Here is a 57,671-nt window from a genome sequence, read left to right as displayed (position 1 = left end):
TTGCCCACCAATCCATGAATCAGGGTACGTACCTGCGTGAACAGCAGGCCGCCAGGGGCGGGGCCTTCTACCGCCGGCATGACGGAGGGGTCCAGGCCATCGGCATCGATAGTGATGTAATATTTACCATTATTCGGAATTTTATCCAAAACTGCCTGCATGCCATGGTCATGAACGTCATAGGCGGTAAAAATATGGCTTCCGTATTTTTGCGCGGCTTCGGCTTCGGCCGGGCGGCCGCTCCCCTGGGAACGGAGGCCGATTTGAAAAATCTGACCGATATGATCCATTTCAGACGCGCGCCGTATCGGGCTGGACAGTCCATCACGCACGCCATCCACGTCATCACGCCAGTCAAGATGGGCATCGATATGGATGATCGTAACGTCTGAAAAACAATCCAGCGCACGGAAGATCGGAATGGGAATACCATGGTCCCCGCCTAGGGTAATGGGCATGGCGCCCGCAGCCAGCACCTTGCGGACAACCTGTTCGGCGCGGGCGAAATGGCCCTTGTGGTCGTTCAGGTCAAACGGCACATTACCCACATCGACCGCGCGGATGTTACGCCCGTCATAGATCGGGCCACCCACGTCAAAATCGTATCGTTCCAGATTGCGCGAAACACGGTCGCTTATGGCACGAATACGGTCGGGCGCGCATGACTGGTCATTGATGATGGCGGCAGGCGTATAGGCATTGCCGTAGGGCATGCCAATAAAGGCAATGTCCGCGTGCAGATTATCCAGATCGGTTACGGGTTCCGAATAGAGGAACGTGCGATGGCCCTGCGCAGGCGGAACAGTCAAAGGCAACGACATGTTATTGTCCTTGGATTTTGGATTTCACCACGGGAAGGTGAGGCCCGGATTATATATAGTATTTGGATCAAAACAATTTCCAAAAATATAAAAATCATTTTCTGGAATGGAGTTGACTGCATTTATGATTTCGTTTCATCATAAGTAACGATATTCCTCATATTCTTGAATGAGATCAGCTTTTGTCAGAACATAGTCGGATCCACAGGGACATGTCCTCCGCCCTTTCCGGAGATATCGTGAAATTTGATGATGTCCCCATGCAGCGGTTTCATGGATGGGTAGTGGCTTCAGGCGCGATCGGACAGTTTACGGATGGTTATATTCTGGGGGTTGTCGGTACCGGCATCCCTTCGGTTTCAGCCGCATTGCACCTTGGGCCTGTCTGGCAGGGTCTGGTCGGTGCCGGTGCGCTGGCCGGACTGTTCCTGGGAAGTCTTTTTGCAAGCAGCCTGATGGACAGGATTGGCAGAAGGCCGGTTTTTGCTTTTGACATGCTGGTCTTTTTCATGCTGTCCGTCCTGCAGTTCTTTGTATCCAATGCAGGCGAGCTTCTGTTCATCCGGCTTGTGCTGGGGCTGGCGCTGGGGGTCGATTATGTTGTCGGCAAAACCTATGTCAGCGAATACGTGCCCCAGAAGCAGCGCGGTACATTGATGAGCTGCCTCGGCATTGCATGGATATTTGGATATACCAGTGCCTATGTCAGTGGTTATTTCATGCTGGCCATCGGGCCTTCGGCATGGCGATGGATTTTTGCCAGTTCCGCCATCCCGGCCATCATCGGTTCCTGCATCCGGTTCCGTATGCCGGAATCGGCGTTGTGGCTGGTGGAAAAAGGCAGGACTGAAAAGGCCCGTGCTGTCCTCAAGCGGTATTTTTCCTGTCCGATCGCGCTGCCCGCACCGCCTGTGGCAGAATCGGCAAAGGGGTACTGGGGGCGCGTCAGTCAGCTTTTCCAGGGTACGCAGCGGCGCAGGACAGTCGCCATACTTGTTTTTTACACCTGTCATAACATCCCGTATTTTGTCCTGAATACATTCCTGCCTTCCGTCATGGTGGACGCACATGTCAGGAATCCGTTTCTGGCCGGCCTGATCTACAATCTTGTCATTACGGTTGGCGTGCTGTTCAGTGCGGTCCTGGTCAACATGCTTGGTCGCCGTTCCCTTGCGGCAGGCAGCCTTCTGGTCCAGTCCGCCCTGCTGGTTCCACTTGTCGTGCTGCCCCACGCGTCACCTGTCGTATCGCTTGTCCTGCTGTGTGGCTTCGGCTTTGTGCTGGCCGCATCCGACAGCCTGAGTTTCGTATATCCGCCAGAAATCTTTCCAACGTCGCTGCGGGCCGCGGGAATTGGCGTGACGGTGGCGATCAGCCGCCTGACCACCACGCTCCACACGCTCATCTTTCCCCAGGTGCTGGTGCTGTTCGGTATGAAGCCGACACTGGCATGGTTTGTCATTACGCTCGGCATGGCGGGATTTGTGTGTTACCGGACCGCGCCGGAAACAAAGGATGCCCGTCTGTCCGGCCTCTGAGCGATCATGATGGGCGGCCCGTTCAGCAGCAAAAGGGCAGGAGCAGCCTGTTACATGCTCCTGCCCTGTTCTGTCATCGTATTGCCGGCCCGCGTGTCATGCGGTCTGTTTCATGCTGTGCAGTTCATGAAAGCGCAGGGCAGCGTTGCTCAACTGCCGCATGAGCCGCGTGCATGACGCAGGCGTATGTTCCGAAAGGTGGAATGAGACCCCGAGCGCCAGCGGATTCGATCCCGGGCTGACCGGAACCGGAACGGACATGCCGCCAATATTCGGAATGAAAAGCCCCTGTTCCTGGTCAAATCCATCCTGGCGGGCGCGTTCAAGCCGGGCAATCGTCTCGCATGGGGAGTAGGCGTAACGGTCGCGCAGGTAAGGGGTGTTGTGGGTCAGGACCTGTTCCAGTTCGGATTCCAGGCATTCGGAAAGCAGCATGAGCGACGCGCTGCCTGCGCCGAGCGGCACGCGCCCCCCCACGCCGCGGCTGAGGGATGGGGTCTGGCCACTGCCAAAGCAGGCATCGATGCAGATCGCATCGAAACCATTACGGCAGAACAGGAAAAAGGCATCTCCCGGCTCCACTGCCAGCGAGGAGATCATGCGCTTCCATTCACGCGTATGGACCGTGGCATAATGGGTGGCGTGTGAGAGATCCCTGTTGGTGCCGGCGCGGCGATAGCGACGTGTCTGGGGTACTTGTTCGATCAGTTTTCCCCGCTGGAGCGAGGCCAGCAGGCGATGGGATGTCGTTTTGGTCAGGCCACTCCGCTTGACGATATCCGCCAGCGCAAGCCCGGTCGTTCCGGCATCCTCAACGATCTGCAGCAGGACGAACGCCTTCTGAATCGTTCCGGAAACATTCTTGTCCTTGTCCATATTTAACTCACTATTCGGAATAGTGGCGAAGCTACCCCCTTATTATGTCGAAAATTGTTGACCAACTGCAACATGATTTCCATCCTGACAGAACGCCAGATACGGATTTTTGCAGGTGGAAGGATATTGGCCACGAATGGTTATGCCTGCGAATGATCCACGCTTTTTCCATCCACCGGCTGGGGATCGCCTGTTGCGCCTTCCCATGCCGCATGGTTTCTGAAGGGGGGGTGGATGCTCCGTTCCGTACTGCGGCATATTGCAGGTGGCGCCGGGCTGCTGGTGGCAGTTTCCATCACCGGATTCATTCTCCTGCGCCTTGCGCCGGGGGGGCCACTGGCCCAGTTCGCACTCGCGCCGGGCATGACGCAGGAGCGACTGCAGACAATCGCGCACCAGATGGGGCTGGACCGGCCGTTATGGCGACAGTACCTGCACTGGTTCAATGCCATCCTGCATGGTGACTGGGGGCGGTCCTATCGTGACCAGCAGCCGGTTACCCATGTCATTGCAGCGCATTTGGGCGCCACGGCGGAACTGGTGGCCCTTGTCATCGCGATCTCCTTTCCCATCGGGGCCATGCTGGGCCTGTGGGGCGCGCTGACGACGGCCCGGGTGGTGGACCGGATCATTTCGGTTGCGACCATGGTCTGCTTTTCCGCGCCCACTTTCTGGATCGGCCTTGTCCTGATCTATGTTTTCTCGATCCGCTTCGGCCTGCTGCCTGCCGGTGGCATGGCCGCGCCGGGGGCATCCTCGGTCATGGACCACATCCGTCACCTCGTGCTGCCGGTATCGGTTCTGGTCACGGTAACGGTGCCCGTGTGGTGTCGCTACATGCGCGCCTTTGCCGAAGACGTGCTGCGGCATGACTATGTCCGCACGGGGATGGCCATGGGGCTGCCGGCCTGGCGTGTCTATGGCCGCCACGTGCTGGGCAATGCCATGCTGCCCATGATTTCCGTGCTTGGAACGCACGTGCCCGCGCTGCTCGGTGGCACATTGGTGACGGAAACGGTGTTCATCTGGCCCGGAATCGGGCGCCTGTTCCTGGATTCACTGCAATATCGCGATTATCCCGTCGTGATGGGCATCCTCATGTCCAGCGCCATCTGCGTCATTGTGGCGGGCCTGATTGCGGAGCTGTGTTACAGGAGCATTGATTCGAGACTGGCGGCATGACGGGGTTCGTGCGTCGCTCGCGTGGCCTCATGGGCGCGCTCACACGCATGGTGATGCCGGATGGGGATCGTGTCGCCACCGTCTCGCTGGTATTCGTGCTGGGCATGATCGTGGCCTGCACGGCAGGGCCTTGGCTGCTGCCGTTCAGTGCGCGCCATATCGATCTGCAGCATCATTTCCTGCCGCCCTTTTCCGGCGCCCACCTGCTTGGCACCGACGAAATCGGGCGGGACAGCCTGGCCCGGCTGCTTATGGGGGGACGGGCCTCACTGGAAGTGGGGCTGATTGCAACCGGCATCAGCGCCACCATCGGCACATTCGCCGGTATCCTGACGGGCACGGGGCTTGGTGGGTGGCCGGTACGGTGGCTGTTGCAGGCCATCGTAAGCCTGACCCTGTGTTTCCCCGCCATTTTCCTGCTGCTGACGCTGGCGTCGATCATGGGGCCATCGGTCCCGACGATCATCATCATCATCAGCTTCGTGATCTGGACGGAAACGACACGCGTGGCGGATATACAGACCCGGACCCTGATGCAGAAGGATTTCGTGACCGCCGCCATCGGCATGGGGGCCACGCCGTTCTATATCATCACGCGTGAAATCCTGCCCAACGTGCTGCCTGCGGTCACGGTTACCTCAACCCTCAACCTTGCGCGCGCCATCTTGCTGGAATCCTATGTCAGCTATCTGGGTTATGGCGTGCAGCCCCCTGACCCAAGCTGGGGCAGCCTGCTGAACAATGCGCAGGAATACCTGGTTTCCGACCCGTGGCTGGCGATCCTGCCCGGGCTTGCAATCACGCTTACGGTCACGGCCATCGGTTTTGTGGGCGAGGCGGTACGCGACGGGCTGGGCCTGAAAAGGGAGCGGGCATGACGACGCGCGATACCGTTCTGGAGGTGGATGGCCTGTCGGTCGGTTTTGGCCCCCAGGCCCCCAATGCGCTCCCGCCCGTGATCGAGGATGTCTCCTTCAGTGTCCGGCGTGGCGAGATCGTCTGTCTTGTGGGCGAAAGCAGTTCAGGCAAGAGCGTGACATCGCTTGCGCTGATGGGCCTGCTGCCGCCATCCGCCCGGATTACGGGTGAGATCATGCTGCACGGCCGGGAGGCGGGGGAGCCGAGCCTCGACCTGCTCCAGCTTTCGCGTCGGGCGCGCAACCGCATACGCGGCCACCGGATCAGCATGGTCTTTCAGGACCCGATGAACTGCCTTGACCCGATTTTCAGCATTGGCAACCAACTGGTTGAAATCCTGCGCTGGCATAATGCCCTTTCGCGCGTGGAGGCATGGCGGCAGGGGATCGGGTACCTGCACGCCGTTGGTATCAACCAGCCGGATGTGTGCATGAAGCGCATGCCGCATGAACTTTCTGGCGGCATGCGCCAGCGTGTCATGATTGCCATGGCCCTGGCGGGGAAACCTGAACTCCTGATCGCGGATGAACCCACTACCGCGCTCGATGTGACGGTGCAGGCGCAGGTGCTCGACCTGCTTTTGCGCCTGCGCACGCAGACAGGCATGAGCGTGATCTTCATTACCCATAATCTGGCCGTCGCATCGCGGATCGCGGACAGGATCATTGTCATGTATGCGGGCCAGATTGTGGAGAATTCATCGGCGGAAAGCTTCTTTACCCGTCCCGCCATGCCCTATAGCCGCGCCCTGCTGGATGCATTGCCCACGGTGGACATGATCCGGCAGGGGCAAAAGCGGCTGAAAACCATCAGCGGCAATGTGCCCGGGCTTGCGGAGCGGCCTGCGGGGTGCCGTTTTTTCCCCCGTTGTGTTCATGGCGTCGCGGCCATGTGTGACAGCGGATCGCCCGTGCTGCAATCCGCCGGCGCGGACCATCTGGTGCGCTGCAGGCGCTGGGAAGAGATCAGCGCATGACGGTGCAAGAGACGATCCTGTCAGTGCGGAACCTGAACAAGGTTTACGAGACCCCCGCAGCATGGGGCAGGGCAGGGACAAGGACCCATGTCGTCCATGATGTGTCCTTTGACATACAGCGGGGTGAAATCCTGGGGCTGATGGGGGAATCGGGTTCGGGCAAGACAACAATCGGCCGACTCATCCTGCAACTGCTGCATGCGACGTCGGGGCAGGTCGCGCTGGAGGGATGCGATCTGTGCGGCATGACCACGCAGGCGCTGCGCCCGTTGCGCGCACGCATGCAGATGATCTTTCAGGATCCGCTGTTTGCCTTCAATCCGCGCCATACGGTTCACCAGATTCTGGGCACGCCATTACGGCTTCACCCCGAACTGGTGGAGCGTCATGGCCCGGTGGATGAACAGATCCGGCATGTGCTCTCCCAGGTCGGGTTGCCTGCGGATGTCGTGCATCGTTATCCAAAGGCGTTTTCGGGCGGTCAGCGGCAACGGATTGGCATCGCCCGCGCGCTGATCATGCGGCCTTCGCTGATCGTGGCGGATGAGGCGACATCCGCGCTGGATGTGTGCGTACAGGCGCAGATACTCAACCTGTTGCTGGACCTGCGTGATGAACTGGACCTGACAATCCTGTTCATTGCCCATGACCTTACGGCCATGGGGCTGGTATGTGACCGGGTGGCGGTCATGCTGCGGGGGCGGATTGTTGAAATCGCGCCGACATCCGAACTGTTCAGCAGGCCGCGTCATCCCTATACCGCAAGCCTGCTGCAGGCGATTCCGCGTATCGGTACAAAAGCCATGCCTGGCGTAGCACCCTGCATGCCTGGCAAAGGCACGCAGGTACAGGATGGGGATGGCGGATGCCCATTTCGTATGTCGTGCCGCTGGGCTGTGGCGCAATGTGCCCATAACGGCACGGCATTACGTCTGCTTGAGAAGGATCACTGGTCGGCCTGCGTGCGCGAAGATCTGGACCTTCCAGGACTCTGACCAGATATGACAGTTTAATAAATAGAAAGGTTTTTTCTGTAATGGGACCAGTAGTCACTTCTATCGAGACGGATCACGTCCTGCCCGCCGAAGCCGATGTGGTCATTATTGGCGGTGGTATCGTGGGCGTGAGTACGGCCTATTTTCTTGCCAGGCAGGGCCTGTCGGTCGTGCTGTGCGAAAAGGGATATATCGGTGGCGAGCAGTCCAGCCGGAACTGGGGCTGGGTGCGCAAGAACGGGCGTGACTGGCGTGAACTGCCGCTGATGCTCGAAAGCTTCCGTATCTGGAAGGGATTTGCCGCTGACAACATTGATACTGGTTTCAAGGTCTGTGGCGTGCTGTCTGTCGCGGTGACGGAAGCCGATCAGGCACGTCACCACCGCTGGGTCGAGGAATCCATGCCGTACCAGATCGGTTCGCGCATCGTAAGCGGTGACGAGATCCGCAACATACTGCCGGGGCTGTCGCGTCAGTTCCGTTCGGCGTTGTACAATCCGACCGATGCCCGCGCCGAACCGCAGAAGGCGGCCCCCGCCATTGCAACCGCCGCCCGCAAGCTCGGGGCCACGGTCGTGACCAATTGCGCGGTGCGCGGGCTGGACCGGCAGGGTGGCCGGATCTGCGCCGTTGTAACGGAGAAGGGGGTGATCAGGACGTCCTCCGTCGTGCTGGCGGGGGGGGCGTGGTCACGGCTTTTCCTGGGCAATTATAATGTTACGATACCGCAACTTAAGGTTCTTTCCTCGGTTGCGCGTACCGCGCCGGTTGAAGGCTTCCCGGAAACCTCGGCCTATCTTGGCAAGGTCGCGTTCCGCCAGCGTGAGGATGGGGGGTACAATATCGCGCCGTCTACCGGGCTGAGCGTTCCGTTCGTGCCCGATCTGCTGCGCTTCATGCCCAAATACCTGCCTGCCTTCAAGGCGGACCGCAAGACCGTGCAGCCACGTCTGGACAATCGGCTGCTGACGGAACTGATGACCCCCCGGCACTGGCCCCTGGATATCCCCTCCCCGTTCGAGGCTGTCCGCACGCTTGATCCCAAGCCTGCCATCCGCAAGACACGGGCCGCGGTCGCGGCATTGCAGTCCATGTTCCCCAAGGCGGGCAAGCTGTATGTGATGCAGCACTGGGGCGGCATGATCGATGTGATGCCCGATGCGGTTCCGGTCATCAGTCCTGTGCCTGAACTGCCTGGCCTGACCCTTTCCACTGGGTTCTCCGGCCATGGCTTCGGCATCGGGCCGGGAGCAGGGCGCCTGACGGCAGAGCTGGTAACGGGCGCGACCCCGGTGGTCGATCCGCATCCGTTCCGTATCGGGCGCTTCACCGATGGCTCGCCCATCGTGGTGGATGGCGGGTTCTAGTAGCGGGTTACATGCAGAGAAACGATGGAATGTGATTTGTGAGTGCAAGCTGGAATTTTTCTATTGGCAGGCGTGGTTTCCTTGGGGGTGGGGCGGCAGCGGCCATGCTGCTGTCGTCCCGCCCCGCACAGGCGGCGGACCAGCCCGCGGCGGGGAAAAATCAGGTTGTCATTGGCATTTCACAGGAACCGACGGTCTTCAATCCACTTCTGCCGCATATCGAGGTGGATGACGGAATCTACCTGAACCTGTTCAGCCCCCTGTGGTCCATTGATGACAGGGGGCGCCTCTGCCCGGAACTGGCCCGTGTGGTGCCGACACAGGAGAACGGGCTTGTATCCGAAGATGGCCTGGTATGGACCATTCCCTTGCGTGAAGATGTAAAATGGCATGATGGGCAGTCCTTTTCTGCCGAAGATGTCATGTTTACCTTCGCGTTACTGAAAAACGCGGAGTTTCCGGCATTCAGCCGGCAGGGATATGAATACATGGACCGGGTGGAACAGACCGGTCCGTATGAAATCCGCTGGCATATGAACAAGCCGTTCGCGCCCCTGCATTCCATTATTGCCAGTACCTTCATCGTACCGCGCCATCACTTCGAGTCCGTTGAAAAATGGTCCGACAGTCATTTTGCCGAACATCCGGTAGGGACCGGGCCTTTCCAGTGGGTGCAGCGCCTGTCGGGCGAAAAGATCGTATTGCGGGCCAACCCCGGGTTCTATGGTCCCCGGCCGGCCCTTGATTATGTCACGTTTTCCTATATTCCCGACCTGACAGTCATGTTTACCCAGTTTCAGGTCGGGGCGATCGATTATATTGGCATGCAGGGCATTCCGCCCAACCGTTATCATGAAGCGCTGCAGATCCCGGGGCGGGACATCATCTCCATTCCGCAATCCTTTATCGAAGGACTGATTTTCAATACTGCGCGGCCCCAGTTCCGTGATCAGGCGGTGCGTCGTGCCATTTATATGGCGCTTGATAAGGAGAGTGTGCGCAAATACCTGTACCAGGATATCCTGATCTCATCGGAATCCTATCTGCCAAGGCAATCTCCGTATTTTAACCCCGATTTGCCCGCGCATGTCTTTGACCCGACGCAGGCGGCCCGGATACTGGCCGAGGCAGGGTGGAAAAAAGGATTTGATGGCGTACTCCACAAAGATGGGGTGCGGCTGGAATTCACGAATTCCACCACATCGGGCAACCAGTTGCGTGAGCAGACACAGGAAGTATTTCAGGAAAATCTGGCCAATATCGGAATACGGATGCACATCCGCAACATGCCGCCTGCCGTCATGTGGGGGGAATACTGGCTCATGTCCGAATTCGATACGGCCCTGGCCTCGGTCGATTACATGCTCGGGGCCGATCCGGACAGCGCCTCGTATTTCAACGGCAGGAACAGTCCCGCGCTGCATGGGGCGGGGCAGAACATATTTGAATATCAGAACCCGATGCTCGACAGCATTCTGGATATGGGAAGTGTTGTACTGGATACGGATAAAAGAAAAGAAATATATAAAAAGATCCAGGAAATACTGCGTCAGGAACTGCCTATGGCGCCACTGTTCCAGATTGTTTCGATAGAAGGAAAAAAGACGGGTCTGTCCGGTTGCAGGCCCAATATCAATGTCCGTTCAACATGCTGGAACCTGCGGGAATGGCGGTGGGTATAAGCCATGTTTACATCATCAATACCTGAATCCCTATCGAGTGATAAATTGCCATGGAAATTTTTGCCCGCCGCGCATACCTGCCCCAGGGACGATCGCCACGCGAATCATGACAGGATTGCCGCACGCTTCCATCAGGCGGTCACGGCGCTTTTGCAGGAATAGGACGTAATGCCATCAGGCACGGGCATGAGCAGTTCTGTCCGGTCCGGTAATGTAAAATATGTGTGTATTGAATAAATAAAGATACGTTATAGGACAGTATAGTTTCTAACCCTCTATTGTTTCATTCATGTCATGTGTGCGATATGGATAATATGATGCAGCCTCCGGTTTTCACTCTTTCGCCCGCTCATTCCCCTATCCTGATCGCCGTGCCACGCGGCGACCATGCCATTCCGGCGCATATTGCCGCGCGCCCGACCTCATGGCAGGGTTGATGGCGGCAGCCCCACCATCGGAAGACTATACCACCGTCCTGAACCAGCGGTTCAAGGAGGAGGATACGACGCGCCATTATGGTGCGCCCGCACAGGGCATACACGCCATTCAACGGGAAATTGCCCAGCATGCCGACCTGAAGCATGAAGCTGCACCGTTTGAACCGGACAGGGATAAATGTGCCCGGCTGAAGACGGTCATTACGGCATGGCTGGACAGTGTCGCCGCGTGGCGCCCTGCATGATGTCACAATGGAACAGGAAGAAATGATGATGAAAACAGGTCGCGTTGTTATGATTTCGGGCGCCAATCGTGGGATTGGCGCGGCACTGTCTGCACGCCTGCAGGCACAGGGATGGTATGTCAGCGCCGGTGTGCGTAACCCGGATGCGCTGAAGTTCGAGGCCCCCCATCTGGTCTGTCCCTTTGATGCCAGCCGCCCCGGCGCGGAACAGGCATGGGTTGAAAAAACCCATGCCCATTACGGGCGTATCGATGCGGTCATTGCCAATGCCGGTATCATGACGCAGGGGTCGTTTCTCGATGTGGCGGATGAGGCGCTGGAACAGATGTTCCAGATCAACGTCCTCTCGCCCGTAAGGCTTGTAAGGGCGGCATGGCCGCATCTGATTGCCGGTAGCGCGGGCCGGGTTGTCATCGTTTCCTCGCTTTCGGGCAAGCGCGTGAAATCGGCCCAGTCGAGCGCCTATGCCATGACAAAACATGCCGCCGTTGCCCTGTCGCACGGCATCAAGCGGGCCGGATGGGAGCATGGAGTGCGCTCCACGGTGGTCTGCCCCGGTTTTGTGGCAACCGATATGGCGCGGAGCATCACCAGCCGTGATGAAAACAGCATGACCCAGGCCGCTGATATCGCAACGCTGGTCAGCACGGTTCTTGACCTGCCCAACACGGCCAATCTTGCTGAATTGTGCATCAGTTGCCAGGAAGAGGATCTGTACTGACTGGCGCACTGTCTCGTTTCACGAAGGCAGCGGGTCCGGACGTTGTTTAAAAATGCCTTGTCCGATACGGCGTAGGATTACACCACCCACCGGCTGAGTACGCGTGCCAGAAACGGGCCGGTGAACAGGACAAGGACAAACCGTACGGTCTGCATGGCCATTACAAACGGCATATCCACGCCAGGCGTCGTGGCTGCGATGATGGCGACAGTATCCTCGCCGCCCGGGCTGGTGGCGAGATACGCGGTCAGGAGCGAGACATGCGCAACCCTGGCCAGCAGCAGGGCCATCAGGCCGCATGTCAGGATCATCAGCCCGACTGCCTGTATGACATAGGGAAAAACGCGGGAGGCATAACGCAGTGTCGCGCGCGTAAAGCGTATGCCAATGCCCCAGCCCAGCACGCCATAACCCGCCACCAGCAGCCACGGTGGCAGTTCAATGGTCAGCAGGCCCATATCCTGCGGCACGGTGGCCAGGGCAAGCGGGATCATGAATGCGCCGGCCGAAAGCCGGAACAGACGCGCCAGCCAGACACCAATCACGATGATGGCCATTGTCTCGGAAAACGGAATCCAGGCAATGGGCGGAAACCAGTCCTGTGCAGGTTCGGCTGAGGGGACGTGGCTGCCCCCTTCCATGCGCGCCACAACGGCTGCGGCCATCGCGACAAAGGCCGCCCGCATGTACTGCATGAACGCCACAAGCCGCATGTCGGCGCCGTAAGATTCTGACATGAGGGTCATGGCCGTTGCCGCGCCGGGGGAGCTTCCCCATAATGCGGTCGTGCCTGGCAGGATATTCCTGCGCGCAAGGTAAAAACCGATCAGCGTGCAGACCATGATGACACACAGGACACCCCCCAGAAAAAGGGGACCCTCATGCAGCACCTGCACAAATACCGATAATTGAAGGCTGCAGGCAACCATGCACCCGACAGCCCCCTGCGCGAGCAGGAACGGCATCGCCGGTATGGGCAGGTGGGCATCATGCACGGCCAGCACCATTGCTGCAAGCATGGGGCCGATCAGCACTGCGGCAGGCAGATGTATATAATACAGTGGAATAGTAAAAATAACAGAAAGTAATAGAAGAAGGACCCATTGACTGGGTATGGACGTGCGGGCCAACGACAGGCGTTTCCTCCCCGCATCCAACATAATGGGTGGAGTCTTTTCGTGCATGATATGTCTCGATCGGATCGGTCGGCAGCGGTCCTGCTACGTCCTGTCCTTATTAGGATATAGCAGTATTTCAGGATAGTCGGGTTTTGCATGACAGTCATGTATTTGCATGCGCGGCGCTTTGACTTCCAGTAAATGAAATAAGGAATATTTATATATTCTATCAGGAGTGTAGAATGAAATATGACGGACACAGCGTTGATAATGATTATTTTAATCATGACGTTACAATAAACTTCCCCATTGCCTGCACCGTCTGGCGCGGGAACGCGAAGGGGTTGCTTGGCTGTTTTGCCTGATCGCGCCCTTTTTACTGGCCGTGTTACCGGTGTGCGCGCCATGCGACAGGGATGATGTAACATCCAGACAGAACGGTATTTTATAAACTGCGCTGTGATCATTCTTCTGTAAAAATCATTATTGTCCGTGTTTTTGCACGGCCCGGGACAGTATATGGAGGCGGGCCGTTCACCTGCCATGAAGGATCTCATAACGCATTTGATTTGAGAGGGAGATTTTTCGTTGGCACGTTTCGCAGGACTATATTCCACGAAAGTAACGATATTTTCTGGATTGTGTGTCATGCATTACAGGGCGGAGCCGTCATGTCTCCAGCCATGAGCCTGCATGACGGACCCGGTGTTCCTGACACCACCCAAAGGACGGCATCCTGGATATTACCAGAGCGCCGCAAAGAACTTTCCAGACGTTTCCTGATGTTCCCTTTGTGGATGATCTTGATGGTCTGACTGCCGATTTTTTTATCGTGGGGATGCCGTCAGTCATATTGTTGGCGTCCCTTCCATAGCATACCCGTTCAAGTTTCTGGTTCTGTATTTTGTGGTTGTTTTTCTCTTTGTATGCATGATCCTGGGATTATGTCTGTATCTGAAGTCCCTAGCGTTGGGGTGACGATATGGCGCACTGCTCCTCCCCTTCGCTTAGAGACTGTTTGAAAAGTCAGCTCATGATAGCGCTTTAAAATTAAAAGAAGTTTTTGGTGAAGCTTTTTGCAAAAGCTTCGAAAGAACGCCGTCTTATTTCAAAAAGGCGGCATTTTTTCGGGGGCTACGCACCTGCTTGTGATGGCGGGCAGGGGCGCGAAAGGCGGATGGCGTGCCCATATTCCCTTTAACCATAAGGGAAGGAACGCCATCATGACCGAACCCACAGCCCCGACATTGACCGATTGCCCCATCGGGCTGGATGCCACTGGCACGCGACGTGAAAAGGATTCGATGGGGGAGATCGATGTCCCCGCCAATCATTACTGGGGCGCGCAGACGCAGCGCAGCCTTGTGCATTTCTCGATCGGGCGCGACCATATGCCCATTGAAGTGTGCCACGCCTACGGCATCGTGAAAAAGGCGGCGGCACAGGTCAATGCGGCTGACGGGCGCATGACGCAATGGAAGGCCGACGCCATATGCCGTGTGGCCGATGAGGTGATCGCGGGCCAGCTGGATTCCGAATTCCCGCTCTTTGTCTGGCAGACCGGCTCGGGCACCCAGACGAACATGAACGTGAACGAGGTCATCGCCAACCGCGCCATCCAGCTTCTGGGCGGGACCATCGGGTCCAAGAAACCCGTGCACCCCAATGATGATGTCAACATGGGGCAGTCGAGCAACGATTCCTTTCCCACCGCCATGCATGTCGCAACCTTGCTGGAAATCGACAGCCGCCTGCTGCCGCGCGTGCGCGAACTGATCGAAAGCCTGCGCACCAAGGCGGAAGAATGGATGCAGGTGGTCAAGATCGGCCGCACCCACCTGCAGGATGCAGTTCCCCTGACGGTAGGACAGGAATGGTCGGGCTGGGCGCAGCAGCTTGAGGATGCGCTGGAGGCGGTCGAGGCCGCGCGCCCCGGCCTGCTGCAGCTTGCGGCGGGTGGCACTGCGGTGGGCACCGGCCTGAACGCCCCGCCGGGTTTCAGCCGCGCCATTGCAAAACGCATTGCCGCACTGACCGACAGGCCCTTTGTCACCGCGCCCAACAAATTCGCGGCCCTTGGCGGGCTGGACGCCATGGTGCGGGCATCCGCCGGCCTGCGCGGGGTGGCGGTCAGCCTGCTCAAGATTGCCAACGACATGCGCCTGCTCGGCTCCGGGCCGCGCTGCGGGCTGGGTGAACTGCACCTGCCGGAGAACGAACCCGGTTCCTCCATCATGCCCGGCAAGGTCAATCCGACCCAGTGCGAGGCCATGGTCATGATCTGCACGCAGGTGCTGGGCAATGACGCCACGGTGGCGTTCGCGGGCAGCCAGGGACAGCTTGACCTGAACGTGATGCGCCCGGTCATTGTGGCCAATGTGCTGCACGCCATCCGCATCCTTGCCGATGGCTGCCATAATTTCCGGGTCTTTTCGGTTGAGGGCACGACGCTCAACCGAAAGCGCATCGATGCTTACGTGGCGGGTTCGGTCATGCTGGTCACGGCGCTCAGCCCCGAAATCGGCTATGATCGGGCGTCCGCCATAGCCCATCAGGCCATGGAGCACGACATCAGCCTGCGTGAAGCGGCCCTTGCCTCGGGCTTTGTCGATGGGGCGACATTCGACCGTCTTGTCCGTCCGCTGGATATGGTCGGTAAAGGCGTGGGCGGGGCCTGATACCTGAAGACAGATAAAAGTTTTTGGCGAGGCTTTTTCCAAAAAGCCTCGAAGAACACCGCCCTTTTGGAAAAAGGCGGCACCCAAAAACTTTTATTTTTTAGACAAGATCTTATGAAGGCGCGGCCCCCTGCGTATTGACCTGCAGGGTAAACAGCGCATCGCCCGCGCACATGAACAGCACATCGCGCTTGGGGCCGCCGAATGTCAGGTTCGATACCCCGCGCGGCAGGCGTATGCGCCCGATCATGTGGCCGCGGGGGTTGTACACCACGACACCGCACAGCCCCAGCGGTCCGTTCGCACCACACCACAGATTGCCAAAAATGTCGGTGCGCATGCCATCGGGGGTCATCTGGTGGCCATCCAGCATCATGTCGGCAAAAGGGCGCAGGTTATGTACCGCGCCACCCGCCACGTCGCCCGCATGGATATGCTGGTCGCCGCCATGCCCGTCCTGTCCCGGGCCGGGTCCATCGGAAATGACATAGACGATCCTTCCGTCCGGTGAGAACGCAATCCCGTTCGGGTCCGGCACCTGCTGCTGCGTCAGCATGGCGCGGACATCGCCGGTGGCCGGGTCCACGCGAAAGACGTGGTCTTCCTGCCGCCGGTGGCCGCCAAACTGGGTCACGACTTCCCCATCCAGCGTCCAGCGTTCGGCGCCGCCCCGGTTGGCGGGGGCGCCCGGGGCGTCCGGGTGGCCTTCCACGATCGTGTCGCCATAACCGGGATCGGTGAACCAGATGCCGCCATCGGGGTGGACCGCCACATCGTTGGGAGAGTTCAGCGGCGCGCCGCCATAGCTGTCGGCCAGTACGCGGCATGACCCGTCATGTTCCCACCGGACCACGCGGCGCATGCCGTGTTCGCAACTGACCAGGCGGCCTTCGTTGTCAAAGGCGTTGCCGTTGCTGTTGTAGGACGTATCGCGAAAGACCGAGACCGCGCCGTTTTCCCACAGGTAGCGGTACTGCTGGGCGCGGATCGTGTCGCTCAGCAGCAGGAAACGTCCCTCGCTATCCCATGCAGGCCCCTCCAGCCATCCCCCGCCACGCCATGCCAGTTTCAGCCCGGCATTGGCATAGGCCAGGTTGCCGAAGACAGGGTCCAGCACCAGTATGTCCGGGTCCGGCAGGGGGGTGAGCGGCGCATCCGTCCCCCATTGCCGGGGCGGGGTGGAGATGACGCTGGGGGGGGGCGGCAGGCTTTCCATGGTCGCCGCGCGGGCGGCAAGGCCGCTGGCCCATAGGCCGCCCGTGGCCAGCCCCCCGGCAAGTATGGCACGCCGGCCGGGATGGAGCGCAGGGGAGGCTGGCGGCATGAAAACGTCTTTCTGCTGTGGGATCGTGAATAAGGGGCTGTTTTGAAAGTAACCTATGAATGAAAAAGGATAAAAGTTTTTGGGTGCCGCCTTTTTTCAAAAAGGCGGCATTCCCTGAAGCTTTTTGCAAAAAGCTTCACCAAAAACTTCTATTGATTTTCAGTAATTTCAAACAGTTGCTTATCAATTTTCGATGTTCTGCAGGACTTCAAAGCCCTCGAACACCGGGGGACCAGCCATAAGCGGCTTGCGGTTGCCGGCATGGGCGTGGGCTGCGCGGAACTGTTCGGACTGCGTCCAGCCGACAAAGGCTTCATAGGATTCCCATACGGTGTGCGAGGCATAGAGGATGTAATCCTCATGCGTCGGGCCTTTCAGGAACTGGAAACTGACAAAGCCGGGCACGGTGCGCAGGTGGACTTCGCGCCCCAGCCAGCGTTCACGGAATTCCTGCTCGTTTTCAGGCGGGATACGGAAACGGTTCATGGCGATGTACATGCTGTGCTTCTCCTGGTTCTGTAAGTCGGGCAGGCCCTAGCGGCCGCCGGATACCGTCATCACGCTGCCTGTCATATACGATGATGCGGGGGACAGGAGGAAGGCCACCGCCTGCGCGATTTCATCCACATGTCCGACACGCCCCATGGGTACGACGGTTTCCGCCAGTTTCGCGGTTTCCGGCGGCACCATGTCGGTCGCGGTCAGTCCGGGGGCGACCGCGTTGACGCGTATGCCCTCGCGCGCGACTTCGTTGGCCAGGCCACGGGTGAACGTCTCGACCGCCGCCTTGGTCGCGGCATAGGGCACCAGACCCGGCAGGCCGCCCAGTCGGGCGGCGACCGATGACAGGTTCACGATCACCCCGCCCTTGCCGCCATGGTGGGTGGACATGCGGCGCACGGCCTCGCCTGATGCCAGCATGGTGGCGCGGATGTTGATGTTGAACAGGGCATCCAGCGTTTCGGCGGTCTGTTCATCAACGCGCACCTTCGTGCCGGTAATGCCCGCATTGTTGACCAGCCCCGCCAGTGGCCCGAGCGTGGATGCGCGTTCAAACAGGGCATGGATTTCTTCAGGCTTCGATATGTCGGCGCGAATGGCCAGCGCGCGGCCACCATGGGCGGTGATGGTGCGGGCCAGTTCTTCCGCCGGGGCGGCGTTGGCGGCATAATTGATGGCGACGGCATGGCCTTCACGCGCAAGCAGGCTGCTTATGGCATGGCCGATGCCGCGGCTGCCCCCTGTCACGATCACGACGCCCGGTGATTGCGCGGGGGTGGAATTGACGCTGTTCATGAACCCGTCCTGCCTGCTTGCTGAATGTTGAGGTGGGTAATCATAGGCCCACGCACGGCCATGCAAACAGGAAACATGGCCGCCCAAGGGTCGTGGGCGTATATCAGCCATCCGCTTGCGACAGGTGGCGCACCGGGCCGGACAGGCCCGTGATGGTGGCGTTGCGGGATAATTGTGTCCCGGCGGGGAAACGCCTGGTGGCCGGGCGGGGATCAGCCGGGTCACCACATTTTCATCGGTCGGGTGATTTTTCCACCATGCGCCCCGTCAGCACATCCACGCCCCGGCTGGCCGCATGGGTCATGGTGGCCTGTTCCTCCAGCCCGTGATCAGGGATACCGGGGCCAAGGTGGGGCAGGCGGGTCTTGTCCAATCACGGATTTATGAAGACGGGAAGGAAACCCTGCGGAAACTTTCCCTAACCCGCCGATTCAGCATCTTGCGATGGCAGCACTGCATGGATGTGTCTTGACTCTGGCGGCAAACTGCAATGCGCTGGATGATATAACAAAAATTGTCATGTCATGCCTGAAGGGAGACAGCCCGATGCAATGCATTCCCGCCGTGCGCCGTTACGGGACGCACGGCCTGATCTGGACAGCCCATTTTGCCATGGCCATCGTAATGGCCAGCGTCGGTGCGCACGCCGCAGGGCGCGAGGATCAGGCCAGCGCCTGCAAGAATGATGTGTTCCGGCTGTGCTTTCTTGACATTCCGAATGAAAAGCTGATGACGGAATGCCTGGAAAGCAAGCTCAACCAGCTTTCCCCCAAATGTCGCGCCATGTTCGAGGATGATGAGGCACAGGACGCCGAACGCAAGCAGGAAGACGCCGCCGTGGCCCGGGAAGTCGCCCCCACGCACTGAATGCGGGCCGATGCACGGGCCATGCGTATTTGACGGGTCGGGAACTTTTGTCCCACACAGGACCACGATCACTGTCCACCCACTCGACCGGAATACAGCCAGCCATGTCTGACAGTGCCCCGACCATCATGTGGTTTCGCGACGACCTGCGCCTTGCGGACAATCCAGCCCTGTATGATGCCGCGTCACGCGGGCCAGTCGTGTGCCTGTATGTCCATGACCCGGCTTTCCCGTTGGGTGGGGCCGAAAAATGGTGGCTGCATGGCGCGCTGTCGGTGCTGGATCATGACCTGCGCGCACAGGGTGGCCAGTTATGCATCATGGCCGGGGATACGCATGAAAGCATATCGTGGCTGGCCGGGCAGGTGGGTGCCGTGTCCGTTGTATGGAACCGGCGTTATGGCCCCCATGCCCGGCAGGTGGACGCGCAGGTCAAGGCGGCGCTGAAGGCGCGCGGCATTGATGCGCACAGCCATCCCGGCAACATGCTGCATGAACCATGGCAGGTCCGGACCAGGCAGGGCACGCCCTTTCGCGTGTTCACGCCGTGGTGGCGCGCGGTGCAGGCCAAGGGGGCGCCCCTGCCGCCGCTGCCCGCACCCGACCGGCCAGTCTTTGCCGTGGTCCCTTCTGTGGCCGGGGGTCGTCTGGTAACGCCTGCGGCTCTCGGCCTGCTGCCGGAGCACCCGGACTGGGCGCAGGGATTGCGTGCGCAATGGCAACCGGGCGAAGGGGCGGCCCATGCCCGGCTGGATGCCTTCATCGCGGAACAGGTCCATGGTTACGCCACGCAGCGCGAACTGCCCGCACGCCCCGCCACGTCGGGACTGTCGCCCTACCTGCGTTTTGGCCATGTGTCCCCCCGGCAGGTCTGGCACGCGGTGGATGCGGCGGGGAAGGGTGACCGGGATACCGCCTGTTTCCTCAGCGAGGTGGGATGGCGGGATTTCGCGCATGCGACCCTGTTTGACTTTCCCGACATGGGCACCCGTAACCTGCGTCCTGAATACGATCACATGCCCTGGCGGCATGACCCGGCGGCCCTGCGGGCGTGGCAGATGGGGAAAACCGGCTACCCCATCATTGATGCGGGCATGCGTGAGTTATGGCGCACGGGCTGGATGCATAATCGCGTGCGGATGGTCGTGGCGTCGTTCCTGACCAAGCATCTGCTGCTTGACTGGCGTGTGGGGGCGGCGTGGTTTGCTGATACGCTGGTGGATGCGGATGCCGCCAGCAACCCGTTCAACTGGCAATGGGTTGCTGGCTGCGGGCTGGATGCGGCCCCCTATTTCCGTATATTCAATCCTGTCTCGCAGGGTGAGAAATTTGATCCCGCCGGGGACTATGTGCGCAAATGGGTGCCGGAAATCGCCCATCTGCCCGATAAATACATCCATGCCCCGTGGAAGGCCGGACCAGACGCCCCCCGTGGGTATCCCGCGCCCATCGTCGACCTTGCCGGAGGGCGCGCGCGTGCGCTCGCGGCATGGAAAACCTTGTAACATCTGGTGGGTCCCATGTGTCTGTTCCAGGTGTATTCAGGTCATTCAGGAATTTCGATATCAGAGCGTTAATTTTATACTATGTTATAATATAGTAAAAATCATAAAATAAAATACAATATGAAAGACATTGAAAATCCAGGATGTGAAAATCGTATATTATTGAAAGCATATAAAATTTTTATTTTTTATAAATATATTTGATCAATCTTATTCAGCATCTTTCCTGCAGGGGGACATGCGGATGTAACGGGGGATGGCGCGACATGGGCAGGCAATATGGATCTGCAACGGCTGTTTCATACAGCAAGGGGCAGATAATCCTTGGCGCGGGTCATTTTGACATGGCCATGATCCGGCTGGCCCAGGCCCACTCGCGCCGGGAAAGCAGCCGGCCATGCCCTCCCCATCTGCAATCCATCCTTGCCTCCCATGGTGCGTGGCTGAGCATGGACCTGTCTGAACTGCATGAATGGAACCAGGGGCTTTTTGGCCTTGATGGCGGGACGATCGCCATCAACCATTCCATTTCGGATACTGTCACCATCCTGCCGGTTGAAATTCGGCCCGGCGGCGGCAGCCTGATATTCAGTGATGCGGAAAAAACGGGCGGCATCCTGCTGCTTCACCTGACGCGCGTGCACAAATCCCATGCCTGTGTGCAACTGGTGTTTCAGAACTGCGCCCGGCAGTTTGCCTGCTATGACCCCATGACGGACATGACCCTTGTCGGGCTTGTGCCGGATGGTAAGGAACCTGATGGCTGGATAGCCGTGCGCCTGCATGGCAATCCGTGGCAGATCGCCAATTCGGATGCATGCAGGGACACGCACGCCCCCATCCTGAAACGCGAATGGCAGGCGGGCGAACACGATGCGGTTATCCTGCGCCTGCCTGCCTGAATGCGTGGCGGGAACAAATCACGAAAAAGGGAAGACTCTGCATTTCCATGGCCTGAGTCCCAAAAAGTTAACAGACTTATCCACAGGCCTTCAATACAAATTCAGGCTTGCGAATCTGGGTTCGTGTTGCGGTAAAGAGACAATAAATGGCTATTTTCCGCCACGAGAGCGATTCCCCCGCTTCCTTTTCCAGCCACTTTATGCAAGTGGCTGCGGGACTCGGAACCGGTCAGGCCAAAAAAATCCACACCTGACCAGTCTGTTTATGCGCACCCGCCATCAGGCGTCCCTGTCATGTTCCATATGGGGATAGGCCGCGCAGCACAGGTCAAACTGGCCCTGGATTTCGGTAGGGAATTTTTCATTGCAGATCATGTCGAAACGGGCATGCAGCGATCGCCTGATCCAGACCTCGAACGGCGTGGAACGGCGGCGTTCATGTAGCTGCCCGGTTTCATATCGTTCTGACATGGAGTATCCCCCTGCCCGCCCATGGTGTCATGCGGGGGAAACGGTCGGGATGGCACGACAGTTGCCATGCATTTCCGTCCCCCCACATGATCCATGTGTAACCGTTCAGGCCGCCATGTGATCCAGCAATGGGATGCCGGTGGCCTGTGACATGTGCTGGCAATACGCCCGGACCGGCGCGGGCCAGTCGAGGCCTGCCACGATCGTCAGGCTGCGCAGGTGGGCAAACAGGTGGATATCATCGGTGGACAGCGTGCCGTTTACGGCATCGGGGCGCTGGACCAGCCCGGCCAGCCGGGCAAGGCCGGCATTCACGCTGGCCCGCAGGGCGGCGCTTTCAGCCAGGCATGTGCTGAAGGGGCCGATCATGGCTTCCTTGTTCTCGATAAAATACAGCCGTGCGCCGGTTGTCGCGAATTCCGCAAGGGGGGCGGCGGCAAACCGGGGCAGGGCCAGGCGGGTGAAGGCCTGCTGCCCATCCCGTATCCACTGGCCTGTTTCGGGGCGGGTCGGCCCGGTCAGCAGGGGATGGCCATCCATGGCGTCGACATGGGCGACGATATCCATGCTTTCGCCCATGAAATGCCCATCGGTTTCCAGTATGGGCACCATCTTGCGCCCGATCATCCGGGTTGGCGTGGCGACATCGTCATTAAGCAGCACCACATCCGTGACCGGCAGGTGCTTCAGCCCGAAAATGATCCGGGCTTTCACGCAGAACGGGCAGTGATCGTAGATATAAAGTTTCATGTGGTTTTTTCAGGAGCGTTGCAGGGATGCGATCTTGCGATCGGTCTTGTACTGGCTCAGCGCATAGACTGACCAGATCGCGGCCGGAATCCACCCGATCACGGTCACCTGCAGGACAAGGCAGATGATGCCGGCGAAGGGACGGCCAATCGTAAAGAACTGCAGCCACGGCAGCAGAAGGGCAAGGACAAGACGCATGATTGATCTCCACATGCATGCCCATTGGGGCGGGACAGACCATAACCTAGCGTAAATCGCTGTCCGGTGCAGCCGGAATGGCGGTGTGTGCGGCATTGTGAAATGCGTGCCCGGACCCATATGCGCGCGGCATTGCCGCATGGCCTCGCACGTTTGGCCCACTCTGGTCGGGAAATGCTGCTTTCCCGCCCTTGGCCGTATCTTTTCGCGGCGGTGGACAAGGGTGTATCCAGATGCGGTATGCCCTTTCTTTTGGTACGGGTTCGCGATAAAAACACTCCGATGGAAAATGCGTCGGATACACAATCGGCACCCGGTGGGCGTCGGAATTTCCTTGGGCTTGTCACTGCCGCCACGGCCGCCGCCGGTGCGGGTGCATGCCTGTGGCCCTTCCTGCAAAGTCTCGCCCCGCGCGACAGCGCGGCGGCGCACCTGCCGGTTGACGTGGATATTTCAGCCCTGCCACCGGGACAGCAGATTGTCGTGACATGGCAGGGCAAGCCGGTTTTCATTACCCACCGCACGCCCGAATCCCTTGCGGCCCTGCAGGACGCCGCCCTGACCGGACGGCTGCGTGACGGGCAATCCAATGACCAGCAGCAGCCGCCTTATGCCAGGAACTGGCACCGTTCGCTGGACCCGCGCTATGGCGTGGTCGTGGGTATCTGCACCCATCTGGGCTGCGTGCCCGCCTATAAACCCCTGCCCGAAGGGCAGGGCGGCGGCAACTGGCCGGGCGGGTATGCATGCCCCTGCCATGGATCGAAATTCGACCTGGCCGGGCGTGTATTCCGTGGCGCGCCAGCCCCGTACAACCTGCCGGTGCCTCCCTACAACATGCCATCGCCCACCGTTATCCGGCTGGGTGAAAACCCGGCGGAGCAGGATTTCGACTTCGCCGGTATCCAGCAGCTCTGACCCGCGGGCCTAGCGCACGGGTTTCAGGTGCAGGTCCATGGTATAGATTGCAACCGGCAAATGCAGGCGTGATACCTCATCGGGCTGGAACGTCGCGGTCCGGTCAAGCTGCACGGCCGGTATCCACAGCACGCCATGGCTGTCGATCCACATGGCGTCGGCCCAGACCAGCCGCCTGTCATGGATCAGCGTGCTGGCCTTTCCCTGCGGTGTAATGCGCAGGATACTTAACCTGTTCACATCCGACACATACAGGTTGCCATCCCCGTCAATGGCTGTCCCGCCTGTCGTCGGCGTATCATGGAACAGGGTCACGGCACGGGACAGGTCGGCTGCCGGCAGGTCGGGGTTTTCCAGTGCCGCCGTGGGCATCACCCACATCGGGCCGGAACTGGGCTGGAAATAGAGTTTCCGCCCGTCAGGGGAGACTTCCAGCTGGTCGGCATGGATGCGCACCTGCTGGCCATGGGCGACCAGCATGTGGCCTTCGGCGTACATCGGGCGGTCATCCGTGGTGGAACGGTCATGCGCCAGCACCCGCCGCTGCGTCCCGGTGGACAGGTTGACAACCACCAGCGCCGGGTCCCCCGCATCAGTCACGAAAACCGTATCCCCATGGAAACGGATGTCATCCATGTAGCTGTGTGGCGTGCTGGCCGCCCGGAGCGAAAGGGCATGCACCGCTTGCCCGGTCGTTATGTCAAACGCCAGCAGGCGCGCCGGTGCACCACTGTGGGGACCGGGCGGGCCGCCCACGTTCGCATCCCCGGAATCCACAACCCATAACAGTCCGTCCGGGCCGATGCGCAGGGCGTTGACGCGCACGAAGGGCCGCAGGTCGTCCCTTGTCCCGTCGGGATGGTTCCAGCGTATGTCGGGAAAGGCATGGGGCTGGCCGTTCGCATCGATTTCGGCAACGGTGGGGCCACTGCCGCCCCCGCCCCAGTAGGGGAACGAGACGAAGGTACGCCCGTTATCGGCAACCGCCACGGCGTTCAGGACACGGTCGGATGTCCATTGCACATGCAGCCTTTCATGCGCCCGTGCCGGGCCATGGCATGTAAGGGATGCCGGGATGGCCAGAAGAAGGGACAGGGACACGCTTCGCAGGCGCTTGCGGGTGGTCTGCATGACCCCAGCATATCATTACGCGGGGCAATCCGGCATCACGGCTATGTGTCGGCAGGGTCCCACATGCCATGGGCGGCATGCGGGACAGGCATTCAGGCCGCCGGGGCGGGGGCCGCCATCTGGCCCAGGGCCGCGCGCAGCTTGTTTTCGTTTTCCGGGGAAAGCGATGTCTGCAGCACGCGGGCATGGCCCTTGAACGTGCGCAGGTCGGCCAGGACCTTGTCGGGCTGGGACTTGCGCACCAGGACGAACAGCGCGGAGGTGTTGGCCGGGATGGTGGCGCCCAGCGACTTGATGAAATTGTCATCAATGCCATAGTCGGACATCTTGCCCGCGATCGCGCCCGCGCCGGCGCCCACGATGCTGCCCGCGACAAAACCCGCCAGCGGGTTCAGGCACAGCAGGCCAACCAGCGCGCCCCAGAACCCGCCCGAGAACAGGCCGTATGACGCACCGACCTTTTCCAGGTTGACGCTCTGCTGCAGGTGCAGCTTGCCATCGGCGGTGCGGACGACAACAACCGCATCTTCCAGATCCAGCAGGTATTCCTTTTCCAGTTTCTTGCATTCGGTCAGGGCAGCCGTGGCTTCATCCTGGCTGTCAAAACCGATAACGATCAGATCGGACATGGGGTACTCCGTTTCATATATCCGCCACCGGCCCGTGGTGGCGGATGGTTGGCATGATATTACATGGATATACCCTTCATGCCGTGGCGGTTTTTAGGCATGGATGCCCCCGGTGGGGTGCAGGTCTAGCATGGTTGCGGCTGCCGGGCACCCACCCCATCTGCCATGATGCGTGCCATCACGGGCATGGGGGCGAACCGTAACCCCGTCCCATGTGTTGTCGGTAAGGCAGGGTGTCACGCATCTGGTCTATTGCTAGGGGAGGGAGGCCGATGTCCCGTTTCATGAATGATGATGACCGTCCCGATCATGCGGGCGAAGGCAAGCACGGCACGGCGCGCAGGCTGGCGGAAGCCGGGCTGAGGGCCGAGCGCGCGGGCGATCAGGCCCGTGCCGATGAACTGTTTGATGAAGCCGAGCGCACCGACCCCGAGGCGCTGGAAAACGTGCTGATGGAAAATCCCGCCCCCCGCCGCCGCGTATCAGGGCGTGGGTTTGGCGATGACGCCGCCGTTGCACGCATGAGCCGCACGGTGGAACCGGACGCGGATGCCCCGTCGCGTGCCGGGATTACGGATGAGGGGAGCGGCGCTGATTCCGAACGGCGGTAAAGGGTTATCTGGAAATAAAGCTTCACCAAGAACGTTTTCCCGGACAGTCACGTGGGGGCCTTATAGCGATGGTCCCCACATGCCGACGACGAATATGATCGCGCCCAGCGCCAGCATGGCAATGTGGAACATGACCTGGCCCGGCATGGAATCGGGACTGATGTGCAGGCCATGGAAGAACTGGACCACCACCAGCGTCAGGCCGACGACGCACAGGCCGATGCGTACGGGGCTGACCGTGGTGGGCCATATCTGGTTTCTGCGGTTCATTGGTGCGTGCCTCCGGGCTTTGGGGCCAGCATGCCATAAAACCCGGCGGCGCAGAAGCAGCACCTGTCCTGCCAGCAGGATTTGCCACGCCCCGCACCCATGCTATGCGCATGGGTGGGTCGTGGGTTGCGGCCGACAGGTGAACTGACAGGAAACAGATGCGTCTTGACCGTTATGCCATGGCCGGGGGCGTTGCCGCCTGCGCCATGATGACCCTGCTGGCGACCGGATCCGTGGGCGCCAGCGCGCATCCCCACCATCATGGAACAGGCGTCGCGCATCACCCTGCGGCGCACGCCGCCGATACCGTTCCCGCCGGGCCGCCCCTGCCGGACGGGCAGGTATTCCTGCCGCCCCCGCCCGGCCCCGACACGGCGCAGCGCGCGGCGGATGCCAGCATTTTCGCCGCGACCCGCGTGCTGGAGGGCACGCCCCGGTGGAAACTGGCGCAGGCTGATAACCGTGACACGCCCGCCCATATGGTTTCGGCCTTTTCATGTGCCGCCGGTTTTACCCTGCCGCCGGATCGCCTGCCTGAACTGGTGGGTCTGGTGACACGGATCGAACAGCGCCTGACGCCTGCGGTCCATGCCCAGAAAATGCTGTGGAACCGGCCCCGCCCCTTTACCGAGGCGGAACTGCCGACCTGCATCCCGCTGCGGGCCAGCCTGAGACAGGACCCATCCTATCCTTCGCTCCATGCCACGCTGGGCTGGGTTACGGGGCTGATCCTGTCCGACATCCTGCCCGACCGGACGGCATGGATCATGCAGCGCGCCCGGGTATTCGGGGAAAGCCGGGTGGTGTGTGGCGTGCAGTGGCAAAGCGATGTGATGGCCGCGTGGCTGAATGGCGGCGTGCTGTATTCCGCCATGGAACAGGACGAAGGCTTCCGTCAGGAAATGGATGCGGCCCGCGCGGAAGTGGTCGCCCTGCATCCGACCATGGCCGCACCCCCTGCGGATGAATGCGCGGTTGAAGCGGACGCCGCCGCCCATCCACCGCAGTAACAGGTCTGTCTGAAGACGTTTGTGGTGAAGTCCCTTTATGAAGGCTTCGGGAGAGCGCCGCCTTTTTAAAAAAGGCAGCACCCCAAAACGTTTGTTATCCCCTGTCAGGGCCGATGTGACACAGCCTCCATATCAGGACAGGAACCCGATGCGGCGGTTCCCGTCCCGCCCCGCCGTTTCCGCCTTCAGGCGTTCCAGCAGGTCATCGGGCGTCGGGTCTTCATCCAGCAGGCGCGCGCGGCGCAGTACCAGCGCGAAATCGGATGGAACCAGCGTATGGAGATGGCGCAGCCCCGCAGGCGCGTCCTTTCCGAAGAAGCGGCCGAAGGCATGCGCCGCCTGCTGCGCCGTAAGATAGCCAAAGCGGGCGCGGAACAGGAACCGCCGCATGCTGGCCGGGTCCAGCTTTTCCACAAGGTTGGTGGTGCAGGCAAATGGCAGGGGATGGTGTTCCATCCATGTCAGCATTTCATTGACCTGGCTGATTTCCCATGACCGTTCCGCCGAACGGCGGTCGCCCAGCAGGCTATCGGCCTCGTCAATGATCAGGAAGGCGCCGCTGTCGCAGGCTTCGGCGAAGGCGGCGGCGATCTGCTGCTCGCTCTGGCCCACATACTTGTCCAGCAGGTCGGAGGCGCGCTTCTGCAGCACCGGCATGTCCATCCGCTCCGCCAGATGGCGGGCATACGCACTCTTGCCCGAACCCGGTGGCCCGGACAGCAGCAGCGAGACCGCGCGCGGCGCGCCGGGACGCGCCAGCCGCGTGGTCAGGGCCTGCAGGTCGCAATCCGCGTTGATCAGGGTCGAATCGTAATCCGTGACATCCGGCTGCGACGGCATGGGCATCTGCCCGCCCGCGGCCGCGCGGGCAATGCCGGTCGCGATCATGCTGGCCATGGCGGAATCGCCGCCCGCCAGATGGGTGGAACGCAGCGCATTGCGGAAAATGGCCGGGGCCGCCGGGATGGCGCGGGCCAGGTCGGCGGCGTCCGTGGGGGCAAGGGCGACCTTTTCCTCGCGCGCCATGTCCTGCCACAGCCGCGTGCGCACGCCGATGCCGGGCTGGCGCACCTCGATGCACAGCGCCATGCGCCGCGCGATCGCGGGACCAAGGGTATCAAGGTCGTTGGCGGTCCAGATGACCGGCGTGCCGCCCTGTTCCAGCAGCCGGTGGAAAAAGACGCGGCTGTACGATTGCGGCGGATCGAACAGGCTGGCGGTGAACAGGTCCTCCGCCTCGTCGAACAGCAGGATGGAATCCGTGTTGCGCAGCAGGCGCGTGCTGCACCGCAGGTCGGCCAGCCGTTCGTGGCGGGATGGCTCGTCACCCGCGCTGTCGGCCTCGCCCACCGGGTACAGGGTCGCACCGATATGCCGGGCAAGGGTTGCGGCGAATTCGGTCTTGCCCGTGCCCGGCGGGCCATACAGCAGGATGTTGATGCCGGTTGCATGCTGTTCGACCGCGGCCTTCAGCAGTCTTGCCGCGATTTCGGCCTGCTGGCCCAGATGGGCGAAGGCATCCCACGGCAGGGTCGCATCCCGGGGCTGGCCCAGCAGCAGGGAACGGATGTCGCCCACCACGCTGGCCCGGCGGTTCATCAGCGCCATGAGGCGGGGCAGCAGGGTAATGTCGCCGTCCTCGTCCACGGTCATGAGGCCGCTCATGCGCAACTGCCCATCGGGGGCGAGGGCGGTTGCGATCGCGTCCTCCTCCTGCCCCAGCAGCAGGTGGAGCAGGGGAATGTCCTCGCACAGGAACGGCCCGCGTGAACGGTTTTCACACAGGTCATCCCATAACTGTTCGAAATGGCCGTTCAGGCGGTAGCACATGGCCAGGCCCAGCACATCGCTGGCGACCCGGCCCAAGCCCGTCGCCTGGCTCAGTTCCTCCAGCCATGCATCCACATAACCCCGGTCGCCCGCATGCTGGGCGCGCGCCTCCTCCAGCGCGTGGCCAAGGCGCTTCCATTCCGTGGCGGTGGGCGGATTTTCCCCGTCATGGCGGGGGGCGGCGGGCAGTTCCTTGTCATGCAGGCCCAGGTCGGGCTGGGCCTGCACCACGCAGCGCACCAGCGCGCCCGCGTCGCGCGACCCGCGATGGATCGAACCATGCAGCACGCACAGCATTTCCAGCAGGCGGCGTGTCTCGCCGCGCACGCGCGATGAACGGGGCTGTACCGTCCTGCGGCGTGCTGCCGGTCGTCTGCTTCTGGCTAGCGCCATATATCGGGTCTCCTGCTACTCCCGTTTGAATATAGGTATTGCAGGGGCGGATGTCGTGGGGGGAGGACGATGTTTTCTCTCCCCCCGGTCACATCAGCGGCCGCCCGACAGGGCAAACCCGGTTTCAACCTGGTCCAGCATGGCTTCAAGTTCGGCATGGCGCAGCGGATCGGTGCCGGTGGCGATGTGGCCGCGGGCGCGTTTCTTCAGGCTGCCGGCGATTCGGGGGCTGACGACCCGGCCAGTCCCGTGGCGCAGCATGTCGGCAATGCTGGCCCCGCGTCCATGCGCCGCCTGCACGACCGAAAACGCCATGTGGTTGACGATGTTCTCGAACTCGAAACGGCCAAAGCGCGAATGGCAGCGGCTGAGCTGGTCCAGCGCCATGGCGTAGCGTTCCACCGGGTTGGCCTGTGTCGCGGTGCGGAAATGCTGGGTGTGGTAGCGCGCGGCCTGTATGTGTTCCTCACGCGCCAGGTCCCATTCCCCGATGGCGGTGCATTCCGTCTCGATCAGGCAGTGCAGGGCACGCGCGTTCAGGCAGGACGCGACAAAGTCCGCATGGGTAATGTCATTCCATTCCAGCTTCTGCCCCGCGCGCTGCATGGCGAAGCGGAAGCCACGGTGGCCGTCGATGCCATACACGATGGTGGTATTGCCCCGGCACAGCGGGTCGGTCCCGGTCACCATGATGTGACCGCTATCGGCGCGGTGCATGTAATGTTGCCATGTCATGACATCAAGCAGCGTGTCATCATCCACGAACCTGTCGGTATGGCGGCGCACATGCTGCATGAAGCTGGTGGCCTGCAGGCCGGTCACGGCATGGGGGGAAAAATCGACCTGCCACCAGACACAGGCCCGCATAAGGTGGAACGCAAGCGCATCGCGCAGTTCCGCCAGGGCGGCATGTTCGGTGGCCAGGCTGTCCACCTGCGCATCGCACAGGGCCTTGACGGTCCTGAAGCGGTTGGCAAGCATGTCCAGCTGTCGTGCCACCGGCTGCCAGGGGTCAAGGTAGCTGACCAGGCCTTCGGGGCGGGAATGCTGCAGATGCCAGGCAGCCGGGGCGGTACGTGGTTCACGCATCGGGCGGTCCTTGACGTATCTGGGTCTGGAAGGATCGGTGTCGGTTAACGGGTCGGCCATGCCGGGGTTGCCGGCACGTGGGGGATCCATGCGCCACGATGGGATGGGGGCGGGTCGCACGGGCTATGGCATCTGCCCGGTTATCGGGACAGGGTGTTATCGGGTGGTATTGTACATGCCATATTGATGCAGATTATAGGCATGTTATGTGATAATGCTAATTAATATCACATTAAATCCATGACAGGTTTCCCCATGCCGCCATGAATATGTTTCTTTCAGGTTTATTGCTAACGCGGCGTGCGCCGGGTTAGTTCACGCGCCATGCGCCCGATATCCACGCCTGCCCGCCTGATGACCGAACGGCTGGTATGCTTGGCGTCCACCAGCGTCACGGGACCGGCGGCGGACAGGGTATGCAGCCCGTCTGTCGCGGGCCGCCATGCGGCCGGTGCGCCAAGGGGGGGCAGCGGGTGCGCGGCAAAGTCGCGCGGGGTCAGGGTGGTGATGACCAGCGGGGTAATCGCGCCGCCATAGGTATGGGCACAGTCCTGCGTGGGCAGGATGATCGTGCCGTCATCCATCGCCACGGGCGTCCCGCCCGGGCGCGCGCTGTGGATGTCGCGCCGCACCGGGTTGCCGGGGTGCGGGTGCCATGGCCCGGCCAGGCTGTCGGCCCATGCAACGTGCAGGGTATCGACGCGCGGGCGTTCGCGTTCATGCCACGGGGTATAGAACAGCCACCACCTGCCGTCATGGAACAGGGGGGAGGCATCGATCATCGGGCCGGGAAAGGCGCAGCCTTCCACCGCCTGCCAGCGATAGGGGAAATCGGTCGCGCGGTACAGGCGCTGCATGCCGCTCCTGCCTGATTCCGGCATCATCAGGAAAGACCCGTCCCGATCGCGCAGGATGACGGGATAGGACAGGTGCCATGGTTCCACCAGCACCGGGGCGTGGGCTGTGACGTTCAAGGCGCGGTCAAGGATGAAGACATCGATGCGCCCGACCTTCACGCGGTAGTCGTAGGCTTCGGCAAACAGGTACAGCCTGTCCCCGTGCCAGATGCCAAAGGGGTCGGCAATGAAACGGAAGGGGCCGGGGTCGGGCAGCCACGTGACCGGCACATCCGCCAGCGTGCCCGCGCGCAGTATGGCGGGCATGGGCCGGTGGAGAAGTCCCGTCTGCCATATATCGGTCCGGCCCAGTCCCATTTACGCGGTTCCCGTTGCTGTCTGGCGGCTGATTTGCAAACACGGATATGCTGCAATATGCCTGATGTCACCGTAACAGATAGCCAGGTCAGGGGAATAGCAGGCATGGGCAATGGGGAACAGCCCCGGCGTCGGACCATTCGGGATGTGCGCAAGGGGGACGTGCCGGGGGTATGGCTTACGGCCTATACCGCGCCCATGGCCCGCAGGCTCGATCCGCATGTGGATGTGATGCTGGTGGGGGATTCGCTGGGCATGGTGGTTTATGGCATGCCGGATACCCTTGGTGTCAGCATGGACATGATGATCGCCCATGGCGCGGCCGTGGTCCGCGCGTCCCGGCAGGCGCTGGTGGTGGTGGACATGCCGTTCGGGTCGTACCAGCAGTCCCCCGCGCAGGCTTTCGGCAATGCCGCGCGCATCATGGTGGAAACCGGCTGTGGCGCGGTCAAGCTGGAGGGTGGGACGGAAATGGCCGATACCGTGCGCTTCCTGTCCCGGCGTGGCATTCCGGTATGCGGGCATGTGGGGCTGATGCCGCAGGCCGTCAACACGGCGGGCGGCTTCCGCACGCAGGGGCGTGATGCGCAGCAGGCGCGCAGGGTGCGCGAGGATGCCCGCGCCATCGCGGATGCCGGTGCGTTCGCCATCGTGCTGGAAGGCACGGTGGAACCCGTCGCGCGCCAGATCACGACGGATGTGCCTGTTCCCGTCATCGGTATCGGCGCATCGCCCGCCTGTGACGGGCAGGTGCTGGTGGTGGATGACATGCTGGGGGCATCCGGCGCATTCACGCCACGCTTTGTGCGCCGGTATGCCGATATGGGCGGCGTGATTGATGAGGCCGTCGCACGGTATGCGCACGATGTGCGCACGCGTGGTTTTCCGGGGCCGGAAGAATGCTTTGGCGTGCGCGGCACGAGCCTGCCGGGATGATGGCGGCCCGCCCGCCCGTGCCAGCCGCATCCCGTATCGGGCTGGCGGAGGTCGTGGCATTTGGCGCGGGCGACATGGGGTTCAACATCATCTGGGGGCTGATGCTCAGCTACCTTGCGTATTTCTATACCGAAATCTGCCTGCTGCCGGTGCAGATGGTGGGGTTCATGCTCATGGCCGCGCGGGCCGCCAGCCTTGTGACCGACCCGGCGGTGGGGATCTGGATTGACCGCAGGTCCGCGGGGCGGCAGGCCCTGCCGCTGCTGCGCGGCGGGATCGTGCCGTTCATGGTGCTGGTGGCGCTGGTCTTCATGCCCCTGCCGCACGGCTGGCCGGTGGTCGTGCGCGGCCTGTGCGCCACCATCGGGTACATGGCGCTGTGCGTGGCGTATGGCGTGGCCAATACCGCCTATGGCGCCATGACCAGCCTGATTTCGCCCGACCACAACATGCGCCTGCGCCTTGCCACCAGCCGCATGGTGGGGGCGACGCTGGGCAGCCTGCTGGTCAGCATCGCGACGCTGCCCATGGTGGACTGGCTGGGCCATGGTGACCGGCAGGCGGGGTTCGCCCTGTTCATGGTCGTGGTGGCGTGCGTGGTGGGCGGGTTGCTGTGGCTGCCCTCGCGCTTCTGCCATGAACGGGTCGCGACCGACAGCGGTGATGTGACGGTGCGCGCGCGCATTGCCGGGCTGCTGGCCAACCGGGGGTGGCGGCGGCTGACGGGGGCGATGCTGCTGACCATGCTGGGCAGCACCTTCCTGTTCGGCGCACTGGTCTATGACGTGCGCTACGTCCTGCATGACAGCGACCATGTGGCGGGCTGGCTGCTGGGGATCATAAGCCTGATGGTGCTGGCGGGCTGTGGCGTGTCGCTGCCGCTGGCGGCGCGGTGGGGCACGGCCCCGGTCATGCGCGCAGGCACGCTGGCGGCGGGGGGCGTGCTGCTGGTGGCGTACGCGCTGCCCGCGCGGGTGGAGGTGACTGGCGCGTCACTGGCGCTGTTCGGGCTGTGTGTCGGGATCTGCAACCCGGTCTGTTTTACCCTGCTGGCGCACTGTATGGACGGCGGCGACGGGTTTTCGGGCACGCATACGGTGGGACTGGCGTGGGCGCTGAACTCCACCGCATCGAAAATGGCGTTTGACGTGGGCGGCAGCCTGCTGGCGGGCGTGCTGGCGGTATCGGGTCTGGTCAGTGGCGCGGGCGCGCAGTCGCTACAGGCACAGGCTGGGATTCATGCCGGTTTCCTGCTGGTGCCGGCAATCCTGTACCTGCTGGCAGGTGGGGTCGTGCTGCGGCGTGTCGTCCGTCAGAACCCGGTGGCGGCGGTAAACAGCACCGCAAGCCCGCCACCGACATAATATTGCGGCCCGTCGGCTTTGGTCAGGGTCGGCGTCGCGACGCCGGACAGGTAATGCTGGTTGGTGATATTGTTGAAATTCATCCTGAATTCAGGATGGGACAGGAAGGCATGGTCGTCCATGCGGTACCCGATGGCCAGGTTGCCGGTGGTATGGTCGGGCATGCGTTCATCATTCATGAAGGTTGAGTACTGCCGTCCCGTATAATGGACGGAAGCCATGCCGAAGATGTGCCCGTCATCATAGCTCAGCCCGGCGGAGGCCTGCAGCGTCGGGCTTTCCACCGCCGTCTTGCCCCGCGTCGCCAGCATGCCGTTGCTGGATGGGATGTCACTGTCGATGGTGGCGTGCAGGTACTCCCCCGACAGGTAGGGCGCGAAATGGTGCCAGGGCTTCATGCCGATTTCCACATCCACCCCGCGTGAGGTCTGGCCACCACCATTGATGGTGGATTCCACCTGACCGATCTGGGTCTGGATTTCGCGGTTGGTGAAATCGTAGTTGAACAGCGTCAGGCTGCCGATGATCAGGTCGCCACTATAGCGGTAGCCCAGTTCCTCCGACACGGAATATTCGTTCTTCAGCTGTGTCGCGACGCCACTGGCGGTCACCCCGCCAAACAGCGCGGTTTCATCGGGCGTGCGGAAATTGGTCGTGGTGTTGAAAAAGACCATGTGCCGCGGGCTTATGCGGTAGCGGATCGCGATGCGCGGCAGCGGGGTGGCGGAATTGCTGCCCGCCGCCGTCTGCACGTTATCCGACGTGGTGGTGCCGTGGCGGTCCAGCATGACTTCCTTGAACCCCACATCCACCATCAGGAGGTGGTTCAGGAAATGCATCCGGTCACCGACATACAGCGCGTTGGTCTGGGAAATCATGTGGTAGCTGCCCGCATCCACCTGCTGGCCATCGGGCTGCAGCAGGGTGCGGCTTATGCGGTCCACCCATATGTCGGCGGCCGTGCCCTGCGCATTGACGGATGTGAAGGGCTGGTGTTCGCTGTCATCAGAATAGTCGTACCAGTACCCGAACACCAGGTCATGGTTGCCAAGCTGCCAGTCCAGTGTCGCGTTGAAGCCGGAACGGTAGCTGGCCTGGGTCCAGTTCGCGCGCACCACGGCGTTTTCGTCGCAGCTTCCCGTGCCGCTGCATAGGCCGCTATCCCCCATGGTCGTGCCGCTGGGATCGTTGCCATAGCTCCACTGCGCATAGGGCGTGACCTTCAGGTGCACGCTGTCCGCCAGCGTGAAGCGCGCCGGGGCCGCGAGATAGGCGATGCGCTCGGGCTGGCGGTAAAGCTGCCAGTAATCCGTGCCGCCCGCCGCATCATTGGGGTTGTAGGTGGCGGCCAGGTTGTTGGCCGCCCCGTGTGGCCCCTGCGCCTGCCAGTCCGCCTTGTCCACCGGCGGGTAGTAGCTGGCGACCATCGTGTTCCACGTCCCGATCAGCGAGACCCGGTTGCCCGCCCCCCATTCGCGCAGGAATTTGAAGTCGATGTGCTGGCGCTCATCATGCCCCGGCCCGCGCCAGTTATCGGTATAGCCGTGGGAATAGGACACGAAGCCGCGCAGGCCGGTCTGCCCGATCTGCCCGGTTTCCAGCCGCAGGAACTGCCGGTTGGTGTTGTATGACCCGTATGAGACATCCGCGTATCCGCCCGCCTTCATGGAGGGATCGCGGAAGGTCATCTCCATAAGCCCCCCGGCGGCATTCAGCACGGGGGAATCAAGGTCGGCCGATCCCTGCTGCAGCGAGACGCTCTGGTAATTTTCCGTATCCGCGAACTGCCCCGGATAGCCGTTGTAATAGGCGATGTCATTAAGCGGCATGCCCTCCAGGAGGTAACCCAGCGAATCCCCGCTCAGCCCGCGCACGGTTATGTTGTTCTGGGGTGAAAACCCCAATGCGTCGGATGAAGCGACATTGGCCCCGGGCAGCAGGCTGACCATGTCGAACGCCGTGGCGCTGGGCGCCTGCTTGCGCATGAAATCGGTGCCGATGGTGCTGACGGATTTCGGCGCGTCCTCCACCCGGATCAGGCCGCCGCCGGGCTGGGTGCCCACCACGTGCTGGCTGGTCACGGTCATGGTCTCCACCGGGGCGGCGGGCGCGCGCCCATGCGTGGCGGCCGGCGTGCCGGTGGCTGGCGTGCCGGGCGCTGTAGCGGGCGTACCGTCATTTCCCGCCGCCATGCCCGGCCCCATGCCCAGCATCGTGCCCAGCGCGATTGTCAGCATGCGCCGGTAGGAAACGGCGGCCGGATTGGATAGGATGGGCGGGCAGGGGACACGGGGCATGGGCGTTCCTGAAAGAAATCTTTTTATTTCATTATTTTGGGCCATCCCCATGGGGTATGACATCGTCTTGAACAAATCCGGGACGGATATATTATATCCGCGTGGCGTATCGTAAGCCCTGTTATCGGGCATATCCCGTATAATTGTGCGGGCAGGCAGGAAGGTTCTCACGGGTGGGACAGGAATCGGCGCATATCGTCAGCAGTTACGAGCAGGAACTGGAACAGTTGCGTTCCATGATGGCGCGCATGGGCGGACTGGTTGAACAGCAGACATCGCAGGCTGTCGCCGCCATCGCCGACCGTGATGAAAACGCCGCCGGGATCGCAGCCGACCTCGACCCGCAGGTTGACAAGCTGGAACGCGATGTGGAGGCGATGGTCATCCGCATCCTCGCCCTGCGTTCCCCCGTGGCGGGGGACCTGCGTGAAGTGGTCTCGGCACTCAAGATCACAGGTGACATGGAACGCATCGGCGACTGCGCGGCATCCATCGCGCGGCGGTCGCTGCGCACCGAACTGGTGACGTCGCGTATATCGCTCAGCGGCCTGCGGGGCATGGGGCGGCTGGTGCAGGACAACCTGCGCCGCGCGATCGACGCCATGAGCCAGCGCAACGCCGACCTTGCCCGTGAAGTCTGGCAGTCCGACACGGCGGTGGATGAACTGTACAACGCCATGTTCCGCGAACTGGTCACCTACATGATGGAAGACCCGCGCAATATCGGACCCTGCACGCACCTGCTGTTCATCGCCAAGAACCTTGAACGGATCGGCGACCACGCCACCAATATCGCCGAACGCGTCTATTACACCGCAACCGGCGAAATACTGCCCGTTGTCCGCCCCCGTGGCGGGTTTTCAGGACAGGGGGGCTAGCGTCCTTGCTCGAAGATCGCCCGCTGCGCATCCTTGTCGCGGAAGATGACGCGGCGCTCTCCGTCATGCTGTCCTACAACCTTGAAGCGGCAGGCCATCTTGTCATGCCGGTGGATAATGGTCTGGACGCCCTGCGCGAGGTGAGCGAATGGAAGCCCGACCTTGTCCTGCTGGACTGGATGATGCCGGGCCTGTCCGGGGTTGACCTGTGCCGCAGGCTGCGCATGGCGACAGCCACGCGCTACCTGCCGATCATCATGCTGACCGCGCGTGGCGAGGAACAGGATTCCGTCCATGCGCTGGATACCGGGGCGGATGATTACCTGGTCAAGCCATGCGGGATGGACGTGCTGCACGCGCGCGTGCGCGCCGTCATGCGGCGCAGCGCGGGGCGGGCGGCCAGCCCCGCCGCGACGCCGGCCGGGGACGTGCTGACCTTTGCCGACATAACGCTGGACCATGCCGGGCGCAGGGTCAGCCGCGCGGGGACGCCGCTTGCCCTTGGGCCTACGGAATACCGTATCCTGCTGCACCTGCTGCGCAATCCGCGCCGGGTGTTTTCGCGCACCGAAATACTGGCCGCCGCGTGGGATGACCGTATCCACGTGGAAGAGCGTACGGTGGATGTCCATATCCGCAGGCTGCGCCTTGCGCTGAATGCCACGGGCGGGGCGGACCTGATCCGCACCGTGCGGTCCAGTGGCTACATGCTGGATGATGGCAGGGTGGCCTGACCGGCTATCCAGCACATTTATGATAAAATAATAAAAGTTTTTGGGTGCCGCCTTTTTTCAAAAAGGCGGCGTTCCTTGAAGCTTTTTGAAAAAAGCTTCACCAAAAACTTTCTTCTTTTATAGGCCGCCGCGTTCCAGCCTGGCATAACGCTTCAGCGCCCGATCGCGCCGCAGGCGTGACAGGCGTTTCAGCCAGAATTGGCCGTTGATCTGGTCGATTTCATGCTGCAGGCAGGTGGCCAGCAGGCCATCGGCGTCCTCTTCCACAACCATGCCGTCGGGGCGGGTATGGCGCACCCTTACCCGCGCGGGACGGGTGACGGGCGCATGGATGCCGGGCATGGACACGCTGCCTTCTTCGTGTGTGGAGGTTTCCGCCGACTGCCAGATGATTTCGGGATTGGCATAGACATGCGGGCCATCCCCATCTGGCAGGTCGATGACCACCAGCCGTTGCGCAATGCCCACATGGCATGCGGTGATCCCGATTCCCGGGGCGGCATGCATGGTCTCCAGCAGGTCGCGCGCCAGTTGCGCGCTTGCGGGTGCTGTCGCATCAACGGCATCCGCCCCCTGTTCCAGGCAGGGGTGGGGAAAGCGGACAATCGGCAGGATGGCCATGCAGGCTGGGTTCCGGTTCGCGGTCAGTACAGGAAGGGGCCGTTATCGTCCGCGTTCAGGTTGGTGTAATATGGAATGTAGAAGTTCATGCCGAACGGGCTGTAGGTATGGTCCACGCCGGATACGGGACGCAGCGGCTTGACGTCATGTTCCGCCAGGCAGTCATACAGGGTCTCGCGCAGGTGTTCGGTGTCCTTGTCCGACTTCTGCGCACCGTAGAACAGGTCATGCGCGTAGGGTTTGCAGGCCTGCGGCGTGTGTTCGTAATATTCGGCGTACCGGTTCTGCCTGTTTTTCTCTATGTCCGCATCCGATATCCACTGGTGGCTGGCGGCACTGGTGCCCCAGATTTCCTTCCATCCCGTGCGCATGTGTGGCAGGCGGGCCACGGCGATGCCGTCCTGCCGCGTGCCGTCCCTGCGCACCAGGCTGCCGTGGCAGGCCATGACCTGTACATGGTCGTTATAGATGGCGCTCTTGATCGTCCCGCCTTCGAAACCGACAGCCGGGGATGCATTGGGCGCACCCTGGTTGGCAATGGCCACCACCGCGGATTCAACAGCGGGCTGCTGGCAGTAGTTTACCATGGGGCGGGGGGCGTGCTGCGCGCAGGCGGCCATACCAAGCGGAAGACATAAAGCAACAAGACGGCGCAACGGTTTTTTCCTTTTGCAATGCGGCACGGGACCCAGCCATGTGCCTGTGGAGTCAGGCGTATAGAAGCGACCTGTCCCTCACAATAATGTAAATTTTCAATTCCGCCCTGTGCTTTTTTCTCCTCTTGCCCATCCGGTAGCGGGGATGCGCGGATTACGGGCCGCGAATGCGCATGGCGACGGTAGCATAACCGGCCGGGCGGGCGTGGGACCGGGTCCGGGCCATGGGGTGTCCGCGCGGGCCGGGACAGGCATGTCCGTTAGAACGTAATACTGCCATGCAGGCCGAAGATCGCCTCATCACCCGTGCGGCGATGGGGAAAAGACGGGTCGGCGCCGCCGCCTGCGGGATGCCAGACGTACTGGAAGTCGGGCTGCATGACCAGCCATGGCGTAACCTGCGCCTGATAGGTCAGTTCAAGGTGGTTTTCGTTGCCCGGCACCAGTGCCCCCCTGGTACGGTCATATGCGCGCAGGCCGGAACTGGCGCGGCCGATGCCCCAGCCCAGCCCGATCGTGTCGTTGCCACGCCCCCGGAACGGGGCCTTCAGGTTCAGGCCCGCGTCGATGGCGAAGCTGATCATGTTGCGGTCGCCCCCATTGCCCGTGGCGCGCACGAACACACCCAGCGAGCGGGATGATGTCGGCGATGGCCGCCAGACCATCTGGTCGATGATGCCATAAACCAGCCAGTTCCCCCGGTCCCATCGCGGGACGCCACCTGCGCCGCCCAGTGACCGGCCCTGCGTATTATAGCGGTAATCGGGGAACCGGGCCGTATCGTAATAACCGCCCAGCTTGTACACGCCCGGCAGGCCGGGGTCCTTGGTCGTGCTGGACATGTCGGCCGGCTGCGGGTTGAGTGCGTATTGCAGTTCGGTTATCAGCAGCGCGCCGGTGCCCATGTTGAAGTGTGTGCCGCTGGCGTCATTGGTGGTCTGGTTTGTTGGATCGGCCGTGTTGCCGCCGCCCTGTATGTCAAAGGCGTTGGAGCGGTTGCCGGGTGGGTTGTCGTCGGCTGCGGCGAACATGAAGGTGAATTTCTGGCCGGGGCGGTAGCGGATGCGGATGGCGGGGGATGATAGCGGCCATGACGGTCCCCCGCTGTACAGATTGAGCGACGGTCCCATGGGCCAGCCGAAATTGGCGTTGAGGTAAAGCGAGGCGTAATCGCTGACCAGGAATTCGGTATCAAGGTCCTGCTGGCCGATCTTCACGTCCAGTTTTCCCTTGAGGAAGGACTGCTGGTACCACAGTTCGAACAGGCGGGTGGAGCGGTCGGCCTCGAACCCGCTGATGGGGTTGAAGTTGTTCAGGTGGTCCTGCGAGATCGAGCGCCCGCGCGTCTGCAGCGCGCTGACGTTGAACAGGCCCCCCTCCAGCCCGAACAGCTTTTCGGTATCAATGGTCAGCGTGGGCATGGTGACGCCGTCATAGGCGGGGCCGGTGCCAGAACCCTGGCCGTCGCCATTGGTGCTGGGCGTGCCGCCGGTGCCGTTGCCCCACACCTCGTCGACTTCCTGGATGTCGAAGATGACGCCATGTCTGTACAGCCACGACCGCGCGCCCCACATGTTGCCCAGCAGGTTGCCGCTGGTATCCAGCCTGTCATCGCCGCCCGTGGCAGAGGCGGCCTTTTCTTCCGCATTGGCCTGCGCGCGTTCCGAATCGCGCACCGTGGCCGGGTCAATCTGCTGGATCAGCGGGGTGGAATTGCCAAGGCGGGCGCGGTCCTGCGCGATCTGTGTCTGGACCTGCGCATGGGCGTTGGTTCCCGTGATGCCGATCAGGCCGCAGGCGAGGAGAAGGATAGGCGTGCAGCCATGCCGTGCCGCGCGGGGGAAAAGGGATTCCATGGAACATCCCGTCAGGATGGGTCCGGCCATGCGGGGCCGGCAAAAGCGACCCATTGTAACGGGCCGCCGCTGGTGCGGGGGACGGGATACCAGCTTGTCGTGTTCATGTCTCGTGCCCATCCCCGGTCAGCCCGTCCGGCGATATTATCAGGGACAGCGGCGGGTCTCCTGGCTTACGGGTCACGGTGTTCCGTCTCCCATCTTGACCGGCGCCAGATGAAATATTCTCCGTTGACAGTTGCGGGTAAGGCTGCCGACTCTCCCCGGACATGCTCTCTCGCAGGGGTTTACGGCATTCCCTTTTCCACCCGTTTGCACGGGATCGCGGCCTTGCGGTCCGGACTATAGCGTTTACAGTCCATTAGGCAAGGTCAGCCGGGGGGCGATCCAGCAGGGCTGCGACTTCCGCCATGTCTGGCGCGGCCTGTGCGGCGCCGGGGCGGGTGGTGGCCAGCGCGCCGCAGGCGGCGGCGAAGCGCACGGCTTCCCCGATCGCCGTCCCGCGCGCCAGTGCGCAGGCCAGCCCTGCATTGAAACAGTCCCCCGCCGCCACCGTATCAACCGTCCGGACATGGAAAGGCGGGATGAACCCCTGCCCGTCCGGTGCGGAATACGCCACCCCGCGATGCCCCAGCTTGATGATGGCCGTACGTGTGCCGCGCGCGTGCAGGATGCGTGCCGCCTGCAGGGCGGTTGCTTCATCGGCTGGTTCGATACCCGTCAGGTCACGGGTCTCGCGTTCGTTGGGGGTCAGGATATCCGTCAGGGCGTACAGGTCTTCTGGCAGGCCATCCATGGGGACGGGCGCGGGGTCCAGCATGACGGGAATGGATCGTGCGCGGGCCTGCCGGGCCAGTGCCAGCACCAGTGCGGGGGGCATTTCCATCTGCATCATCACCAGCGTGGCGTGATCCAGAACCGGGCAGAGCAGGGGACACGCCTGCGCCCCATGCGTCATGTTCGCCCCGCCATCGACAAGGATCTGGTTTTCGCCCGTGTGGTCGATGGTGATGAAGGCCCGGCCGGTGCCGGCGACCGGGTCTTTCATGAGCCAGCGTATGTCGACCCTGCCCTGTTCCAGCGTGGCGCGCGCCATGTCCCCCAGCATGTCCGCGCCCGTCCAGCCCGCCAGCGCCACGGCCTGCCCCAGCCTGGCCACCGCGATTGCCTGGTTGGCGCCCTTGCCCCCCAGCCCGGTGGTGGAGGAATGGACATGCAGCGTCTCCCCCGGTCGCGCGAAACGCGCGACATGCACGACAAAATCGATATTGGTGCTGCCAATGACGGCAATATGAGATGGAGGCATGGCGGGAACCCGGACAGTGGCATGAAGGCGCAGGGATCGTTTTACGACTTCGCCCCGCAATCATACAGGCACCTGGTCCTGCAAGGTGGTGGCCCGTCATAAAGAAGTTTTTGGTGAAGCTTTTTTCAAAAAGCTTCAAGGAACGCCGCCTTTTGAAAAAAAAGCGGCACCCAAAAATTTTTGTTATTTTATCAACGAGTTATTCAGGGACGATCCATTCCACACCTGCCTGTGTTTCACCATCACCCAGATGCTGGCACAGCGTGGCCAGGATGGCGCGTGCGGTCTGTTCGAACCGGAATGGCGGGTTGGCGATCAGCAGGCCGCTGCCATTCAGCCGTGTCGGGTCAAGCGGTGGCCGCAGGGTCAGTTCAAGCGCCAGCAGGTTGCGCTGTCCCGCATCCTTCAGCGCATTGTGGAAGGCGTGCGTGGGCGCGCGGTGCTTGATGGGATACCACGCGGCGATGATGCCCGTGGCAAAACGCTGGCGGGCGGTGATGATGGCGTTCGCAAGGGCGTGGAATTCATCCTTCTGTTCAAAAGGCGGGTCCATGAGCACCAGCCCGCGCTTCGCCTGTTTTGGCGGCAGCAGGCCGGTGATGGCTTCATAGCCGTTACGGCCATGCACGCAGACGGCGGGATCATGCCGGAACAGGCGGCGCAGGCTGTGCTGGTCCTCGGGGTGGAGTTCGCAGCAGGCCAGCGTATCGCCCGGCCGCAGCAGACCTGCGACAATGGCGGGGGAGCCGGGATAGAACAGCCGCCCTTCATGCGCCGCGATCGTGGCGCGCACGATCTCCAGCCATTCCTCGATACAGGTTGGTGCGGCAGGATCGGGTGGTGCGTCCAGCAGGCGGCCGATGCCCCCATGCCATTCCCCCGTTGACTGGGCTTCGCGGCCCGACAGGTCATACAGGCCAATCCCGGCATGGGTATCAAGGACGGAAAAGGGGGCGGGCTTGCGGCGCAGCGCATCGATCAGCGCCACCAGCACGACATGTTTCATGACATCGGCGAAATTGCCGGCGTGATAGCTGTGTCTGTAATTCAAGGTCTGGCCGCCCCACGGATTGCATGCCCCCATATGGAGGCTCCGCAGGACTGTTAATGGATCATGCCGGCTTTTTCCATGCCGGTGCGTTGTTGTCATCCATTGTGCGCGGCGGTGTGGCGCCGGGGCCGGTTCCGGGCGGCAATCCTGCCTGCCGGGCCGCGTCACCCACAGGGCCACGCGGTGTCAGGCAGCCGGGACGGGTTCGGCCCTGCGTTCCCTGATCCATGCATCAAGGGAGGCGGTATTCATGGGACGGCCAAAGTAGTAACCTTGGATGACATCACAATCGATAGCGCGCAACTGGGCGCATTGCGCGGCTTCTTCCACGCCTTCGGCAATGACGGTCATGCCCAGCGTGTGTCCGATGCGGATGATGGCGGTCACCACCTGGCGCACATTGCCGGTGCTGCCAAAGCCGTTCATGAAGCTGCGGTCGATCTTGACTTCGCTTATGGGCAGGCTGGCCAGGTTGGACAGGCTGGAATACCCGGTGCCGAAATCATCCATCGACAGCCCGATGCCAAGGTTGCGGATGGCGGTCGCGGTGGTCACCGTCTGGTCGAAATTCTCGATCATGGCCGTTTCGGTCAGTTCAACGATCAGCCGCTCCGGTGGCACGCCGGTCTGGTGCAGGATGGTCGCCAGTTGCGACACCAGATCGGGGTCCTGGAACTGGATGGCGGACAGGTTGACCGATACGGTCGGCACAGGGATATCGTTGGCGATCCATCTGGCCATCTGTTCGCACGCGACCCGCAGCGACCATACGCCAAGGGCGCGGATCTGCCCGGTTTCCTCGGCTACGGGAATGAACCGCCCCGGTGACACCATGCCCAGATCCGGGTCATCCCAGCGCGACAGGGCTTCCACGCCATGCAGTTCGCCCGTGCGCAGGTTGACCTGTGGCTGGTACACCAGTGTCAGGCGGTTGTCGGCTATGGCTTCGCGCAGGGCGGAGGCCAGGATGACATGGTCATCCGCCTGCCGGTTCATGGAGGGGTGGAAGAAACGGTAGCAGCACCGCCCCGCCTTCTTGGCCTGCGCCAGCGCGGTGTACGCCTGGCGCAGGGATTCTTCCACATCGTGGCCTTCACCATGGCTGGTGCTTATGCCAATGCTGCCGGAAATGCTGACGGGAATGCCGTCAACGGTAAACGGTTCCTCAAGGTTATGGATGATCCGTTCGGCCAGAAGGGTGACATCGGGCGCGTTTTCTTCCGTCAGGACAACGAATTCATCGCCTTCGGTGCGTACCAGCACGTCACGTCCCACCATGCCGTGGCGCAGGCGGGTGGCCAGTTCCAGCAGGAGCTGGTCGGCACGGCCCTGTCCCAGCGCCTGCACGATCTTGCGGAAACGGTCGAGGTCGATGACCATGATGCTGAGTGGCGCCGCCGGTGGCCGGGTGGCCAGTTCCTGCATGCGGCGGTTGAGCCACATGCGGTTGGGCAGGCTGGTCAGGCGGTCGGTATAGGACAGCCGGATGATCGAATCCCGGCTGCGCTGCTGTTCAATCGCCAGCATGGCCAGATGCACGCAGGCCCCGACAATGCGCCGGTGCCATGCCCCCGGTTGCCCGGGCATGCGGAAATACAGCGAAAAACTGCCCGCCACATCCCCGTTGCGCAAAATGATCGGCACGGCCCATTCCGCCGCGATCCCGTGCTGGCTGGCGACGTTACGCAGGGCGGGCCAGCGGGTCTCGGTCGTGAAGTCGGGCACGATCACGTCCTGTGCCGTGGCGATGGCTGTCCCGCAGGCTCCGCCAGCCGTGCTGGCTTCCAGCCCGCCGAAAGCCTGCAATACGGGCATGGGCAGCGCGCCGTGCCCGCCCATGCGCAGGACGCCGCCCGTGCCCAGCATGACCACCGCCATGCAGTCCGGCGCGATCAGTTCGATACGGCGGCACATGAAATCCAGCATTTCGCGCAACGAAAGCTGGTCGGTCAGCGCCTCCACCACGTCGCGCTGCAGTTCGCGCAATTGCCGGTCATGGGTGATGTCGTGCAGGATGACGATGATATCGGCAAGCTGCCCATCGGCGCTGTAATGCGGGGTCACTGCGCAGCGCAGCCACAGGTCCTTGCCCTGTCTGCCACGGGTATGGATATCCTGCTCGAATCCCGTGCGGCGTGCCAGGTTCCGCCGGAACTGCCGCAGGGTCGCGATATCGCTTTCCCCGCCCGAAAGCAGCGTGCCGAACGGGGCGTCATGCAGGGCGGCGGCTTCCACCCCCAGCAGGTCGGTCATGGCGCGGTTGGCGTGGGTGATGCGGTGCTGCGGATCCAGCACCAGAATGCCCCGGTCCGTCGCCTGCACGATCAGGGCGCTGATTTCGGTGTCCTCGCGCGCCTGTTCTTCTTCCGTGCGGTCAAGGAGTGCGACCAGTTCATACAGGCCGTCGTCCCAGCTTATGCTTTCCCGGTACAGGCGTACGGGCATGCCCAGCCCGTCCCTGCGGCGCAGGGTGGCGCACCCGTCCTGTGTTGCGGTCCGGTCCGGTGTCGCGGGCGTATCCAGCATGGTCGTGACATCGACCACCCTGTCGGGAAAGAGGCGACCCAGGCGTGTCCGTGCCAGATCGGCGGCCGTGTAGCCGGTCATGGCGCAGGCGCGCGGGTTCCCGTACACGATGCGGCCCGATACATCCGCCATCATCACGGCCATGGGCAGCTTTTCCAGCAGGGGGGAGGAAATCCGTGTGATGTCCGTCATGATGGCGTCTTTCACAATATAAAGGGCAATCATGTCCCGGACAGGAAAGGGCTATCGGGGGCATGCGGTACCGTTAGGCAGGAAAAAGAAAGCGTTGTTTTATTATTGATTATATTGCGGCGGTTTTATGGTCTGTGGCCTGAGTCATCATTACATGGAAACGTGGCATATTGACTGTCGTGGTTGGCCCTGCGGGGCGGCGTGGTTGCAACAGGACTGTCAGTATTCCGGTTTTTCGCCCTTGGCCGGGATGGAGGGCTGCATCCCCGGTGTCAGGGCATAGGTCAGCAGCACGACGGTCTGTGTATCGCCGCTTTCCCCGCGATGGGTGTCGTTCACGGATTCAGCGAACGCTTCGCCCTGATGGAAAGTTTCCGTCTTTCCGCTCTCGCGGTCATGGATCGTCAGTTGCCCCTGCAGCACGTAACCGGCATTGGGCACGGGATGGGTATGCCACGGCAGGGCGGTATGGGCGGGAATGGTCAGCCGGATCATCATCAGTTCCGGCTGGGTGGCGGGGTATTTTTCGTACGCCACGCCGTTCCATGACTGCGTGGCCTGCAGCAGGATGTCGCGGTGCCCGGAGGCGACCGTCTGCGCGTGGGCGGACGGGATGACGATGGGTGCAAGCATAAGGCAGGCGGCCAGCGCAGGTATTGATCCGTGCATCTTTCCTCTTTCCGGTCTGTCATCGTTATTACAGGACATAGCGCCTGATGGCCGGAGACGGTTCCATGACAGTCGGTTCTCACAGGATATTGAGGGGGACAGTATGACAAGGCATGGGGCGGAATGGTGCACCGTCATGCTGCGATTTCCCCGCATGGCATATTTTATGGGGAATGGCGTGAAGTGACACATCTTTGGCGTGAACTGTCGTTTCGATCAGTGAACGGCACACCCTAAGATAAGACTCGTAATGACAGCGTGGCGTGAATGGGAGACGCATGCGACAGAACTGAAGGATGTCCACTTCATGACAACCGGACAGGGGAAAAAGCGGCGGTTCATGTAACGGCCGTGTCTGTATTGTTGCTGAATTGCAATGATATGGCGCCGAGCCTTTCGATAAGGGCGTGCATGACGGAGTGCTGTTTCCCCGATACAGGCAGGAGCGAAAAACATGAACAAGACAGGTTTTTTCTCAGACGAAGCATGTTTCTGGCACATATCGCTGCCCCATGTGGGGATACTGCCTGTAGGTGGGTGGGTGCAGCCTTCGGCAAGTTCCAGCCTGCCCGAATCTCCGGACAGCAAGAGACGGCTGAAAAGCCTTCTGGACATGTCGGGCCTGTTGGAAAAACTGACCAGCCTGAGCGCGCCTGCTGCCGGGGAAGAGGCCCTCCTGCGCATTCACGACAGCGCCTATCTGGAAAAATTCCGTCGCGTAAACGAAGCGGGCGGCGGTATCATGGGGCCGGAGGCCAGTTGCGGAAAAGGAAGCTACGATTACGCCCGCAAATCAACCGGACTGGTCATGCGCGCGGTTGACATGGTGCTTTCGGGGGAACTGGACAATGCTTACGCGCTCAGCCGTCCACCGGGGCATCACTGCCTGCCCGACAAAGGCATGGGCTTCTGCTTCCTGGCCAATATTCCCGTCGCGATAGAAGAAGCCAAGCGCGTCCATGGGCTTTCGCGTGTCGCTGTCGTGGATTGGGACGTGCATCATGGCAACGGCACCGAAGCGATTTTCTATGACCGTTCGGACGTGCTGACAATTTCCATTCATCAGGAAAACTGCTACCCGACCGGGTCCGGCCATCCGGACCGCCGCGGAGTGGGCGCGGGTGAAGGATATAACATCAATATTCCGCTGCTGCCGGGGGGTGGACATGACGCCTATACCGGCGCCATGGAAAAGATTGTCGTTCCCGCGCTGAAGGCTTACCGGCCCGAACTGATTATTGTCGCCTGCGGCTATGACGCCAATGCCTTTGACCCGCTTGCGCGCATGATGCTGTCCTCCCGGACATACCGCTATCTGATATCGTGCGTGATGGACGTGGCGGGCGATGTCTGTGGCGGCCGGGTCGTGGCCGCGCATGAAGGTGGGTATTCCGAAGCGTACGTTCCCTTCTGCGGGCATGCCCTGATCGAGACCCTTGCCGGGTGCACGACGGCGGTTAGGGATGAAATCGAACCCTATATTCTGGCGCAGCAACCGGGCCCGCGATTTGTCGCGTTCCAGAATGAACTGCTTGATGAACTTGCAGGCATGTTCGGATTTTCCGGTTGATGCGGGGGCTTTCGATGATGTCGGCCTGCCGCATGGGCGCGTCGATGCCATGAGGGGTGCATCATCCAGACCCGGTCGTTACTGGTTGCAGCTTGCGGCGCTTGTCATTTTCTCGGCCGTTTCCTCCATCATGTCGCTTGGTGCGCCGGCGCTTGCCGGTGTGCTGACGCGTGGTTTCCATCTGACATCCGCACAAGTGGGGTTCTATTTTCTGGTCGAACTCGGCTCTGTCAGCCTGGTCAGCCTTCCTGCCATCTGGCTGGTGCCCCGGATACGCCTGCGCCGCGCCATGGCAGGGGGAGTGGCGATATTCATCATCTTCAACCTGCTTTCATGGTACGCGCCAGACTATACAATATTGCTGTTTACCCGCGCGGGGGCCGCGGCGGGGGAAGGTTTCGTGATGATCCTGACCATGACCGGGATCTCGCTTCTGCCCCGTCAGGAAATGAGTTTCGGATTCTGGGTTGCGGGACAATTGATTCTCAGCGCCCTGGCCATCGTCGCTTTTCCCGTTATCGCGGACCATTCCGGTGCGTGCGGTGTGTATGCATTTGTCGGGTTGTTGATGGTGCTGGCGATACCCTGCGTATTCTGGTTGCCAGACAGGACGCCGGCCGCCCTGCATACAGGACAGCATACGGGTTTCAGCCTGTCCTCGGGATTGCGGGTGGCTGGCGTCCTGTGTTTTTATCTGGGGCTGAGTGGCGTGTGGACCTTTCTGGAAAAAATCGGAATGGATTCCGGTCTATCACGCGGCACCACCGATCAGTTCATGGCGACAGCGGCGCTGTTTGGTATCGCGGGCGGTCTGTGTGCTTCCGCCGTGGGGCATTACCTGTCGCGACGCGCCACCCGTAATGCGTATCTGGCGCTGCTGGGCGGATACGCCATGATTATTGTTGCTGTCGTGGCGCTGCTGGGTCATGTCGGTGGGGGACGTTTCTTTACGGCATCGTGCCTGTTCAAATTTGGCTGGACCTTTGTCGTGCCGTTTGTGCTGGCCCGTATCGCGCAGCACGCCGCGGCGATTGAAACCATGGCCATCGTCAACCTTACGATCGGCGCCGGTTTTGCATTCGGGCCGGCAATCAGCGGGTATCTTTTGCAGGCCACGGGTCATGATGACGCGCTGATTATGGCGGGGGCATGCCTGATGCTGCTTTCCGCCTGCCTGGTCATGCATCGCGGTCCGGAACAGGGCGCGGCCCCCGTCGGGATGGGGGGATGATGCGACTGTCCGTGATTATTTCAATAACATTCAGGAAGGAAAGGGCCTGACATGGCATGCCTGTCGCGCAAGCCTGTCCCTTTGAGGCAGGGTCGATCGTGTCATATTCACTGCACCAGGGGTGTTCCGGGGTAGGGATCGCCCTGCTTTTCCCTGTGGGCCACGGACAATGGATGAATCCTGAATTGATTGTCCGGGCCGTGCAGTATTTTTGGGAATCCGTTTGAGTGCCATGATCTGGAACGGATATTATTATTGCGGGCACATTGTATATTCTGTCATCTGGCAGAAATTCAGTGCGTGTCCGCATATGTTATTTTTATAATTTCATGAAAGACAAACAAGTTGCTTTTAAGTAACATTTTTGAGAATGGCGACTGAATATGAATCTGCATTTTCCTAAAAGTCATGTGCGCTGCTAAAAAAATACATTTATATTCAAATAGTTAATTTTTAAATGGTCCTGTCGCCTTCGTCTTATCAGTACAGTTTCCGCGCTGTGCTGCCCTTTGTACATATGATGTGCGGTTGAAATGCGATATGGTTACTTCACCGGATTGGTTTTGACGCAAGCTGGTTATGAGTACAGATCTCACCATGCCGCAAGATCCGATGAATCTGAAATTGTCAGATGGTTGGTAATTCCGGTTTGGTATTTTGTATTTTTTTTCTGATTGGCTGGATGAATTCTTGTCCCCATGCAGGGAAATAAATGAAAAGGTGTGTGGAATGCTGATAAAAAGAAAAAGGAAAGTTTTCCTTCTCGTTTCTGTATCATGCGTTTGCATGACCGCTGACAGGCTTTACGCTGCACCCGTCGCCAGAAGTTCAAAAAGTGATACAGGCAGTGTGGCGCAGACGCGGGCAGCCCACGCCACGGCCCGGCCTCGATCCCGTGGCAACGCCCAACGCATGATGGGGGGAAATGAAAGTATTACCGTGCATGCGGGCACGCGCACGGCTAACGGTGTCACCAATACAACGCCCGGCGGGGGATTGATGATGGCCCAGACCGCGCCGCAGACACGTGTTGGCGTAACCCGGGATTTTATTGCCAAGCAGAATACCAATGCCAGCGCGCCCGGCCTGCTGGCCCTGATGCCCGGCTTTGTTTATGCCCGCACGGATCCGTACAGTCTGACATCGGGCCATTACATGGTACGCGGCCTGAATGAATCCGAAGTCGGTTACCTGGTAGATGGCCAGAACCTGATGGACGGGATCTATTACCAGGTTGATCCCATGGCGGCCACGCCGGATTCCGAAAACCTGCAGTCGGTTTCGATCCGCGAAGGGTCATCGGACATCACCAGCCCCGCCTATAATGCCGCCGGCGCCCAGATTGAAATGACAACACGTGACCCGTCGCACAAGATGGGGGGCATGCTGGAAAGCAGCTATGGCAGTTGGAACATGAAAAAGGAGTTCGCCCGGTTTGAAACGGGCGATATCGGGCATACGGGCATCAGGGGCTATGTTTCGTATTCCTATAACTATTCACAGATGTGGGATACGCCGGGTTCATTCAACCGCCATCATATGGATGCAAAATTCGTCAAATCGTGGGGTGATGGCAATTCCGCGGCGCTGAATATCGGGTACGGCGAATATACCGCCATTGGCATTACCGGCAACGGGGCGGAAACACCGACGAAATCAGAATTCGAACAACTGGGCACGTCTTCCCTGTATTACAGCCCGACCTATACACAGCAGGATTTCAAGAACGGCAGTTCCGATTATTATAAGCTTGATGATCTGAAGAGTACCAACCTGATGATCTATGCGCCTGTAAAACTCAAGCTGAACAAGGAACTGACGCTGCACATTACCCCGACCTACCGTGACTGGAGTTTCTGGGACACGTACGGTGAATCCGTCAACAGCACCAACAGCTATTATGGTACCCAGCCAGCGGGCAAGCTGCAGACATTCTATCCCTATGGGAATAACCAGACCGTCCCGGCCGAGGTTGTCGATCCGCAGCACCAGCATACGTTGCAGTTGATGGCGAACATAGACTGGAAACGTGGACACAATATTCTGCGCTTTGGCGGGATGTATACTTATCTCGACATGCATGAGGACGCCAATTACACGGAAGTCGGACCCGATGGCCTGCCCGCTAATGGCTGGGGGCGCTATGGCCTGAAGGATGCGAACGGCGATACGCTCAGCCCTTGGAAGATCGGTTATCGCCAGCAGGTTGAAACCGTCTATCTGGACGATACCTACAGCTTTCTCCATGATCGCCTGAAAGTCACGGCCGGGTTCAAGGAAGTCATGATAAACCGTCATGTAACCAATGACCTGCCGGGTATTTCGGACAGCCTGGTCGGGGCGAATTACGCCGAACCCCTGCCGCAGGTCGCGATTTCCTATAACATAACGCCGCATGACCAGATCTATGTAAATGGCACAACCAGTTTTAAGGCGCCTGACCGCAGTGAAGCCTATCTGGACATGTGGGATGCCAACCTCAACACCCCGGCGGTGCAGCATACCGCCCATATGAAGCCGGAATATGCGATTGGCGAGGAAATCGGCTATCGCCATAACGGGCTGGTGCATATCGCCGCATCGTTGTTCAATTACAACATCACTAATCACGATGTCCTGTCCCAGGGATATGTGAAGGGTTCGCTGGTCAATGTGCCACTGGAAGTCGGGGGTGAGACAATCCGTGGCGCCCAGCTGGAACTTGCCCTGCGGCCGTGGCACCATTTCAGCCCCTATCTGTCCGGCGCGTTCGTGCATTCGCGCATGGACAGCAATATTGCGGTGGGTGATACTTATGCGCCGACCAAGGGAAAAGATTCGGTCAATACGCCCACATTTACCGGCGCGGTCGGGCTTTCCTATGACAATGGCAGCTTCTTTGCCAATTTCTCGCTGAATTACGTCGGTCGGCGGTACACGACCTTCATGAATGATGAATCCATTCCGGGTTACCTAATGGCGGATATGGGGCTTGGCTACCGCATGAAAACGGTTCGGGTAAGCAAGAAATTTTCACTTGTGCGCCCGCAATTCCAGCTTAACTTCATGAATGTTGGCAACAACGTCTATTATGCCGAAGCGTCGGGGCTGGCTGTCAACGCGCATGCAATCCGCGGGACGAACGGATCAACAATTCAGGGGGCATCGCCGCGGTACAATATTGGTGGTGGCTTCGCCATGTCAGGAAGCATTACGGTGGGTTTCTGATTAACAGTCTGCCACGGCAGGGCCAACAAGCCTGTCGTGGCCCGTGATACATTGCAAAGGGATGATTTTGGGAATGGCTGAACTATGTGAACTCTCCGCAACTGACATGCTGGCCGGCTATCGCGCGGGAAGGCTCTGTCCCGTTGAGGTGATGCAGGCCGTACTGGATCGAAGCCGGAGCGTGGAACCAGTTCTTAACCCTTTCTGTTGCATTGATGCCGAAAATGCCTTGGCATCCGCCAGCGTATCCCGGGATATATGGAAAAAAGGTCTTCCTGCCCGCCCGCTGGAAGGGGTGCCGGTTTCAATCAAGGATACGGCCATGGTCCGTGGCTGGCGTTATGCGCGTGGATCCCGCGTGGCTGAAAACGCGCCGCCTGCAACGATGGATTCCCCATCGGTGGAACGTCTGCGGCAGGCGGGGGCCGTCCTGTTCGCCTCGACAACGACGTGCGAAGGTGGCTGGAAGGCAGTGACCGACAGCCCGTTGACCGGTATCACGCGCAATCCCCATAATTCGGATTTCACGCCCGGCGGCAGCAGTGGCGGGGCAGGCGCGTCCATCGCCGTAGGGTGCGGACCGCTGGCGCTGGGCAGTGACGGGGGCGGGTCCATTCGCGTGCCCTCAAGCTTTAGCGGTATTTTTGGTCTCAAGCCTACCTTCGCCCGCGTGCCCATGTATCCGGTTGGCGCGCATTACACCGATATGTCCCATTTTGGCCCCATGACCCGCAATGTAGCGGATGCGGGCCTGATGCTGTCGGTCATGCAGGGACGTCATCCGATGGACCCGTTCTCGCTTGATGCCCTGTTGGCTGACAGTTTCCCGATCACGGCACTTCCCCTGTCAGGTCTGCGGATCGGCGTAAGCGAAGATTTTGGCTTCATGGCCGTGGATGAGGAAATCCGCACGATCTTTCGCACCGTTGTCGATCGTCTGGCGAAGGCGGGGGTGGAAATCATCCCGCTTGATCCGATGGAGGACTGGCGCCCAACCTATCGTACCCTGTGGCAGGTTGGCGCCTATGAGGCGCAGCGGCAGTACACGTCCGAACAACGCGCGCTTGTGGACCCGGAATTCCGCGTATGGGGAGACTATGGCAAAAACATCGCCATGGGCGATTATGCCGATGCCGTCCTGAAACGCATCACCTATCGCCAGATTTGTGCGCGGGTGCATGATACGGTTGATTTTGTCCTGTCGCCCACGGTGTCCGTGTTGCCGCTGAAGGCGGGGGCTACCGTGCCCGATGAAAAATATGCTGACTGGCTGGAATGGGCCGGTTTCTCCCTGCTGCACAATATGACCGGGCAGCCTGCTTCTTCCGTTCCCGCCGGTTATTCCACGACCGGCCTGCCGGTGGGTATCCAGGTTGCGGGAAAGATGCGCGACGATATCGGCGTGCTGCGGGCGAGCATGTCCATCGAGGCCTTGATGAGCGGGGATATAAAGAGCGCCAGCCATGTCTATAAAAACATGTCCTGACAGGTAACATGAAGATCTGAGGGGAAAGTATGGGTAGGCAAGCAAAATCAGTCATGGTGTCGGGCATCCTGCCGCTTGTCATGATAACATTTGTTCCTCTCCTCCTTAACAGGACCGGTCTGGAGGTGGCTGGCTTTCCCATATCCGTATTCTGGATATTTTCGTGTTTTATACTGGTGCCAGGCTGCATGTGGACGGGATGGGTTTTATTTGAGCGGGGAAAGTAATAGCGTATTATGAAAATCGTAAATTTCTGCCTTGTCATCCTCGCCGCCCTCCTGATCGCCCTGTGTGCCCGGTTGAGCATAAAAACCTATGATGTAAAAAATTTCTTTGTCGCATCAGGCCATTTTGGCAGGTTTCTCATATTTTTTCTGATGATCGGGGAAACATACAGTATCGGTAGCGTGCTGGGTTTTCCTGCCGGGGTCTATAGTAGGGGGGAAATGTTCCCCCTATGGTTTCTGGGATATATATTACTTTCTTCCTGTGTTGGATATTTCGTCAATCCAGAAATATTAAAAATCCGTGATGAATATTCATGTGTTACCCTCGCGGATATATTTCGAAAACATTTTGGAAGTTATGTTCTTGAAATAATAGTTGTTATAAATTCTATCGTGTTTCTTATTCCGTTCGGTGAATCGCAACTGATCGGTATTCTTGTTGTTACGAAATATATGCAATTTCATATATCCGCCACGCTGGTGGCCATCATATCTGGGTTGATGACCCTGTTATGGGTCGTGTTTTCCGGCATACGGGCGCCGGCCTATATTTCCATTTTCAAAGACATACTGATGGTTGTCTCGATTGTGATGGGTGGCGTCGCCGCGCTGCGCCTGATGGATGTACCGCAACCCTACCTGGAACATCTGGTCAGTTCGGCCGCCCAGCCTTCCGGTCTGAGTGGGTCGCAGGATCTGTTCATCATGTCCACCGTATTGTTGCAGGGCGTGGGTTTCTGCGTGGCACCGCAGGCCGTGGCTTTCGTATTTACGGCCCGTTCGGAAGATACGTTGCGCAAGAACCAGATCATCATGCCGTTTTATATGCTGATGTTCCCCTTTCTGTATCTCATGTCCATGTATGCGTTGCGTACGCATCTGGCGCTGTCCTCGCCAAACGATGTGTTTATGGCAGTGGTCAGCAATACGCTTTCCCCGGGCGCGCAGGGACTTGTCGCCGGTGGGTGTGTTCTTTCCGCATTGGTGATTTTAGCGGGCATATGCCTGACCATCGGCCCGCTGATTTCACGCAATGTATTGCATGCGTCCAGCGGTGAATGGCAAAGTCGTGGCGCCAAGATTGTCATGGCAGTCTATCTGATGCTGTCGATTGTCAGCCTTTCCTTTCTGTCGAAATATATTATTGTTCTCAACAATATTTATTACTTCGGGATATCGCAGACGTTCCCGGCCATCATGCTGGTGATACTCAGGAAGAAAATGCCTGCGTCGCTTGTGGGGACGGGGTTGGTTGGTGGCGTGGCGTTCTCGCTATTGCTGTATTTTTCCGGGATGGACACGCTTGGTATAAATCCTGGATTTATTGGCATGATTTTCAATATATCAGTACTGTATTTCGGATCAAAAATGGTTCCACACAGGTCGATCTGTAAAAATGTCCAGACGTGATCTGTTTGGTTTTTATCAATCCGGTACTTTGACAGAAATGTCGTTGGGTATGGAGTAAGGTAAGTCAGAATGACGCAGAATTCTTCTATAGGCCATGGTGACAATCTTTTCATTGACGGACAGGATCTGTGGTCCGACCTGATGGAAACCGCCCGGTTTGGCGGCACACCCAAGGGCGGCGTCCGCCGCCTAACGCTTACGGCGGAAGACAGGCAGGTGCGTGACTGGTTCGTACGCACCTGTCAGGAACTGGGTTGTACGGTCACGCATGATTCCATGGGCAACCAGTTCGCCCGCCGGGCCGGGCAGGATGACAGCCTACCGCCCATTACCATTGGCAGTCATCTCGATACACAGCCAACAGGTGGCAAATTTGACGGTATCCTTGGTGTGCTGGGGGGACTTGCCGTGCTGCGCGCCCTGCATCGCGCCGGTTACGTGACCCGTCACCCGATCGAACTGATTAACTGGACGAATGAGGAAGGTTCCCGCTTTACCCCGCCCATGATGTGTTCGGGCGTCTTTGCCGGTGTCTTTACCGAACAGGAAGTGCTGGACAAGCGCGACCGGGCGGCCCTGCGCTTTGGTGATGAACTGGAAGCCATCGGTTACCGTGGCAGTGAACCGTGCGGGCAGCACCCCGTCACCGCCTATTTTGAACTGCATATCGAACAGGGACCGATTCTGGAGGCCGAAGGCAAGACCATTGGTATCGTAACGGGCGTGCAGGGCGCACGCTGGTACGAAGTGACGGTAAGGGGCAAGGACGCCCATGCCGGCTCCACCCCCATGCCCATGCGTCATGACGCGCTTCTGGCCGCCGCCCGCATGATCGAGGCCGTCAGCACGGTGGCCCTGTCACACGCGCCAACGGCCGTGGGCACGGTGGGACTGATTGAAAACCGTCCCAACAGCAACAATGTGGTGCCGGGTGAAGTCTTTTTCACCATTGATATGCGTGATCCTGATGATGCTGTCGTCCAGCAGATGGAGGCGCTGCTTTATGACCTGCTGCCGGAAATCGCGGAACGGAGTGGCGTGTCTGTGGAAATCGTGCGGATATGGGATGCCCCGGCCGTGCATTTTGATCCCGCCTGCATCGGTATGGTCGAGGCCGCAGCGGAAGAAAGTGCTTACGGTGCGCGGCGTATCGTCTCTGGCCCCGGTCATGATGCCGCCTATATGGCGCGGATTACCCCTACGGCGATGATCTTCGTGCCCTGTCTTGATGGTCTGAGCCATAACGAGGCGGAAAGCATTACGGAAAAAGATGCTGAAGCCGGCGCCAGCATTCTGCTCAAGACCGTCCTCAAGGCAGATGCTGCCTTTAATAACGTCTAGCAGGCTGTCGGGTTGGGCTCTGTTTCAACTATGGGTGATGGATGCGAGGACATTCATGCGGCCGTCAGTCGTGTGATCCTGCGGCAATTGTATGCGAGGGCGACGAGTGTCCATTCTGTTGCGACGTTGGCGAGGCCACGGAGGTGGAAAC

49 protein-coding genes, 1 pseudogene and 1 riboswitch (1 of these 51 running past the window's edge) are annotated in these 57,671 nt (G+C 60.6%); of the genes and pseudogenes, 26 read left to right on the top strand and 24 right to left on the bottom strand.

What is annotated here, in order from left to right; translation table 11 throughout:
* On the bottom strand, nucleotides 1-821 hold the 5' portion of the coding sequence (locus CFR76_RS11900; RefSeq protein ID WP_110557227.1) for an agmatinase. Its footprint begins 151 nt before the window's first position; only the first 821 of its 972 coding nucleotides appear in the window; its start codon is at nucleotides 819-821; its stop codon lies off the left edge, out of view.
* 284 nt (nucleotides 822-1,105) lie between these two features.
* Here CFR76_RS11900 and CFR76_RS11895 point away from each other — a divergent pair, with 284 nt between their 5' ends.
* Nucleotides 1,106-2,359 (top strand): MFS transporter, encoded by a 1,254-nt coding sequence (locus CFR76_RS11895; RefSeq protein ID WP_167402119.1) that lies wholly within the window; start codon nucleotides 1,106-1,108, stop codon nucleotides 2,357-2,359.
* A gap of 96 nt (nucleotides 2,360-2,455) precedes the next feature.
* Here CFR76_RS11895 and CFR76_RS11890 read toward each other — a convergent pair whose 3' ends face one another.
* A complete protein-coding gene (locus tag CFR76_RS11890; RefSeq protein ID WP_110557225.1) occupies nucleotides 2,456-3,235 on the bottom strand; it encodes an IclR family transcriptional regulator in 780 nt (259 codons plus the stop codon).
* Nucleotides 3,236-3,469: 234 nt separating this feature from the next.
* Between CFR76_RS11890 and CFR76_RS11885 the strand changes: the two genes are divergently transcribed.
* From CFR76_RS11885 to CFR76_RS11850, 8 genes and pseudogenes are all read left to right on the top strand, one after another.
* Nucleotides 3,470-4,417: an ABC transporter permease gene (locus CFR76_RS11885; RefSeq protein ID WP_110557224.1), complete on the top strand. Its 948-nt coding sequence runs from the start codon at nucleotides 3,470-3,472 to the stop codon at nucleotides 4,415-4,417.
* A complete protein-coding gene (locus CFR76_RS11880) occupies nucleotides 4,414-5,295 on the top strand; it encodes an ABC transporter permease (protein WP_110557223.1) in 882 nt (293 codons plus the stop codon). Before CFR76_RS11885 ends, CFR76_RS11880 begins: the two co-directional genes overlap by 4 nt.
* Nucleotides 5,292-6,311, top strand: coding sequence for an ABC transporter ATP-binding protein (locus CFR76_RS11875; protein ID WP_110557222.1), 1,020 nt, complete (start codon nucleotides 5,292-5,294; stop codon nucleotides 6,309-6,311). Before CFR76_RS11880 ends, CFR76_RS11875 begins: the two co-directional genes overlap by 4 nt.
* On the top strand, nucleotides 6,308-7,306 hold the full coding sequence (locus CFR76_RS11870) for an oligopeptide/dipeptide ABC transporter ATP-binding protein (protein ID WP_110557221.1): 999 nt from the start codon (nucleotides 6,308-6,310) through the stop codon (nucleotides 7,304-7,306). The genes CFR76_RS11875 and CFR76_RS11870 overlap by 4 nt, the downstream gene beginning before the upstream one ends.
* A gap of 41 nt (nucleotides 7,307-7,347) precedes the next feature.
* On the top strand, nucleotides 7,348-8,673 hold the full coding sequence (locus CFR76_RS11865) for an NAD(P)/FAD-dependent oxidoreductase (protein WP_110557220.1): 1,326 nt from the start codon (nucleotides 7,348-7,350) through the stop codon (nucleotides 8,671-8,673).
* Nucleotides 8,674-8,711: 38 nt separating this feature from the next.
* The gene (locus CFR76_RS11860) at nucleotides 8,712-10,355 is read left to right on the top strand and encodes a peptide ABC transporter substrate-binding protein (RefSeq protein WP_146222667.1); all 1,644 of its coding nucleotides are present in this window, start codon (nucleotides 8,712-8,714) and stop codon (nucleotides 10,353-10,355) included.
* Between the two features lie 343 nt (nucleotides 10,356-10,698).
* Nucleotides 10,699-11,037: pseudogene (locus tag CFR76_RS11855) on the top strand (N-formylglutamate amidohydrolase); the annotation flags it as partial.
* A gap of 22 nt (nucleotides 11,038-11,059) precedes the next feature.
* Nucleotides 11,060-11,758, top strand: a complete 699-nt coding sequence (locus tag CFR76_RS11850; protein WP_110557238.1) for an SDR family NAD(P)-dependent oxidoreductase — start codon at nucleotides 11,060-11,062, stop codon at nucleotides 11,756-11,758.
* Between the two features lie 77 nt (nucleotides 11,759-11,835).
* Here CFR76_RS11850 and CFR76_RS11845 read toward each other — a convergent pair whose 3' ends face one another.
* On the bottom strand, nucleotides 11,836-12,918 hold the full coding sequence (locus CFR76_RS11845; protein ID WP_110557218.1) for an AbrB family transcriptional regulator: 1,083 nt from the start codon (nucleotides 12,916-12,918) through the stop codon (nucleotides 11,836-11,838).
* A 1,181-nt stretch (nucleotides 12,919-14,099) separates the two neighbouring features.
* On the opposite strand from CFR76_RS11845, the gene fumC reads away from it, so the two are divergent.
* Nucleotides 14,100-15,554, top strand: a complete 1,455-nt coding sequence (gene fumC, locus CFR76_RS11840) for a class II fumarate hydratase (RefSeq protein WP_110557237.1) — start codon at nucleotides 14,100-14,102, stop codon at nucleotides 15,552-15,554.
* 112 nt (nucleotides 15,555-15,666) lie between these two features.
* On the opposite strand, the gene CFR76_RS11835 is transcribed toward fumC, so the two are convergent.
* The 4 genes from CFR76_RS11835 to CFR76_RS18085 all read right to left on the bottom strand — a co-directional run bounded on the left by CFR76_RS11835 (nucleotide 15,667) and on the right by CFR76_RS18085 (nucleotide 18,547).
* Nucleotides 15,667-16,878 carry an SMP-30/gluconolactonase/LRE family protein gene (locus tag CFR76_RS11835; RefSeq protein WP_110557217.1) on the bottom strand — a complete coding sequence of 404 codons (1,212 nt, stop codon included), beginning with the start codon at nucleotides 16,876-16,878 and terminating at the stop codon, nucleotides 15,667-15,669.
* Nucleotides 16,879-17,061: 183 nt separating this feature from the next.
* Entirely contained in the window at nucleotides 17,062-17,376 is a 315-nt protein-coding gene (locus CFR76_RS11830) for an antibiotic biosynthesis monooxygenase family protein (protein ID WP_010515802.1), read from the bottom strand.
* 36 nt (nucleotides 17,377-17,412) lie between these two features.
* Entirely contained in the window at nucleotides 17,413-18,174 is a 762-nt protein-coding gene (locus tag CFR76_RS11825) for an SDR family NAD(P)-dependent oxidoreductase (RefSeq protein WP_110557216.1), read from the bottom strand.
* A gap of 232 nt (nucleotides 18,175-18,406) precedes the next feature.
* The gene (locus tag CFR76_RS18085) at nucleotides 18,407-18,547 is read right to left on the bottom strand and encodes a hypothetical protein (RefSeq protein WP_167402118.1); all 141 of its coding nucleotides are present in this window, start codon (nucleotides 18,545-18,547) and stop codon (nucleotides 18,407-18,409) included.
* 173 nt (nucleotides 18,548-18,720) lie between these two features.
* Between CFR76_RS18085 and CFR76_RS11820 the strand changes: the two genes are divergently transcribed.
* From CFR76_RS11820 to CFR76_RS11810, 3 genes are all read left to right on the top strand, one after another.
* Nucleotides 18,721-19,041, top strand: coding sequence for a thioredoxin domain-containing protein (locus tag CFR76_RS11820; RefSeq protein WP_110557215.1), 321 nt, complete (start codon nucleotides 18,721-18,723; stop codon nucleotides 19,039-19,041).
* A gap of 104 nt (nucleotides 19,042-19,145) precedes the next feature.
* Nucleotides 19,146-20,546: a cryptochrome/photolyase family protein gene (locus CFR76_RS11815; protein WP_110557214.1), complete on the top strand. Its 1,401-nt coding sequence runs from the start codon at nucleotides 19,146-19,148 to the stop codon at nucleotides 20,544-20,546.
* A gap of 266 nt (nucleotides 20,547-20,812) precedes the next feature.
* Nucleotides 20,813-21,448: a hypothetical protein gene (locus CFR76_RS11810; protein ID WP_110557213.1), complete on the top strand. Its 636-nt coding sequence runs from the start codon at nucleotides 20,813-20,815 to the stop codon at nucleotides 21,446-21,448.
* Nucleotides 21,449-21,727: 279 nt separating this feature from the next.
* Here the strand turns inward: CFR76_RS11810 and CFR76_RS11805 are convergent, their stop codons facing one another.
* The 3 genes from CFR76_RS11805 to CFR76_RS11795 form a co-directional block, all read right to left on the bottom strand.
* A complete protein-coding gene (locus CFR76_RS11805; protein WP_110557212.1) occupies nucleotides 21,728-21,919 on the bottom strand; it encodes a hypothetical protein in 192 nt (63 codons plus the stop codon).
* Nucleotides 21,920-22,024: 105 nt separating this feature from the next.
* Complete coding sequence (gene grxB / locus CFR76_RS11800; protein WP_110557211.1) at nucleotides 22,025-22,669, bottom strand: glutaredoxin 2; 645 nt, start codon at nucleotides 22,667-22,669, stop codon at nucleotides 22,025-22,027.
* 9 nt (nucleotides 22,670-22,678) lie between these two features.
* Nucleotides 22,679-22,867, bottom strand: a complete 189-nt coding sequence (locus tag CFR76_RS11795) for a YqaE/Pmp3 family membrane protein (protein ID WP_110557210.1) — start codon at nucleotides 22,865-22,867, stop codon at nucleotides 22,679-22,681.
* A 282-nt stretch (nucleotides 22,868-23,149) separates the two neighbouring features.
* Here CFR76_RS11795 and petA point away from each other — a divergent pair, with 282 nt between their 5' ends.
* Nucleotides 23,150-23,785 carry a ubiquinol-cytochrome c reductase iron-sulfur subunit gene (gene petA, locus CFR76_RS11790; protein WP_110557209.1) on the top strand — a complete coding sequence of 212 codons (636 nt, stop codon included), beginning with the start codon at nucleotides 23,150-23,152 and terminating at the stop codon, nucleotides 23,783-23,785.
* A gap of 9 nt (nucleotides 23,786-23,794) precedes the next feature.
* Here the strand turns inward: petA and CFR76_RS11785 are convergent, their stop codons facing one another.
* Together CFR76_RS11785 and CFR76_RS11780 are read right to left on the bottom strand one after the other, a co-directional pair.
* Nucleotides 23,795-24,916, bottom strand: a complete 1,122-nt coding sequence (locus CFR76_RS11785; protein WP_110557208.1) for an L-dopachrome tautomerase-related protein — start codon at nucleotides 24,914-24,916, stop codon at nucleotides 23,795-23,797.
* 92 nt (nucleotides 24,917-25,008) lie between these two features.
* Nucleotides 25,009-25,545 carry a DUF1269 domain-containing protein gene (locus CFR76_RS11780; protein ID WP_110557207.1) on the bottom strand — a complete coding sequence of 179 codons (537 nt, stop codon included), beginning with the start codon at nucleotides 25,543-25,545 and terminating at the stop codon, nucleotides 25,009-25,011.
* A gap of 272 nt (nucleotides 25,546-25,817) precedes the next feature.
* On the opposite strand from CFR76_RS11780, the gene CFR76_RS11775 reads away from it, so the two are divergent.
* A complete protein-coding gene (locus tag CFR76_RS11775) occupies nucleotides 25,818-26,156 on the top strand; it encodes a hypothetical protein (RefSeq protein WP_025437267.1) in 339 nt (112 codons plus the stop codon).
* Between the two features lie 60 nt (nucleotides 26,157-26,216).
* Here the strand turns inward: CFR76_RS11775 and CFR76_RS11770 are convergent, their stop codons facing one another.
* The gene (locus tag CFR76_RS11770) at nucleotides 26,217-26,426 is read right to left on the bottom strand and encodes a hypothetical protein (RefSeq protein WP_010510628.1); all 210 of its coding nucleotides are present in this window, start codon (nucleotides 26,424-26,426) and stop codon (nucleotides 26,217-26,219) included.
* 158 nt (nucleotides 26,427-26,584) lie between these two features.
* Between CFR76_RS11770 and CFR76_RS11765 the strand changes: the two genes are divergently transcribed.
* Entirely contained in the window at nucleotides 26,585-27,436 is an 852-nt protein-coding gene (locus CFR76_RS11765) for an acid phosphatase (protein WP_208623985.1), read from the top strand.
* Between the two features lie 132 nt (nucleotides 27,437-27,568).
* Here CFR76_RS11765 and CFR76_RS11760 read toward each other — a convergent pair whose 3' ends face one another.
* From CFR76_RS11760 to CFR76_RS11750, 3 genes are all read right to left on the bottom strand, one after another.
* Nucleotides 27,569-29,593 carry an AAA family ATPase gene (locus CFR76_RS11760; RefSeq protein WP_110557206.1) on the bottom strand — a complete coding sequence of 675 codons (2,025 nt, stop codon included), beginning with the start codon at nucleotides 29,591-29,593 and terminating at the stop codon, nucleotides 27,569-27,571.
* 159 nt (nucleotides 29,594-29,752) lie between these two features.
* Nucleotides 29,753-30,748, bottom strand: a complete 996-nt coding sequence (locus tag CFR76_RS11755) for a hypothetical protein (RefSeq protein WP_110557205.1) — start codon at nucleotides 30,746-30,748, stop codon at nucleotides 29,753-29,755.
* A 290-nt stretch (nucleotides 30,749-31,038) separates the two neighbouring features.
* On the bottom strand, nucleotides 31,039-31,962 hold the full coding sequence (locus CFR76_RS11750; protein ID WP_110557204.1) for a glucosamine inositolphosphorylceramide transferase family protein: 924 nt from the start codon (nucleotides 31,960-31,962) through the stop codon (nucleotides 31,039-31,041).
* Nucleotides 31,963-32,067: 105 nt separating this feature from the next.
* Between CFR76_RS11750 and panB the strand changes: the two genes are divergently transcribed.
* Both panB and CFR76_RS11740 read left to right on the top strand, forming a co-directional pair.
* On the top strand, nucleotides 32,068-32,898 hold the full coding sequence (panB, locus tag CFR76_RS11745) for a 3-methyl-2-oxobutanoate hydroxymethyltransferase (RefSeq protein WP_110557203.1): 831 nt from the start codon (nucleotides 32,068-32,070) through the stop codon (nucleotides 32,896-32,898).
* On the top strand, nucleotides 32,862-34,262 hold the full coding sequence (locus tag CFR76_RS11740; RefSeq protein ID WP_110557202.1) for an MFS transporter: 1,401 nt from the start codon (nucleotides 32,862-32,864) through the stop codon (nucleotides 34,260-34,262). Before panB ends, CFR76_RS11740 begins: the two co-directional genes overlap by 37 nt.
* On the opposite strand, the gene CFR76_RS11735 is transcribed toward CFR76_RS11740, so the two are convergent.
* Nucleotides 34,211-36,559: a TonB-dependent receptor gene (locus CFR76_RS11735; RefSeq protein WP_110557201.1), complete on the bottom strand. Its 2,349-nt coding sequence runs from the start codon at nucleotides 36,557-36,559 to the stop codon at nucleotides 34,211-34,213. The two genes, CFR76_RS11740 and CFR76_RS11735, sit on opposite strands and share 52 nt — an antisense overlap.
* A gap of 173 nt (nucleotides 36,560-36,732) precedes the next feature.
* Here CFR76_RS11735 and phoU point away from each other — a divergent pair, with 173 nt between their 5' ends.
* Both phoU and CFR76_RS11725 read left to right on the top strand, forming a co-directional pair.
* Nucleotides 36,733-37,437 carry a phosphate signaling complex protein PhoU gene (phoU, locus tag CFR76_RS11730; protein ID WP_025437276.1) on the top strand — a complete coding sequence of 235 codons (705 nt, stop codon included), beginning with the start codon at nucleotides 36,733-36,735 and terminating at the stop codon, nucleotides 37,435-37,437.
* Nucleotides 37,438-37,442: 5 nt separating this feature from the next.
* Nucleotides 37,443-38,171, top strand: a complete 729-nt coding sequence (locus CFR76_RS11725) for a response regulator (RefSeq protein WP_110557200.1) — start codon at nucleotides 37,443-37,445, stop codon at nucleotides 38,169-38,171.
* 117 nt (nucleotides 38,172-38,288) lie between these two features.
* Here the strand turns inward: CFR76_RS11725 and CFR76_RS11720 are convergent, their stop codons facing one another.
* From CFR76_RS11720 to CFR76_RS11690, 7 genes are all read right to left on the bottom strand, one after another.
* Nucleotides 38,289-38,792 (bottom strand): peptide deformylase, encoded by a 504-nt coding sequence (locus CFR76_RS11720; protein WP_110557199.1) that lies wholly within the window; start codon nucleotides 38,790-38,792, stop codon nucleotides 38,289-38,291.
* 23 nt (nucleotides 38,793-38,815) lie between these two features.
* A complete protein-coding gene (locus CFR76_RS11715; RefSeq protein WP_244191907.1) occupies nucleotides 38,816-39,448 on the bottom strand; it encodes a hypothetical protein in 633 nt (210 codons plus the stop codon).
* A gap of 260 nt (nucleotides 39,449-39,708) precedes the next feature.
* The gene (locus CFR76_RS11710) at nucleotides 39,709-41,304 is read right to left on the bottom strand and encodes a carbohydrate porin (protein WP_110557235.1); all 1,596 of its coding nucleotides are present in this window, start codon (nucleotides 41,302-41,304) and stop codon (nucleotides 39,709-39,711) included.
* 141 nt (nucleotides 41,305-41,445) lie between these two features.
* A riboswitch (cobalamin riboswitch) is annotated at nucleotides 41,446-41,645 on the bottom strand.
* A gap of 20 nt (nucleotides 41,646-41,665) precedes the next feature.
* Nucleotides 41,666-42,610 carry a ribokinase gene (locus CFR76_RS11705; protein ID WP_110557197.1) on the bottom strand — a complete coding sequence of 315 codons (945 nt, stop codon included), beginning with the start codon at nucleotides 42,608-42,610 and terminating at the stop codon, nucleotides 41,666-41,668.
* A gap of 199 nt (nucleotides 42,611-42,809) precedes the next feature.
* Complete coding sequence (locus CFR76_RS11700; protein ID WP_110557234.1) at nucleotides 42,810-43,661, bottom strand: 23S rRNA (adenine(2030)-N(6))-methyltransferase RlmJ; 852 nt, start codon at nucleotides 43,659-43,661, stop codon at nucleotides 42,810-42,812.
* Between the two features lie 186 nt (nucleotides 43,662-43,847).
* On the bottom strand, nucleotides 43,848-46,412 hold the full coding sequence (locus CFR76_RS11695; RefSeq protein ID WP_110557196.1) for an EAL domain-containing protein: 2,565 nt from the start codon (nucleotides 46,410-46,412) through the stop codon (nucleotides 43,848-43,850).
* A gap of 186 nt (nucleotides 46,413-46,598) precedes the next feature.
* Entirely contained in the window at nucleotides 46,599-47,048 is a 450-nt protein-coding gene (locus CFR76_RS11690; protein WP_110557195.1) for a cupin domain-containing protein, read from the bottom strand.
* Nucleotides 47,049-47,502: 454 nt separating this feature from the next.
* Here CFR76_RS11690 and CFR76_RS11685 point away from each other — a divergent pair, with 454 nt between their 5' ends.
* The 6 genes from CFR76_RS11685 to CFR76_RS11655 all read left to right on the top strand — a co-directional run bounded on the left by CFR76_RS11685 (nucleotide 47,503) and on the right by CFR76_RS11655 (nucleotide 57,520).
* Complete coding sequence (locus CFR76_RS11685) at nucleotides 47,503-48,618, top strand: class II histone deacetylase (RefSeq protein ID WP_110557194.1); 1,116 nt, start codon at nucleotides 47,503-47,505, stop codon at nucleotides 48,616-48,618.
* Nucleotides 48,584-49,849: an MFS transporter gene (locus CFR76_RS11680; RefSeq protein ID WP_244191905.1), complete on the top strand. Its 1,266-nt coding sequence runs from the start codon at nucleotides 48,584-48,586 to the stop codon at nucleotides 49,847-49,849. Before CFR76_RS11685 ends, CFR76_RS11680 begins: the two co-directional genes overlap by 35 nt.
* Before the next feature lie 912 nt (nucleotides 49,850-50,761).
* A complete protein-coding gene (locus CFR76_RS11675; protein ID WP_244191904.1) occupies nucleotides 50,762-53,056 on the top strand; it encodes a TonB-dependent receptor in 2,295 nt (764 codons plus the stop codon).
* Between the two features lie 61 nt (nucleotides 53,057-53,117).
* Nucleotides 53,118-54,542, top strand: coding sequence for an amidase family protein (locus CFR76_RS11670; protein ID WP_341871519.1), 1,425 nt, complete (start codon nucleotides 53,118-53,120; stop codon nucleotides 54,540-54,542).
* A gap of 236 nt (nucleotides 54,543-54,778) precedes the next feature.
* Complete coding sequence (locus CFR76_RS11660; protein WP_110557190.1) at nucleotides 54,779-56,179, top strand: sodium:solute symporter family protein; 1,401 nt, start codon at nucleotides 54,779-54,781, stop codon at nucleotides 56,177-56,179.
* Nucleotides 56,180-56,248: 69 nt separating this feature from the next.
* Complete coding sequence (locus CFR76_RS11655) at nucleotides 56,249-57,520, top strand: M20 family metallo-hydrolase (protein ID WP_110557189.1); 1,272 nt, start codon at nucleotides 56,249-56,251, stop codon at nucleotides 57,518-57,520.
* Nucleotides 57,521-57,671 lie beyond the last annotated feature (151 nt).

Origin of the sequence: Komagataeibacter swingsii (assembly GCF_003207895.1) — a bacterium.
GTDB classification, from domain to species: domain Bacteria; phylum Pseudomonadota; class Alphaproteobacteria; order Acetobacterales; family Acetobacteraceae; genus Komagataeibacter; species Komagataeibacter swingsii.
The sequence above is the reverse complement of the archived record's forward strand: the minus strand, read 5'-3'. Positions and strand labels throughout refer to the sequence as shown.

Bases quoted from the DNA above. Each gene is read 5' to 3' on its own strand.
- CFR76_RS11890 (WP_110557225.1), bottom strand. From the start codon at position 3,235: ATGGACAAGGACAAGAATGTTTCCGGAACGATTCAGAAGGCGTTCGTC.
- CFR76_RS11885 (WP_110557224.1), top strand. From the start codon at position 3,470: ATGCTCCGTTCCGTACTGCGGCATATTGCAGGTGGCGCCGGGCTGCTG.
- CFR76_RS11880 (WP_110557223.1), top strand. From the start codon at position 4,414: ATGACGGGGTTCGTGCGTCGCTCGCGTGGCCTCATGGGCGCGCTCACA.
- CFR76_RS11875 (WP_110557222.1), top strand. From the start codon at position 5,292: ATGACGACGCGCGATACCGTTCTGGAGGTGGATGGCCTGTCGGTCGGT.
- CFR76_RS11870 (WP_110557221.1), top strand. From the start codon at position 6,308: ATGACGGTGCAAGAGACGATCCTGTCAGTGCGGAACCTGAACAAGGTT.
- CFR76_RS11865 (WP_110557220.1), top strand. From the start codon at position 7,348: ATGGGACCAGTAGTCACTTCTATCGAGACGGATCACGTCCTGCCCGCC.
- CFR76_RS11850 (WP_110557238.1), top strand. From the start codon at position 11,060: ATGATGATGAAAACAGGTCGCGTTGTTATGATTTCGGGCGCCAATCGT.
- CFR76_RS11845 (WP_110557218.1), bottom strand. From the start codon at position 12,918: ATGTTGGATGCGGGGAGGAAACGCCTGTCGTTGGCCCGCACGTCCATA.
- fumC (WP_110557237.1), top strand. From the start codon at position 14,100: ATGACCGAACCCACAGCCCCGACATTGACCGATTGCCCCATCGGGCTG.
- CFR76_RS11835 (WP_110557217.1), bottom strand. From the start codon at position 16,878: ATGCCGCCAGCCTCCCCTGCGCTCCATCCCGGCCGGCGTGCCATACTT.
- CFR76_RS11830 (WP_010515802.1), bottom strand. From the start codon at position 17,376: ATGTACATCGCCATGAACCGTTTCCGTATCCCGCCTGAAAACGAGCAG.
- CFR76_RS11825 (WP_110557216.1), bottom strand. From the start codon at position 18,174: ATGAACAGCGTCAATTCCACCCCCGCGCAATCACCGGGCGTCGTGATC.
- CFR76_RS11820 (WP_110557215.1), top strand. From the start codon at position 18,721: ATGCAATGCATTCCCGCCGTGCGCCGTTACGGGACGCACGGCCTGATC.
- CFR76_RS11815 (WP_110557214.1), top strand. From the start codon at position 19,146: ATGTCTGACAGTGCCCCGACCATCATGTGGTTTCGCGACGACCTGCGC.
- CFR76_RS11810 (WP_110557213.1), top strand. From the start codon at position 20,813: ATGGGCAGGCAATATGGATCTGCAACGGCTGTTTCATACAGCAAGGGG.
- CFR76_RS11805 (WP_110557212.1), bottom strand. From the start codon at position 21,919: ATGTCAGAACGATATGAAACCGGGCAGCTACATGAACGCCGCCGTTCC.
- grxB (WP_110557211.1), bottom strand. From the start codon at position 22,669: ATGAAACTTTATATCTACGATCACTGCCCGTTCTGCGTGAAAGCCCGG.
- CFR76_RS11795 (WP_110557210.1), bottom strand. From the start codon at position 22,867: ATGCGTCTTGTCCTTGCCCTTCTGCTGCCGTGGCTGCAGTTCTTTACG.
- petA (WP_110557209.1), top strand. From the start codon at position 23,150: ATGGAAAATGCGTCGGATACACAATCGGCACCCGGTGGGCGTCGGAAT.
- CFR76_RS11785 (WP_110557208.1), bottom strand. From the start codon at position 24,916: ATGCAGACCACCCGCAAGCGCCTGCGAAGCGTGTCCCTGTCCCTTCTT.
- CFR76_RS11780 (WP_110557207.1), bottom strand. From the start codon at position 25,545: ATGTCCGATCTGATCGTTATCGGTTTTGACAGCCAGGATGAAGCCACG.
- CFR76_RS11775 (WP_025437267.1), top strand. From the start codon at position 25,818: ATGTCCCGTTTCATGAATGATGATGACCGTCCCGATCATGCGGGCGAA.
- CFR76_RS11770 (WP_010510628.1), bottom strand. From the start codon at position 26,426: ATGAACCGCAGAAACCAGATATGGCCCACCACGGTCAGCCCCGTACGC.
- CFR76_RS11765 (WP_208623985.1), top strand. From the start codon at position 26,585: ATGCGTCTTGACCGTTATGCCATGGCCGGGGGCGTTGCCGCCTGCGCC.
- CFR76_RS11755 (WP_110557205.1), bottom strand. From the start codon at position 30,748: ATGCGTGAACCACGTACCGCCCCGGCTGCCTGGCATCTGCAGCATTCC.
- CFR76_RS11750 (WP_110557204.1), bottom strand. From the start codon at position 31,962: ATGGGACTGGGCCGGACCGATATATGGCAGACGGGACTTCTCCACCGG.
- panB (WP_110557203.1), top strand. From the start codon at position 32,068: ATGGGCAATGGGGAACAGCCCCGGCGTCGGACCATTCGGGATGTGCGC.
- CFR76_RS11740 (WP_110557202.1), top strand. From the start codon at position 32,862: ATGCTTTGGCGTGCGCGGCACGAGCCTGCCGGGATGATGGCGGCCCGC.
- CFR76_RS11735 (WP_110557201.1), bottom strand. From the start codon at position 36,559: ATGCCCCGTGTCCCCTGCCCGCCCATCCTATCCAATCCGGCCGCCGTT.
- CFR76_RS11720 (WP_110557199.1), bottom strand. From the start codon at position 38,792: ATGGCCATCCTGCCGATTGTCCGCTTTCCCCACCCCTGCCTGGAACAG.
- CFR76_RS11710 (WP_110557235.1), bottom strand. From the start codon at position 41,304: ATGGAATCCCTTTTCCCCCGCGCGGCACGGCATGGCTGCACGCCTATC.
- CFR76_RS11705 (WP_110557197.1), bottom strand. From the start codon at position 42,610: ATGCCTCCATCTCATATTGCCGTCATTGGCAGCACCAATATCGATTTT.
- CFR76_RS11695 (WP_110557196.1), bottom strand. From the start codon at position 46,412: ATGATTGCCCTTTATATTGTGAAAGACGCCATCATGACGGACATCACA.
- CFR76_RS11690 (WP_110557195.1), bottom strand. From the start codon at position 47,048: ATGCACGGATCAATACCTGCGCTGGCCGCCTGCCTTATGCTTGCACCC.
- CFR76_RS11685 (WP_110557194.1), top strand. From the start codon at position 47,503: ATGAACAAGACAGGTTTTTTCTCAGACGAAGCATGTTTCTGGCACATA.
- CFR76_RS11680 (WP_244191905.1), top strand. From the start codon at position 48,584: ATGAACTTGCAGGCATGTTCGGATTTTCCGGTTGATGCGGGGGCTTTC.
- CFR76_RS11675 (WP_244191904.1), top strand. From the start codon at position 50,762: ATGATGGGGGGAAATGAAAGTATTACCGTGCATGCGGGCACGCGCACG.
- CFR76_RS11670 (WP_341871519.1), top strand. From the start codon at position 53,118: ATGATTTTGGGAATGGCTGAACTATGTGAACTCTCCGCAACTGACATG.
- CFR76_RS11660 (WP_110557190.1), top strand. From the start codon at position 54,779: ATGAAAATCGTAAATTTCTGCCTTGTCATCCTCGCCGCCCTCCTGATC.
- CFR76_RS11655 (WP_110557189.1), top strand. From the start codon at position 56,249: ATGACGCAGAATTCTTCTATAGGCCATGGTGACAATCTTTTCATTGAC.